This window comes from Asanoa ishikariensis (assembly GCF_900107455.1).
Classification (GTDB): Bacteria; Actinomycetota; Actinomycetes; order Mycobacteriales; family Micromonosporaceae; genus Asanoa; species Asanoa ishikariensis.
This window is the reverse complement of the sequence record NZ_FNQB01000006.1, coordinates 285592-331913: the sequence shown is the minus strand read 5'-3', so window position 1 is coordinate 331913 and position 46322 is coordinate 285592. Positions and strand designations below refer to the sequence as shown.

The following is a 46322-nucleotide window of genomic DNA, read 5'->3' as shown; positions in this document are numbered from 1 at the left end:
AACGCCCGGTCACATTCCGAACCCGGAAGCTAAGCCCTCCAGCGCCGATGGTACTGCACCCGGGAGGGTGTGGGAGAGTAGGACACCGCCGGACATCTTCCTATTAAGGGCCACCCCTCGCGGGGTGGCCCTTAATTGCGTCCACGAGCGAATAGGAAAGCGCCCCGCTGACGCGGGGCGCTTTCATCAGTCGCGGCTCTGGACCGCGTCACGCATCTCGCGCATGAGGCCCGCGGCCTCCTCGGTGGGGCGCGACGGAAACAGCGCCATTCCGGTGGCGCCGTGGTCGGCCCAGCCGCACACCGCCATGTTGCTGCCGTCGTCGACCGCGGTCGTTCCACACTTCATCACGCCACCGAGGTCGCCGGCCGGCACCTCGTGCAGCCCGTCGACCGCACCGGACTCGTCGCCGACCAGCCCGAAGAGCGTGTCGAGCTCCTTCGCCGGCGACCACAGCAAGGCCGTACCCCCGAAGAAGAGGACGCTGCGGTCGGTCGCGGCGGGATCCGTGTAGACCGCCCCCACGCTCTTCTTGAGGTCGATCCCCGCGGCGAAGGCCGCCTTCAGGTCCTCGGCCGTCGCGGCCGCGTCGGCGCTGTTGTTGAGCTGGAGCCCGGCCACCGAGGCCGGAGTCGACATCGTCGGATCCTGTTGCGAGATGATCCGGCCGCCCCAGATGCCGACAGCGGCCAACCCCGCCACCCCGACCGCCGCGACCGAGGCCAACACGATCCGTCGGCGCTGGGACATCGGCGGGCGCGGGCCCTGGTCCTCGTCGGGGTCGTCCGGCGACGCAGCCCAGACGGGCGGCGTGACATCGATCGGCTCGCCCGGATCGGCGGCAGAGATTCGGTCGTTCGACATGCAGGCCACCGTAACGGAACAGCCGGTGGTCGCATGCGGGGTCGGCGCGAACGCTCCGTAGACTTCACGGGTGACCCAGACACCGGAGACCGGCGAGCTCGCGACACCGACCCTGCCTGCGCAATACGCGCCGGCGGACGTAGAGAGTCGGCGCTACGAGGCCTGGGTATCCGAGGGTGTCTTCACCGCCGACGTGGCGAGCGACAAGCCTCCGTTCACGATCGTGATCCCACCGCCGAACGTCACCGGTTCGCTGCACATGGGGCACGCCTTCGAGCACACGCTGATGGACGCCCTGGTGCGGCGCCGGCGGATGCAGGGCTACGAGGCACTGTGGCTGCCCGGCATGGACCACGCCGGCATCGCCACCCAGAACCTCGTCGAGCGCCAGCTCGGCCAGGAGGGGCTGTCCCGGCACGACCTGGGCCGTGAGGCGTTCGTCGAGCGGGTCTGGCAGTGGAAGGCGGAGTCCGGCGGTTCGATCCTCGGCCAGATGCGCCGGCTCGGCGACTCCGTCGACTGGAGCCGCGAGCGCTTCACCATGGACGAGGGCCTTTCCCGGGCCGTGCAGACCATGTTCAAGAAGCTCTTCGACGACGGCCTGATCTACCGCGCCAACCGCATCATCAACTGGTGCCCGCGCTGCCTCACCGCGCTCAGCGACATCGAGGTCGTGCACAGCGACGACGAGGGCGAGCTGATCTCGATCCGCTACAGCGACGAGATCGTCGTCGCCACCACCCGCGCGGAGACCATGCTCGGTGACACCGCGGTCGCGGTGCACCCCGACGACGAGCGCTACAAGCACCTGATCGGCACCGAGGTCGAGCTGCCGCTGACCGGCCGGCGCATCCCGGTGGTCGCCGACGAGCACGTCGACCCGGCGTTCGGCACCGGCGCGGTCAAGGTGACCCCGGCGCACGACCCGAACGACTTCGAGATCGGGCAGCGGCACAACCTGCCCAGCATCACGATGATGGACGAGCGCGCGGTGATCACCGTGCCGGGGCCGTTCGAGGGCCTGGACCGGTACGAGGCCCGCCCGGCGATCGTGGCCGCGCTGCGCGAGCAGGGCCTGATCGTCGCCGAGAAGCGGCCCTACGTGCACGCTGTCGGGCACTGCTCGCGTTGCCGCACCACCGTCGAGCCGCGGCTGTCGCTCCAGTGGTTCGTCAACACCGGCCCGCTGGCCAAGGCCGCCGGCGACGCGGTGCGCGACGGCCGGGTCCGGATCGACCCCGAGGACATGGCCAAGCGCTACTTCGCCTGGGTCGACAACATGCACGACTGGTGCATCTCGCGCCAGCTCTGGTGGGGACACCGGATCCCGGTCTGGTACGGCCCCGACGGCGAGGTGCGCTGCGTCGGCCCCGACGAGGAGCCCCCGGGCGAGGGCTGGGAGCAGGACACCGACGTCCTCGACACCTGGTTCTCCAGCGGCCTGTGGCCGTTCTCCACCCTCGGCTGGCCGGAGCAGACCCCGGACCTGGCGCGCTTCTATCCCACCAGCGTGCTCGTCACCGGTTACGACATCCTGTTCTTCTGGGTCGCCCGGATGATGATGTTCGGCCTGTACGCGATGGACGGCAAGCAGCCGTTCGACGTGATCGCGCTGCACGGCATGGTCCGCGACGAGCACGGCAAGAAGATGTCGAAGTCGTTCGGCAACGTGGTCGACCCGCTCGACTGGATGGACCGGTTCGGTGCCGACGCGACCCGGTTCACGCTGGCCCGTGGCGCCAACCCCGGCCAGGACGTGCCGGTCAGCGAGGAGTGGTGCCAGGGCTCCCGCAACTTCTGCAACAAGCTCTGGAACGCGACCCGGTTCGCGCTCATGAACGGCGCGCACGTCAGCGGCCCGCTGCCGACCGAGCTCTCCACCGTCGACCGCTGGATCCTGTCGCGGTTGCAGCACGTGGTCGACGAGGCTGACGAGCAGTTCGAGCGCTTCGAGTTCGCCAAGATCTGCGACGTGCTCTACCACTTCGCGTGGGACGACGTCTGCGACTGGTACGTCGAGTTGAGCAAGCCGGTGCTGGCCGCCGGCGGTCCGGCCGCCGACGCCACCCGCCGGGTCCTCGGCCACGTGCTCGACCAGTTGCTGCGGCTGCTGCACCCGGTCATCCCGTTCGTCACCGACGAGCTGTGGATCGCGATCAACGGTGCCGGCACGGTGGCCCGGGCGGAGTGGCCGCAGCTCGACAAGGCGCTGGTCGACGACGGGGCCGAGGCCGAGGTCGACGCGCTCCAGCGGGTGGTCACCGAGATCCGCCGGTTCCGCAACGACCAGGGCGTGCGCCCGTCGCAGCGGGTGGCCGCGCGGCTCGACGGCCTCGGCGTGGTCGCGCCGCACGAGTGGCTGATCCGGTCGCTGGCCCGGCTCGACGACGGCGACGCGGACTTCGCCGCCTCGGCGACGCTCTCCGTCGCCGGCGGTGTGCGCGTCGACCTGGACACCCGCGGCGCGGTCGACCTCGTGGCCGAGCGGGCCCGGTTGACGAAGGACCGCACGGTCGCCGAGAAGGAGGCCGCGCAGTGCCGGGCCAAGCTCGGCAACGAGGCGTTCGTCGGCAAGGCACCGGAGCAGGTCGTCAACAAGATCAAGGAACGCCTGGCCACGGCCGAGGCCGACCTGGCGCGCATCGACGCCGCCCTGGAGGCGCTGCCGGCATGAGTGAGTTTCGCGAGGTTGACGCCGCCCTCGAGTCGCGCGGCAACGTCCGGATGGTGTTCGACCTCAGCAAGATCGAGGAACTGCTCGACGTACTCGGCTCGCCGCAGCGGGCGTACCCGTCGATCCATCTGACCGGCACCAACGGCAAGACCTCGACCGCCCGGATGATCGACTCGCTGTTGCGGGCCTTCGGCATCCACACCGGGCGCTACACGAGCCCGCACCTGGAGACGGTGCGGGAGCGGATCAGCCTCGACGGCGAGCCGATCTCGGAGGAGCAGTTCGTTTCGGTCTACCGCGAGGTGGAGCCGCTGGCCGCGCTCGTCGACCAGCGGCACGACGAGCCGCTGACCTACTTCGACATGACCACCGCGCTCGCGTTCGCGACCTTCGCCGACGCGCCGGTCGAGGTGGCCGTGGTCGAGGTTGGGCTCGGCGGCGCCGACGACTCGACCAACGTGATCCAGGCCGGCGTCTGTGTGATCACCCCGATCGGCCTCGACCACACCGAGTGGCTCGGCGACACGATCGAGGAGATCGCCTGGGCCAAGGCCGGCATCATCCACAAGGGCGCGACGGTGATCACCGCGGCGCAGACCGAGGAAGCCGCCCGCCCGCTGCTCGAACGGTGCGCGGAGGTCGGCGCCACCATTGCCCGCGAGGGCGGCGAGTTCGGCGTGCTGCGCCGGACCATCGCCGTCGGCGGCCAGGTGCTCACGCTGCAGGGCCTCGGCGGCGAGTACGACGAGATCTTCCTGCCGCTGCACGGCGCGCACCAGGCCCAGAACGCCGCCGTGGCCCTGGCCGCGGTCGAGGCGTTCCTCGGCGCCGGGGCCGACCGCCAGCTCGTGGTCGAGACGGTCCGCGAGGGCTTCGCGTCCACGTCGTCGCCGGGCCGGCTGGAGCGGGTACGCAACGCGCCGACCATCCTGCTCGACGGCGCCCACAACCCGCACGGCATGGCCGCCACGGTGACCGCGCTCCAGGAGGAGTTCGCGTTCAGCAAGCTGGTCGCGGTGGTCGCCGTGCTGGCCGACAAGGACGTGGCCGGCATCCTGGACCTGCTCGAGCCGGTGGTCGACGCGGTCGTGGTCACCCGCAACACCTCACCGCGCGCGATGCCGATCGACGATCTCGCCGCGGTGGCGATCGAGGTGTTCGGCGACGAACGCGTGGAGATCGCCGCCAACATGCCCGACGCGATCGAGGCCGCGGTCGTACTCGCCGAGACCGAGGTCCAGGGCGAGCTCAGCGGCGTCGGCGTGATCGTGACAGGTTCGGTCATCACGGTGGCCGAGGCACGGACGCTGCTGAAGCGATGACGACGCCCGACGACACCCGCCCCGAAGCGGCACCGCCGGCCCCCGAGCCGGGTTCCGCGCCGGCCGACGCGGACGACCTACCGCCCGGATACCGACGGTCGGGGTTGCGCAACCCGGCGGGAGCGGTCCGCGGGATGGGCGCTGCGGCGCTCGCGCTGCAAGGGCTCGTGCTGCTGCTGGCGATCCAGCCGATCCGGCTGCTCGGTGGCCACCTGAGCACCGGCGCGGTCTGGGCGGTGGTCGGGCTCAGCGTCGTCTGCTTCGTGCTGTGCGGGATGCTGCGCCGGCCGTGGGTGTGGACGGCCGGCACGGTCGTACAGGGCGCCCTCCTGCTCGGCGGCTTCCTGCACTGGTCCCTCTTCGCGCTGGGCGTGATCTTCGGCCTGGTCTGGGTCTACATCCTCTACGTCCGGCGCTCCATCCTCGGCTAAGGGTGCGGCTCGCCCGGCCCCCGCAGGACGCAGAACTCGTTGCCCTCGGGGTCGGCGAAGACCACCCAGCCGCCGTCTTCGCCGGGCGCGGGAGCACGGCGGTCGTCGACGATCGTGGCGCCGAGCGCGAGCACCCGGGCGACCTCTTCGTCCCGTGGCACGTCCGGGCGCAGGCAGATGTGCACGCGGTTCTTCGCCGTCTTCGGCTCCGGCACGATCTGGAAGTACAGGTGCAGGCCCGTGGGCAGCTCGATGCTGGCCGCCGGGTCGCCGGGGAAGTCGTCAGCGGCCAGCGGCACCGACATCACCTTGCTCCAGAACGACGCCAGGGCGTACGGGTCGGCGGAGTCGAACGCGACGTTCAGAACCGTAGGCGCCACAGCGGCGCTCCTCTCGTCCAGGCTGGATCACCAACCCGCCACGGGTCGGAGCGGTGGGGCTACCCCGTTTCCCGGCTGCGCCACTGGGTGATCGCGATGCCGTGGCCGTCCGGGTCCTTGAACGCGGCCGCCCAGAGCTCCAGCTTCACGCCGCGATTGACCACCCGGGGCGGATACGTGAACCGGACGCCCTTTGCGCGCAGGTCCTCGTACACCGTCAGCACGTCGCCGACCTCGAGGTTGAGGTGGACCAGCCGGCGGTTGACCGCGGACGCGTCCTTGATCTCGCGGAGCACCATGCGGGTGTCGCCGGACGCCAGCACGGCGTTGTGCTCGCCGGTGTCGATCTCCTGGAAGCCGAGCATGTCGCGGTAGAAGGCGACCGAGCGGCCGAGGTCGCGGACCAGGAAGGTCAGCCCGACCCCGTGGATGGTCGCGCCGGTGTCGCCGGGCCGGGCGCTCGGGTAAGCGGTGTACAGATCGGCGAACACGCCGTCGTCACCCTCGCCGGTGGTGCCGTTGCGGGCCTGCTTCGGTGCCGCGTCGTCAGCCGTCGGTGCGGCTTCGGTGGTCGCCTTGGGCTCGTCGCCCTCCGACCGGACGAAGGCCGCCGCACCGCCCTGATCCGCCAGGGCAGCGGCCTGCTCACCACGACTGCCGGCGGACCAGCCTTCGCCAAGGTGCTCCGACTCGTCATCAGCCGCCGGCTCGTCGGCGGTCTCGACCGGACTGTCGGCTCGTGCGGCGGTCGCTGGTTCGTCAACGGCGCCAGCATCAGGTGCCGGCTCGTCGCTGGGCTCGGCCACGCTCTCGCGGGCCGGCCCGTCATCCGTGGCCGCGCCCGACCTCATCCGCGCCTCGGCCGTCTCGTCGGGCCGACCGCGGCCCGACTCCGCATCAGCCTCCGACTCGGCCGAGGTCGAACCCGCCGAAGCCGGCCGGCTCACCCGCCGTTCCGTGAACAGCGGCTCGGCCCAGTTCGCGTCCTGGTCGAAGACGTCGTCAGGCCGCTCGGTGTTGGGCCCGGCGGCACCCCGCTGCCCCGGCACGTCAGCCGGAGGCGGTGCGGTCACGGTGGCCGTGCCCCCGGAGCCTTCCTCCCGGGACGCCCGTTCCGCGCGCGTCTTGCGCGGGTTGGGCCGCGCGGCCCGGCGGGCGAGCGGCGGCGAGTCGGCGCCGGGCTGGTCGACCAGCGTCCCCTCGACCACGATCGGACCGCCGGGAGTCTGGTGCACGACCACCGGCTCGGTCGGCTTGCGCAGGCCGCTGAGCTCGTCGGTCAGGTCGGCGGTGGTCGTCTCGATGGTCTCCATGGGCGCCGGCGGCACGTAGTCGTCGTCGGACCGCGGCCAGCGCGTCTCGTCGTCTTCGAGGGGACCGAGGTCGTCCTCGCGAGAGGCGGCCGCCGCCTCGGCGTGGGTGAGCACCTCGTCCCAGAGGATGCGGATGTGCCGCGGATCGTCGATCGCCACCATGATCGGCAGGCTGGCGCCGACGTCGGGCCACTTGGCGACGGGTACGCGCGGGTCGCGCATCCGGACCAGCCGCCCCGCGACGCCCGGCGCGTCGACCAGCACCTGTAGCTCGCAGCGCCCGAACACCGACGAGGCCGGGGGCTCGGAGACGCTGTGTACGTGCGCGGTGCCGGCCACCCAGGCCCGCGCCCCACCGCGAATGGCCGTGACCAGCACAAGCCCGACGGCGAGCACGAACAGAGCGATGCCGAGCGCGACGATCGCCAGGCTCTGCATCCCGATCCCGAACAGGACCACGAACAGCGCACAGGTGCCCAGCACCGCGGCGAACAGCTTCCGGACCGGTGCGAGCGGGCGGCGGTTGCCGTTCGCCACTGTGGACCTCCCCTGAGTCACCAAGAAGGCTAGGCCCCGTGCGCCCGCATAGGGAAGAGCCGGCAGACAGTGGGTGATCCACCATCGGTAACATGAACCTCCCAGCTTCAGGAGGATGTTCAACGTGTCCAGCAGCCCGGTCGAGCGCACGCTTGTGCTGATCAAGCCCGACGCGGTCCACCGCGGCCTGGTCGGTGAGATCCTGAGCCGCTTCGAGCGCAAGGGCCTGACCATCGAGGCGATGGTCAGCCGCCAGATGGACGCGGAGCTCGCCGACGCGCACTACGCCGAGCACGTCGAGAAGCCGTTCTACCCGCCGCTCAAGGAGTTCATGACCAGCGCGCCGCTGGTCGCCCTGATCCTGAGCGGCGACACCGCGATCGAGGTCGTCCGCACGCTGGTCGGCGCCACCGACGCCCGCAAGGCCGCCGCCGGCACGATCCGAGGCGACCTCGCCCTCTCGAACCGCGAGAACCTCGTGCACGCCTCCGACTCCCCGGAGAGCTCGAAGCGCGAGATCGCCCTCTGGTTCCCCACCGCATAACGACCGATCAACATCTGGTCCCGGGCCCGCCGGGGGCGCGACCGTCGCTCCCGCCGGGGACCGCTCGCTGACGCATCGCTGCCAGCTCCGCGCCCGAACGGCGCCCGCGGTGGTCCGGCGCCGCCGCGGCACCCGCGGCCTCAGAGCGTTAGCAAGGGTCCCTTACGCTGCGAAAAGCGTTAACAAGGGACCCTTGCTTATCTCCGCGGCGGCATCCGGCCCGGAATGATCATCGGGAGGCGTGCGCGTCTGTCCGGCGCGATCGTGGGCGCCGCGCCGCTCCGCGGGCCGCGCCGCTCGGTGGGTCGTGACGGGCCGCGGGCCGCGGGCCGCGACAGGCGACGACGCTCCCGGGCCGCGACAGGCCGCGACGAGCGACGGGTCGCGACAGGCCGCGACGGGCGACGGGCCGCGACGGGCGACGGGCCGCGACGGGCGACGGGCCGCGACGGGCCGCGGGCCGCGACGGGCCGCGGGCCGCGACGGGCCGCGGGCCGCGACGGGCCGCGGGCCGCGACGGGCCGCGGGCCACGACGCTCCGCGGGCGGCGACAGGCCGCGACGGGGCGACAGGCCGCGACGGGCCGCGACGGGCGACGGGCCGCGACGGGCCGCGGGCCGCGACGGGCCGCGGGCCACGACGCTCCGCGGGCGGCGACAGGCCGCGACGGGGCGACAGGCCGCGACGGGGCGACAGGCCGCGACGGGGCGACAGGCCGCGACGGGGCGACAGGCCGCGACGGGGCGACAGGCCGCGACGGGGCGACAGGCCGCGACGGGGCGACAGGCCGCGACGGGGCGACAGGCCGCGACGGGGCGACAGGCCGCGACGGGCCGCGACGGGCGACGGGCCGCGACGGGCCGCGGGCTGCGATGTGCCCGGCAGTCCGCGTCGGGCGAAACGGGCTCGCGCCTGCGGGCTGCCGCAGGCTTATCCGGCCCTCTAGTTGTTCGCGGTGCACCGTCGCGGCGGTCAAGGCGTTCTGTCGACCTCGGCGTCGGAACGGCGACGCCTTGACCTGGGCCGCAACGGTGTCGGTTGAATCGTGGCGACGGTGCGGTTCCGGCTGGCCGCACAAAGCGCCGCGATCGACGGGTGCGAGGGGAGGGGCTCGGTGCGAGGCGATGGCTCGCTCCCGGCGTGCCGCGGGCTCAGCGGCTGAGTTGGCCCTCGCGTAGGCCAGTGACGAACTCGCTCCACGCTGAGCAGGAGAAGGCCACGATCGGCCCGGCGGGGTCTTTGGAATCACGGACGAGCACTTGGCCGTTGAGCGCGCCGACTTCGACACATGCGCCGGTCGCGCATCGCTTAAGCCATTTGATCCGACTCTGATCTTTGGACATGAGTCACGCTCCCTAGTAGTGACCTAACGCCTAGGGTAAGCACCTACTTGAACGCAGGGAACGTGAATGAACGCAAGGAGTGCCAGTTAATGCGATACTGCGCGGTGGTTTGCGTTATTTGTGGCATCTGAAGAACGAGTCGATCGTGAGCCGCGTACACCTTGATATCAGATATACCGCGACGCCCGCGGCTCACAATCGCTAATCAATTTGCGCGGAATCGTCCCTCTTTGAGGTCAACCATGAAATTGGTCCACACACCCTTGGGGAACTCCAGCGGCTCCCCCGCCGGCGACTTGGAGTCCCGCATCAGAACCATGTCCACCGCGTCAGCGACCTCGACGCAAGCGCCGGACGCACACCGGCTGCTCTTGCGCCATGAGATGGCCGCACTCGACTTCTTCAACTGACGTGCCTTTCGTCCGTGGTTTATGTATAGCGGTTTCAGGACAGCGCGGTGGCGTGGTCCTTGATTAGCCCCGCCGAGGTTGGCTCGTCGTACGCAGCTTGCCAAACGCGGTCGAAGATCTCCCGATGCCGCTTGATCTTTTCGTGGTCTTCGACAATCTCGTCGAGGGTGTCGCTCTCGCGATAGAGAACGGTGGTGCCGTCGACGAGAGAGACAATTTCGTAAGTCGCCAGCATGGGAATCGGCGACTGTTCCTTGAATGGAATGATCCGCACCGAGATACGTCGCTCGCCGATCAGAACGAGCAGGTGTTCGAGCTGGTGGCGCAGGACTTCAGCGCCCCCGACCTGGCGATAGAGCACAGACTCGTCGAGCACCAGGTTGACCTCGGGGTGCTCGGCGGCGTCCAGGAAGCTCTGTCGGCGCATCTCACGCATACGCACGCGCGCGTCGATCGCTTCCTCGCTGAGCTCGCCGGCGAACGTCTCGAATACGGCGCGCGTGTAGGCCGGAGTTTGCAGCCGGCCCGGCACCACCATGGGATAGAAGTACTGGATCTCCCGCGCGGCCAGCTCGAGACCGATGAGCTGGACGATGGCCGGCGTCAGGAGGTCGCGGTACTGCGGTGTCTCCCACCACTGGGCGCGCTGCTTCGAAAGCTTCGCGGACACGACCAGCGACTCGATTTCTGCCCTGTCCTTGACACCGAGAAAAGCGAGCAGCGGTCGCAGGTCGTTCTGCGAGATCGTGACTTCGCCGCTCTCGATGCGCATCACTTTGGACAGTGACCACTCCATGGCCTCAGCCACGTCGCTCTGGGTGAAGTTCTTGCCGTCACGAGCGCGCCGGATCGCCAACCGCACGCGACGGCGTGCTACGTAGGGCGAGTCGGCCATCGTTGGCGCTCTCCTTGTCCAGCATAAGAGCGCGCGTCGGGCGTACGGCGGCGTGCCGTGTCGCTGTGTGCGGCCCCTCGGGCAGTGATCTCGCTGCCAGCGTAAGTTGTCAGTGTTACGCCTGTCAGCCGGACGCGCGGGTCACCGACATTATGCATCGCGACCTCCCTCACCGCTATCCCGCAACCAGCTATATCGCAGAGTGGCACACCGGCAACGCCGAGTGCACCCGAACGGGCGCACCAATAAACGCAGTGGGCGCACCAACAACGCCGAGTGCGCCCGCTCGGGCGCACCAAGACGCCGAGGGTGGGCCGGTCCACCCTCGGCGCCCGATCGGGGCAGTTCAGCGTTCGATCTCGCGCAGCCACGACGTCGTAGCGCGTTGGCGATGCTGTTCTTCCACGGCTCGCACCAGGGCCCGCCGAACCTGGCCGAACCGTGCCGGATGAGCGGTGCTGTAGAGGCAGACTTCCGTCGACCGGTGGACCGCCCACAGCTGGTAGGTGCGTGGGGCGGCGCGCAGGCACGCACCGGTCGCCAGCACGGGGATGGCGACCGCGACCAGGATGGCCGCGTGCAGCAGCAGGGAGTCGTGGATCGGCCAGCTCACGGTGCCGATCACTACGGTGCCGATGGCGAAGCGACCGGTCACCACGCCAGCGGGGTGCCGATCGCCGCGGACGACGTACGGGTCGACCAGGTCCTTGATCTGGAACCGGCTCGGCCGATCGCCCAGGACGGTGAAGGCCTTATCGGTGATCTTCACGTCCGGACCGGGATAGTAGGTGGGCATCTGGACCTCCTCCCGGGTTCTCGCTACGTCTATTGCACCTGGGATACCTAGCTCTCCGGTAGGCCCCAATCTGCAATATGGCAGATAGCGCTATACCCGTCAGTGATCCCTCGGGGTGGTAGCTGGCTCTAGCTGCACCAACCCGTGTTTAGGGTGGTGCCGTGGCGACTCCGAGCTTCATAACCGACATCCGGGTCCACATCGGGCACACCCCGCTCTGGCTGCCGGGCGTCAGCGCCGTGGTCCAGAACGCGGCCGGCGAGATCCTGCTGGGTCGCAGGGCCGACACCGGGCGTTGGTCGCTGATCTCCGGGATCCCGGAACCGGGCGAGGAGCCAGCCGCCGCGATCGTGCGGGAGGTCTTCGAGGAGACCGGTGTGCGCGTCGAGCCTGAGCGGATCACCTCGGTGACCGTCGGCCCGGTGGTGACCTATCCCAACGGCGACGTCTGCCAGTACCTCAACGTCACCTTCGCCTGCCGGCCGTTGACGGCGAGCGCGACGGTCAACGACGACGAGTCGCTGGAGGTCGGCTGGTTCCCCGTCGACGACCACCCGCCGCTGGACGAGGTCGCCACGTTGCGGCTCGAACGCGCCCTGGCCGGCGACACCGCGGCCTGGTTCGCATCACCCGGAGAGACAACGAGCTAGCTGAGGTCCGCCACCGTCAACAGCGATCGCAGCCGCAGGTCCGCGGCCAGCGGCGGCGGGCCGGCGTTCACGATCGCCGCGCACCCGACCGCCGTCCCACCCCGCCGGGCGACCACGTCGTAGAGGGCCTGCACCTGCGCGCCGGTGGCCACCCAGTCGTCCACCACCAGCACGCGGTCGTTGGCGCGGATCTGCCGGTCCCGTACGCCCAACCGCAGTTCGCGGCCCCTGTAGTCGGGTGGCGTGCGAGCCCAGGTCACCCGGTCGACCAGGCGCCGGTCGCCGCCGTCCTTGACCGCCGGTGCGAAGCCGACCCCCAGCGCGACCGCCACCAGGGGGCCGACCAGGAAGCCCGTGACCTCGGGCGAGACGACCAGGGTCGGTGCCTCGTCGGCGAACAGGTCGGCCAGTGCCGGCCCGACCGACGCCAATAGCTCCGGCGAATGCCACCAACCGGACACATCGCTGACGAGGTGGTCGCTGTGTGCGCCGGGGTCGAACCAGTGGAACGCCTCGGCGAGGGCGAGGCGCAACGGGTCGTCCCGCAACGGCGGAGAGGTGGCCACGTGACCATCCTGCACATCGGCACGCGCGGCCCACCGCAGGGTCAGTCGATCGGTTGAACGTTTCGGTCCATAGTCGGGCGAAAGCCAATGATCACGTTGACATCCGACGTACCACTCTCGGTACGGTCCGCAACGGTTCACCCCCGGCGGAAGGAGCCCGAGATCGTGGCGGGTAGGCATACCAGGCAGCCGGCCGCAGCCTCGCTGTTCGGGCCTGTGGCGACCGCGGTCGTCGTGCTGGCGTTGCTGGTCAGCGGCGCTTTCGGCGCTCTCAAGCTGACCGAGGAGAAGTCCGCGTCCACAGTCGGCCGGATCGAAGTCCCACAATCGACGGAAGTTGCACCAAGCGCGGAGACGCCGTCACCCACAGTAGCGGCCGTCACGCCGACGCCCACGACGACTCCGAAACCGAAGACGACCCGGTCGCCCGAGCACACCTCGCGGGGCAGCGTCCGCCCACCGAGCTCGAAGAAGCCCACGCCCGAGAAGACCACCACCAGCAAGCCCGCTACCGGCGGCTCCGTGGTCAGCAGCGGCACCTGCGGCGCGTCCTACTACGACGAGGGGCAGACGACCGCCAACGGCGAGGCGTTCAACCCCGATGCGCTGACCGCCGCGCACAAGACCCTGCCGTTCAACACGCGCGTACGGGTGACGAACCCGAGCAACGGCAAATCGGTAGTGGTACGGATCAACGACCGTGGTCCGTTCGTCTCCGGGCGCTGCATCGACCTGTCCCGGGCGGCGTTCGCGGCGATCGCGAGCCTGAGTCAGGGCGAGTTGACCGTCAAGTACGACATCCTCGACAACTGAGGAAACCGACCGGGTTGGTCAGAACCGGATGGCCGAGGGGCCAACTTCGTTCTGTCCCGCACGTCCATCAGGCATGCTGTTCCGCGTACCCATGCAGTTCGCCCCGGCGGGCCGCCGCCCGCTCAGCCCTGGTTCCCGCGCCGGCCTCGGCGCGGCCCTTGTGCTGCTCGTGATCGTGTCGGCGGTGGAGATCGCCGACGGCAACGGTGCCAACTACGTCGGCCTGGTGGCGACCGCACCCTTCCTGGCCGCGGCGTTCGCATCCTGGCGAATGGTGCTGGCGGTCGGCGTACTCGCCACAGTGGTCGGCATCGCGTTCGCTCTGGCCGCCCGTGGCGTGTCGCTCGCGACCGGCGTCAACGTCGTCGGCGTCGCGCTGGCCACCGCGATCGCGGCGGTCGTGGCGGTGATCCGGGAGCGCCAGGCGACGAAGATCGCGGAACTGTCCAAACTGGCCCAGGTGGCACAGCAGGCGGTGCTCCGTCCGATCGTCCCCCAGATGGGCTCGCTCTCGGTGGCCGGCCGCTACATCTCCGCCACCGCGACCGCCGAGATCGGCGGAGACCTCTACGAGTGCCTGGATACGCCGTACGGCGTGCGGGTCATCATCGGCGACGTACGTGGAAAGGGCCTCGACGCCGTCCGCACCGCGAGCATCGTGCTCGGCTCCTACCGGCACGTCGCCTACGAGCGGGCCGACCTGCGCGCGATCGTGGCCGATCTGGACCGGGCCGTGGCGCGCAGCGTAGGCGACGAGGACTTCGTGACGGCCGCGCTGGTCGAGGAGCGCGGCGGCACGCTGACGATCGTCAACTGTGGGCACCCGGCGCCGCTGCTGCTCCGCCGGGGCGAGGTGATCCCGCTGGAGCCGCCGGCACCGGCGCCGCCGCTGGGCTTCATGCCGGTGGTCCGCCCGCGGGTCGAGCGACTCGAGCCCGGCGACCGGCTGTTGCTGTTCACCGACGGTCTGGGCGAGGCGCGCCGGGAGGGCGAGTTCTTCCCGATCGCCGACCGCGCGTGGCGGCTGCTCGGCCACGGCACGGTCGGCGACGGTCTGGCCTCACTCGAGACGGCGCTGGTCGAGTGGGTGCACGGGCGGCTCGACGACGACATCGCTGTCGTCCTGATGGAGTACGCCGGGCAGCGTCCCGTCACCACTGCCAGCATCCCTAGCTGGGAAGTTGGTAGCGAGTAACCTTCAGGGCACCTTGGCGGCCGCCAACTGTGGCACCGCCGCCGCGGCGACGATCCGTTCGGCTTCGGGCGCGCGGTGCCGGCCGACATAGCCGGCGCGCGGGTTGAGCAGCAGGGCAGCGAGATGGGCGAGAGTCATCGGGGACCTCCTGCGAAACTGCGCCGTCGGATTGCGGCGGGTAACTACCAAAACGACCCCTGGCCAGTAACGGTGACGCGACTGTCGGCGCGCCGACTTGACTCCACCCAATATTGACCCCCATAAGCCGATAAACGGGTTCAAAAGGGGCGCCCCTATCGACGTACTGTGGCGCCGGTCACCGGTTGGGGCTCTTTGTGAGGGCTACTCGCAGGTAATAACCTGTGTTACTGACGGGTAACCAACGCCGCTGGGATCGGGGAACCGAGGCACATGACGCACTACAAGAGCAACGTGCGCGACATCGAGTTCAACCTCTTCGAGGTGTTCGGCACCGACCGGGTCCTCGGCCAGGAGCCTTTCGGCGAGGTCGACGTCGACACCGCCCGCACCATGCTGGCCGAGCTCGACCGCTTCGCCCGCGAAGACCTCGCCGCCAGCTACGCCGACAGCGACCGCAACCCGCCGGTCTTCGACCCCGCGACGCACACCGCGCCGCTGCCCGAGGCCTTCAAGCGCTCGTACCACACCTTCATGGATGCCGAGTTCTGGCGCCTGGACCTGCCGACGGAGCTCGGCGGCACCTCGGCGCCGCGCGCCCTGTGGTGGTCGCTCGCCGAGCTGATCCTGGGCTCCAACGCTCCGATCTGGATGTACGCGTCCGGCCCGTCGTTCGCCACGACGCTGCACCGCGAGGGCACGGAGCGGCAGAAGAAGTGGGCCGAGCTGTTCATCGACAAGGGCTGGGCGTCGACCATGGTGCTCACCGAGCCCGACGCCGGCTCCGACGTCGGCGCCGGTCGCACCCGGGCTATTCCGCAGCCTGACGGCTCGTGGCACCTCGAGGGCGTCAAGCGCTTCATCACCTCGGGCGAGCACGACCTGAGCGAGAACATCGTCCACTACGTGCTGGCCCGCCCGGTCGGCGTCGAGGGCGTCGGCGGCCCCGGCACCAAGGGCCTGTCGCTGTTCATCGTGCCGAAGTTCCACTTCGACGAGGAGACCGGCGCGCTCGGCGAGCGCAACGGCGTCTTCGCCACGAACGTCGAGCACAAGATGGGCATCAAGGTCTCCAACACCTGCGAGCTGACCTTCGGAGAGCACGGCGTCCCGGCCAAGGGCTGGCTGATGGGCGACGTCCACGAGGGCATCCGGCAGATGTTCCTGATCATCGAGTACGCCCGGATGATGGTCGGCACCAAGGCCATCGCCACGCTGTCCACCGGCTACCTGAACGCGCGCGACTACGCGAAGGAGCGGGTGCAGGGCGCTGACCTCTTGCAGCAGGGCGACCGCAACGCGCCGCGGGTGACCATCACGCACCACCCGGACGTACGCCGGTCGCTGATGCTCCAGAAGTCGTACGCCGAGGGCATGCGCGCCCTGGTTGTGTACACCGCGTCGTGGCAGGACAAGATCAAACTGGCCGCGCACACCGGCGACGCTTTCGGTGAGAAGCTGGCCAAGAAGGTCAACGACTTCCTGCTGCCGATCGTCAAGGGCCTCGGCTCGGAGCGCGCGTACGAAATGCTCGGCTCGGAGGCCCTCCAGATCTTCGGCGGCTCGGGCTTCCTGCAGGACTACCCGCTAGAGCAGTACGTCCGCGACGCGAAGATCGACACGCTGTACGAGGGCACGACCGCGATCCAGAGCCTCGACCTGGTCTTCCGCAAGATCGTGAAGGACCAGGGCCGCGCGCTGATGGCCGTGGCCGGCGAGATCCAGCAGTTCATCGAGTCCGAGGGCGGCAACGGCCAACTCAAGGAAGAGCGACTCGCCCTGGGCAAGGCCCTGGTCGAGACCCAGACGATGCTCGGCGTCATGACCGGCTGGCTGGGCGAGGCCGCGACGGACCCGCGCGCGATCTATAAGGTCGGGCTGGCGAGCCGGCGCTTCCTGCTCGCCGTCGGCGACCTGATCGTGGGCTGGCTCCTCCAGCGCCAGGCCGACGTCGCTCTGCGGAAGCTGGCCGAGGGCCCGGACGCCTTCTACACGGGCAAGGTCGCCGCGGCCCGGTTCTTCGCCCGCGAGGTCCTGCCCCGCCTGGGCGCCGACCGCCGCATCATCGAAGGCACCACCCTGGACCTGATGGACCTCCCGGAGGAGGCCTTCTAACCACCCGCACGACGAACGGCGCGACCCGTGCTGGGGCGCGCCGTTCGTGCGTCAGGCAGGATTGACCGGTGACTCCTCGCGTACGGGCGCCGCAGCTCAAAGGCCGTGGTTGGCTCAACACCGGTGGCCAGGACCTGTCGATCGCTGATCTGCGGGGCAAGATCGTCCTGCTCGATTTTTGGACCTTCTGCTGCATCAACTGTCTGCACGTGCTCGACGAGCTTCGGCCGCTCGAGGAGAAGTACGGCGACGTGCTCGTCGTGATCGGTGTTCATTCCCCGAAGTTCGAGCACGAGCGTGACCCCGAGCCCCTGCGGGACGCGGTCGAGCGGTACGAGGTCGATCACCCCGTGCTCGACGACCCGGAGTTGATCACCTGGGACCAGTACGCGGCGAAGGCGTGGCCGACCTTGACCGTGGTCGACCCCGAGGGTTACGTCGTCGCGAACATGGCCGGTGAAGGGCACGCCGAAGGGCTCGGGCGGCTGATCGACGAGCTGGTCGCCACCCACGAGGCCAAGGGGACGCTGCATCGCGGCGACGGGCCGTACGTCGCGCCCGAGGCGCCCACCACCACGCTTCGGTTCCCGGGCAAGGCGCTCGTGCTGCCCAGCGGGAACCTGCTCGTCTCTGACTCGGCCCGGCACTCGATCGTCGAGCTCGAGCCCGACGGCGAGACCGTCGTCCGGCGGATCGGAGCCGGCACGCGCGGGCGAAACGACGGCGGGCCGGAGACGGCCGAGTTCGCCGAGCCGCAGGGGCTCTGCCTGCTGCCGCCGGAGATCGCCGAGGCCGCCGGCTACGAAGTCGTGGTCGCCGACACCGCCAACCACCTGCTGCGCGGGCTCAAGCTGGCCAGCGGCGACGTCGTGACCATCGCCGGCACCGGCCGGCAGTGGCGGTCGACCGTCGACGACCACGCGCACGACGCGCTGGCCAGCGACCTGTCGTCGCCCTGGGACGTCGCCTGGTTCGACGACCAGTTGATCATCGCGATGGCCGGCATTCACCAGCTCTGGTGGTACGACCCGGGCAAGCGCACCACCGGCGTCTACGCCGGCACCACCGTCGAGGCGCTGCGTGACGGGCCGCTGCCCGACGTCTGGATGGCGCAGCCCTCGGGGCTGTCGACCTCCGCCGACGGCGCCCGGCTCTGGATCGCCGACAGCGAGACCAGCGCCCTGCGCTACGTCGAGGCCAACGTCCTGCACACCGCGGCCGGGCAGGGGCTGTTCGATTTCGGGCACATGGACGGGCCGGCCGACCAGGCGCTGTTCCAGCACCCCCTGGGCGTGTGCGCGCTGGCCGACGGGTCGGTGCTGGTCGCCGACACGTACAACGGGGCGGTCCGGCGCTTCGATCCGGACAGCGACACCGTGTCGACCGTGGCCGAGGGGCTGGCGGAACCGAGCGGCATCGTCGTCACGAGCACCGGCGACGTGCTGGTCGTCGAGTCGGCCGCGCACCGGCTGACCGCACTCGCTCCGGGTGCGCTCGCCGCGACCGGCGGGTCGACGGCACCCGGCACCCGGCACCGGACCGAGCGCACGCCGACGACGGTCGCCGCGGGCGAGGTCACGCTCGACGTGATCTTCACACCGGCGCCGGGCCAGAAGCTCGACGAGCAGTTCGGTCCGTCGACCCGGCTGACCGTCTCCGCGTCGCCGCCGGAGCTGCTGGTCGAGGGTGCGGGCGCGACCACCGACCTGCGCCGCACGCTGGTCATCGCCGGTGACATCGAGGGCGGGGTGCTGCAGGTGGTAGCCCAGGCCGCGACCTGCGACGCCGAGGCCGAGCACGCCGCCTGCCACCTGACCCGCCAGGACTGGGGCGTCCCGATCAAGGTCAGCGCCGACGGCACCCAGCGAGTGGCCCTCGTGCTACGCGGTCTGGATCATGGCTAAGCCGCGAACGGCTTGAGGGGGGTCCCGGCGCCGGTCAAGGCGTCGCGGATCCGGCGGGCGAGCTCGGCCGCGCCAGGCGTGTCGCCGTGCAGGCAGATCGAGGCGACCCGGAGCGGGATGACCGAGCCGTCAATCGCCACCACCGTGCCTTCACGGGCGAGCCGGAGTGCGCGCTCCACCACCGCGTCCGGGTCGGCGATCACCGCGCCCGGCTTGGACCGGGGGACCAGGCTGCCGTCCGGCTCGTACGCCCGGTCGGCGAAGCCCTCGGCGACCACGTTGAGCCCGGCGCCGACCGCGAGCTCGGCCAGCGTGGAACCCGGCGAGCAGAGCAACGGCAGCGCGCGGTCGTAGTCGCGTACCGCCGCGACCACCGCCGCCGCCTGCACCTCGTCGACGGAGGCGACGTTGTAGAGGGCGCCGTGCGGCTTGACGTAGCGGACCGACTTGCCGGCCACCCGGCAGAAGCCGTCGAGCGCGCCGATCTGATAGATGACGTCGTCGCGCAGGTCGTCGAACGTGTAGTCGATCCGGCGCCGGCCGAAGCCGGCCAGGTCGCGATACCCGACCTGGGCGCCGACCGCGACACCCCGGGCCGCCGCCGTCGCGCAGACCCGCCGCATGGTGCTCGAGTCACCGCCGTGGAAGCCGCACGCGACGTTGGCCGACGTGATCACGTCGAGCAGCGCGTCGTCGTCGCCGAGCCGCCAGATGCCGAAGCCCTCGGCCAGGTCAGCGTTCAGGTCCATGAAATCTGACGGTACTGCCCGGACGGGCCTGGGCCAGGGCGGTTACGTCGGTCACGACCGCGATCACCGGATATCCGCCGGTCGTGGGGTGGTCGGCCAGGAAGACCAGCGGCTGCCCGTCGGCCGGGACCTGGACCGCGCCGAGCACCACGCCCTCACTCGGCAACTCGCGGGCGTCCGCGCGGGTCAGGGCCGCGCCGGCCAGCCGCGCGCCGACCCGGTTGCTGTGCGGGCTCACCGTGTACGCGGTGGTCAGCAGCGTCTCCACGGCCGCCGTGGTGAACCAGCCGTCTCGCGGCCCGAGCCGGACGGGCAGCCGGACAGACCCGCCCAGCGCCGCCGGGGGAGCGGCCGTGCCCGGATCCGACACCACCGGCCCGAGCGGAAGTCGGTCGCCGTCGCGCACCCGGGCCGGGCCGAGCCCGGAGAGCGTGTCGGTCGCCCGGCTGCCGAGCACCGGCGGCACCGCCAGGCCGCCGGCCACCGCGACGTACGACCGCACCCCGACGGTCGCCCGGCCTACGTCGACCAGGCCGCCGGCCGGCACTGGGACCGGCGCGGACGGGTCGGCCGGGACGCCGTCGACGCGTACAAGGGCCGTCGCACCGGTCACGGCGATGACGCCGCCCGAGGGCAGCCGGAACGCGCACCCGGTCAGCGTGGTCTCCAGTCCCGCGGCGCCCGGGTCGTTGCCGGCGAGGGCATTGGCCCGGCGCAGCGCGGGCGCGTCCAGTGCGCCGGAGCGCGGGACGCCGAGATGCGCGTACCCGGGGCGGCCGAGATCCTGCACGGTGGTCAACGCGCCCGCCCGGACCACCTCCAACACCGCCGTCATGCCCGCACCAGCCGGACCGTGGTGCCGGGCGCGAGCAGCGCGGGCGGGTCCCGGTCGACGTCGAACAGGGTGACCTCGGTGCGGCCGACGAGCTGCCAGCCGCCGGGGGAGGAGGTCGGATAGATGCCCGCGTACGGTCCCGCGAGCCCGACCGAACCGGCCGGCACCGAGGTGCGGGGCGTGGCGAGCCGGGGCACGGCCAGCTCGGGCGGCAGCCCGGTCAGATAGCCGAAACCCGGAGCGAAGCCGCAGAACGCCACGCGGAACTCCGTTTCCGTCAATCGGTCGATCACCATGGGTATCGGCATCGACCACAGCGCGGCGACTGCGGCGAGGTCCGGGCCGTCGTACACGGTGGGAATCGCGACGAGGTCGCCGGGCGTGGTGCCGGCGGGCGGCGGCGGCGCCCAGCCGGCGATCAGGCCGGCGTCGGGTGTGGCGAGGCCGTCGAGCAGCACCGTGCACGCCCCCGGCACGATCTCGGCGACGGCGAGCTCACCGGCCGAACGGCGCCGCCAGAGCTCGGATCGCCACGCCTCCACCTCGTCCGCCGGGCATTCGATGAGGAGGGCCGCCGCGCCGACCGAGCGAATGTGCACGGCTCCATTGTCGACATCTCGTGGGACTCTTCACAGAGGCGGTCGCGCGGACTTCCAGACTCCTGTCAGCGCAGGTCGGTAGCCTGATCCAGTGACGACGTCGACCACCCGGTCCCGGCTGCGGCCATCTGATCTCGGCAAGCCGCGCATGCGCGGTTGGCTGCACGCGTACGCCTTCTTCGTCGCCGTCGTGGCCGGCATCGTGCTGTGCTCGATCGCCGCCACCCGGCCCGGCTGGTCGCCGCTGGTGAGCTGCGTCGTCTACAGCGTCACCGTGTGTGCGCTGTTCGGCACCAGCGCGTTGTACCACCGCCGGGTCTGGTCCGAGCGCGGCTATCAGGTCATGCGCCGGCTCGATCACTCCATGATCTTCATCTTCATCGCCGGCACGTACACCCCGTTCGCCGTGCTGCTGCTGCCGACCCGCACGGCGACGATCATCCTGAGCATCGTCTGGGCCGGCGCGATCGGCGGGGTGACGCTCAAGCTCCTGAAGCCGCACGGCTCGAGGTGGCTGTCCGCGCCGCTCTATCTCGCGCTCGGTTGGGTCGCCCTGGCGATCCTGCCCGACATCGTCCGGAACGGCGGATTGGCGTGCCTCCTGCTGCTGCTCGCCGGCGGCGTGGCGTACACGGTCGGCGCGGTGTTCTACGCCCTGCGGCGGCCGAACCCGTGGCCGACGGTGTTCGGGCACCACGAGTTCTTCCACGCCTGCACGCTGATCGCGGCCATCTGCCACCACGTGGCGATCTACCTGGCGCTCTTCGCCTGAACATGGTTGTGGCCCCCCACGGGGTGAGGGGCCACAAGATCGATCGTTGGTCAGTACGTGCGGTCGTCGCGACGCACCTCGTGGTACTCCTCGACGCGACCCTGCGCCGGCGGGAGCGGAGCCGTCGGGGGGACGGCCCTGGTGTCGCGTACGACGGTGGTCCGCTTGCGGCTCTGCCACAGCCACATGGTCAGGACCAGGCCGACGACGCCGGCGAGCATGAGCACCCAGCCGACCACGTCAAGGTCGAGCCAGCCTACGTTCACGTCCAGCGCGAACGTGAAGATCGCGCCGACGGCGATTAGGAAGATGCTGCCACCGATACCCACTGCGGTCGCCTCCTTCATGGTGCCTAGAGCGGGCGGGCACAGTCCGTCTTACCCATGTGGATGGAGCGCCAATCAGGCAAGCTTGGCGCCATGAGCGAGCGCAGGATCCTGCTGGTGCGGCATGCGAAGGCCGACCGGCCCGAGGGGGTTGGTGACGTCGACCGCCCGCTCACCGCCCGCGGCCACGCCGACGCGGGCGCGATCGGTGCCTGGCTGGCCCACCGCGACTACCGGCCCGACCTGGTGATCTGTTCACCGTCGAAGCGCACCCGGCAGACCTGGCACGGCATCGCCCTCGGCTTGGCCGACGCGGCCGGCGAACAGGCGCCAGCGCCCGAGGTCGACTACCGGGACGAGGTCTACGACGGTGAGGGGACCGACCTGATCGACCTGATCCAGGGCGTCGACGACGTGGTCAACACCGTCATGATCATTGGGCACAACCCGTCGGTGTCAGAGGCCTCGGAGCTTTTCGACCCGGCGAGCGCCGGCGACCTGCGCACCAGTGGCGTCGCGGCGCACGCCTACGCGGGAGAGTGGGACGAGTGCGGTCCCGGCACCGCCCCACTGCTGGAGACCCACACCGCGCGAGGCTGAGGTCAGCGCCCGCGGAACCGGGGCACGCCCGGCGGCTTGAACGCCCGGCCGGTGCCGGGCGGCTGCCAACGCGGCTGACGGCACGGGCGGACTAGCGACGCCGGCGGCCGGTCCCAGAGCTTGTACTTGCGGACGACCCTTGGCTGCCGGCGCGGGGCCAGCGGTGGCTTCGGCTCGACGCGCGGACGGTGCTGGCGGTGGTCGACCCGAGGGCGGTGGTCTGCCCGGGGGCGGTGCTGCTTCGGCGTTGCCCGCCGGTGGGCGGACTCCGTGCGCCGGGCCGGTGCCGCCGGCTTCGCGCTGGTCTGTCGCGTCGGTCGACGGGGCGGTGGGGCCGCGCCGGCCGGTGCGGGCAGCGTGGCCAGCGCCGGGGGCGGGCGCTCGGGCAGCCCCGGGCGGATCGGGATCACCACCACCGGGCCGGGCGACGGTGGCGGGATGAACGGGGTCGTGTCGCCGAGGTCGTCGCCGGCGAGGGCCTCACCCACCGAGCCGGCGCCGGGGCCGATGGCGGCCAGGATCGGCAGGGACGAGGTCACCGCCAGCACCAGCACGATGAGGGCGTATCGCCTGGTCGGGCCGGTGAGCCCGGTCGCGCGATGTCGGCCACCGGGTGGCGGCCAAGGGGCCTTCACCGGCATGGCCGAACTCCTCGTCTGTTGCTGAGTCGCCGAACGCGGCGGAGGCCCACCCTGGCCGGATTAACCGGGGTAAACAGTCCTATTCGGTCATCGCGTCCGCCCATCAGGGTTGCGCAGTTACGCTCGGTTTGCCAGTCATCTACAGCGTGTCCATGTGCCAACTTTCACCATGCATGGACCAGGCAGGGTCGATCATGGAGAGTGTCAACCAAGCTGTGGGACCGCCCCCGGCAATGCGAGGATGGGTAGGACGGCAACGTGGCCGTGGCCTCAAGCACATCCCTGCGGCGGGCGCGGAACGCGATGTCGGCTCCCAACCGCGCGGCGGCCCCACCGGGTCAGGCGCGGTGAGGTAGGGCCCGTCGGCGATGCCCGACAGGCAACAAGCTGCGCGTCGGGAAACCCCCGGCACCGCACCACAGACAGGGAGACACGGATGGCCAAGGGAGGCTCGCCCCCTGACGGGGAGCTTGTCCAGTTGCTCACCCCCGAAGGTGAGCGGATCGAGTCGGTGACCGGATCCGACGGCACGGTCTACCGCGCCGACTTCACCGACGACGAATACCGCGGTCTCTACCGCGATCTGGTGATCGTCCGGAAGCTGGATGCCGAGGCCACCGCCCTCCAGCGACAGGGCGAGCTGGGCATCTGGGCCAGCTTGCTGGGCCAGGAGGCCGCTCAGGTCGGCTCCGGCCGCGCGCTGCGGACCCAGGACATGGCGTTCCCGACCTACCGCGAGCACGGTGTGCTCTATTGCCGCGGTATCGACCCGATCATGCCGCTGGGTCTGTTCCGCGGCGTCGACCAGGGCGGTTGGGATCCCAACGAGTTCAAATTCAACATGTACACGATCGTCATCGGGGCGCAGACCCTGCACGCGACCGGGTACGCCATGGGCGTGACCATGGACGGCAAGACCGGCACCGATGACGGCGAGGCGGTTATCGCCTATTTCGGCGACGGCGCGACCAGCCAGGGTGACGTCAACGAGGCGTTCATCTGGGCCGGCGTGTTCAACGCCCCGCTGGTCTTCTTCTGCCAGAACAACCAGTACGCGATCTCCGAGCCTCTCGAGCGGCAGACCCGCATCCCCCTCTACCGGCGTGCCGCTGGTTTCGGCTTCCCGGGCATCCGGGTCGACGGCAACGACGTGCTCGCGTCGTACGCGGTCACCCGCGCGGCGCTCGACCACGCCCGGCTCGGTCAGGGCCCGACGTTGATCGAGGCCTACACGTACCGGATGGGCGCGCACACCACCTCCGACGACCCGACCCGCTACCGGATCGCCAGCGAGGTCGAGGCCTGGCAGGCCAAGGACCCGATCCTGCGGGTACGCGCGTTCCTCGAGAAGCAGCAGATCGCCGACGCGGCGTTCTTCACCGAGGTCGACGAGCAGGCCAAGCGCGAGGCCGTGCACCTGCGCGAGCGGGTGCTCGAGATGCCCGACCCGCAGCCGACGACGATCTTCGACAACGTCTACGCCCACGGCTCGCCGCTGGTCGACAAGCAGCGCGCGGGGTTCAACGAGTACCAGGCGTCGTTCGAGGGGAGCGCACACTGATGGCCGAGAAGCTGACTCTGGGCAAAGCCCTCAACACCGGCCTGCGCCGTGCGCTCGAGCGCGACCCGAAGGTCATCATCATGGGTGAGGACGTCGGCAAGCTCGGCGGCGTCTTCCGGATCACCGACGGCCTCCAGAAGGACTTCGGTGACGATCGGGTGATCGACACCCCGCTGGCCGAGTCCGGCATCATCGGCACCGCCATCGGTCTCGCCATTCGCGGCTACCGCCCGATCTGCGAGATCCAGTTCGACGGGTTCGTCTACCCCGCGTACGACCAGATCGTGTCGCAGGTGGCGAAGATGCACTACCGCTCGCAGGGCAAGGTGCGGCTGCCGATCGTCATCCGCATCCCGTTCGGTGGCGGCATCGGCGCGGTCGAGCACCACTCGGAGTCGCCCGAGGCCTACTTCGCGCACACCGCCGGCCTCAAGGTCGTCGCCTGCTCGAACCCGGAAGACGCCTACTTCATGATCCAGCAGGCGGTCGAGTCCGACGACCCGATCGTCTTCCTGGAGCCCAAGCGGCGCTACTGGGAGAAGGGCGACGTCGATCTCGACCTGGACCCGGCGTCGGCCCACCCGCTGCACGCGTCCCGCACGGTCCGCCCCGGCAACGACGTGACGGTGCTGGCGTACGGGCCGATGGTGCGCACCGCCCTCGACGCGGCTGCCGCCGCGGAGGAGGACGGGCGCTCGCTCGAGGTGATCGACCTGCGTTCGCTCTCGCCGCTCGACCTCGGCCCGGCCTACGAGTCGGTCCGCCGCACCGGTCGTTGCGTGGTCGTCCACGAGGCGCCCAGCAACGTGGGCCTCGGCGCGGAGCTCGCCGCCCGGATCACCGAGGAGTGCTTCTACTCCCTGGAGTCCCCCGTGCTGCGGGTGACCGGCTTCGACACTCCGTACCCCGCGGCTAGGGTCGAAGAGGAATACCTGCCCGATCTCGACCGCGTGCTCGACGCCGTCGACCGATCGTTCGGTTGGTGACCGCGATGTCCCGGATCAAAGTGTTCAACCTGCCCGACCTCGGTGAGGGGCTGACCGAGGGCGAGATCCTCAAGTGGCTCGTCCAGGTCGGTGAGGAGATCGAGCTCAACCAGCCGCTCGTCGAGGTGGAGACGGCCAAGGCCGCCGTCGAGATCCCGGCGAAGTGGGCCGGCAAGGTCGTCGAGATCCACCACCCCGAGGGTACGACCGTCGAGGTGGGTGCGGCGATCGTCGCGATCGACACCGACCCGTCCGCGGGCGACTCTCCCACTCCGTCGCCGGCCTCGCTGGCCGCGGTCGAGGTGGCGCCGGCCGAGGGTGCTGTCGAGCCCGGCCTGATCGGTGGTCCGGCGCCCGGTGGGCGCACGGCGGTGCTGGTCGGCTACGGGCCCAAGACGGCGGCTGCCAAGCGGCGGCCCCGTAAGGGCGACGGTGCGCCGGTCGCGGCCGCTCCGGCTCCTGTTGTCGCATCCGCACCCGCTCCCGCTCCCGTGGTGCCCGCGCCGGCTGCGCCGGTCGAGGTTCCGGCGTCCGCCCCCGGCGCCGGAGGACGCGGCCAGGCCGCGCTGGCCAAGCCGCCGGTCCGCAAGCTGGCCAAGGACCTGGGTGTCGACCTGGGCACGCTGGTCGGCTCGGGACCGCAGGGCTCGATCACCCGCGACGACGTGCTGGCGGGGCGGAACGGCGGCGCTGTCGCGCCGGCCGCACCGGCGGTGTCGATTCCGGCAGGCCAGCGCGAGCAGCGGATCCCCGTCAAGGGCGTGCGCAAGCTGACCGCGGAGAACATGGTGGCGTCGGCGTTCACCGCGCCGCACGTGACGGTGTTCCTCACGGTCGACATGACTCGCACGATGCAGGCGATCGACCGGTTGCGGGCCATGCCGGAATGGCGCGAGGTGCGGATCTCCCCGCTGCTCCTCGTGGCGAAGGCCATCCTGCTGGCGGCCAAGCGGCACCCGATGGTCAACTCGACGTGGGCCGGCGACGAGATCATCGTCAAGGACTACGTCAACCTGGGCATCGCGGCGGCGACCGAGCGTGGGCTGATCGTCCCCAACATCAAGGACGCCGGCCGGTTGACGCTGCGCGAGCTCGCCGACGCGATGACCGCATTGGTGCAGACCGCGAAGTCGGGCAAGACGCCGCCGGCCGACATGTCCGGTGGCACGCTCACGATCACCAACGTCGGTGTCTTCGGCGTCGACGCGGGCACGCCGATCCTGCCGCCCGGCGAGTCGGCGATCGTCGCGTTCGGTGCGGTGCGCGATACGCCGTGGGTGCACGAGGGCGAGATCAAGATTCGCCAGGTCACCCAGCTCGCGATGTCGTTCGACCACCGGATCATCGACGGTGAGCTCGGCGCGAAGTACCTCCGCGATGTGGGTGCGTTCCTCAACGATCCCGAGGCGACGCTGCTCGCTTGGACGTAGTTCACGGCATTTGTCGGAGCCGGCGTGACCTTCGGGTCACGCCGGCTCTTTCGTTTGTTCTTCCGTACACCTTGGCGATGACCTTAGTTTGTTCGGCTGGTGGCGCGGCTCACCTAATAATCGATGGCGAACGAAGCCTGGATGCGCCACAATAGGTACAGACACCGGTTGGGGGCGATCGGTGCAGACCCAGGGAGCACAGCAATGAGCACCATGATGGACCGTTTCCGCACGCACCGTGACCAGATGCGCCGCGTCCGTGCGCTCGAGCGGGCGCTCAGCGAGACCAACTCGCCCGCGGTCCGTGCCGAGATCATCGCGATCTCGCAGCGCAGCCAGCGCTAATCACGCCGCGTAACTCAGAGGTCCGTCCGGCTTGCCGGGCGGACCTTTTGTATTGGTGCGGTTACCGAATACACCGTTGCGGTGCTGCTCACAGCACCGGGATTCCTACCCGTCGCACCGCCCGGTACGGTTGGTCCGGCTGCCCTGGCATCGGCATGAAACCAGGGTCGCTGTTCCGCGATGGAGGAGGCGACGATGACGTCCGAGGGTTCGCAGCACCCCGGCTACGAGCCGGACGAAGCTGCCCCGGACGCTGGCGGGGACCGTTTCGGCGAGGCCGACCCGCGGCGCCGACCGGCAGGCGAGTCGTGGGCGCCGCCGGGCTACGACCCACCACAGCGGACGGATCAGTGGACGCCCCCACAGGGCGGTCAGCAGGCGCCCTGGGGCGCCCCGGCTCCCGACAACACCTACGGCGCCCCGCGCCGGGACGGCGGGGCTGAGCACGGGCCCGTCAACGGTCGCCGGCCGGGCGCGCACGACGAGGTCCCGGCGCACTACACGCCCGCGCCCGCGCCGATCCCGCAGGCACCCGAGCCGACCCCGCTGCCCCCGCAGCAGACCCGGGTCCCGGGCGCGTCGTTCGGAGCCTTCCCGCCCGCCGAGTCGCCGGCCGACGCCGGTGACCGCTACGGCGCGATCGACTACCACGGAAAGATCGAATACCCGCCGAGCGTGCCGCAGCCGCGCACCTCGAGCGACAGTCCGGCTACCGGCCGCGTGCAGATTCCGCAGCCGGTCGACCCGGGCACCAACGAGCCTTCGTCAGGCGCGCCCAACAGCTACTCCGGGTCGAGCGGCTGGACGCCCCCTCCGCCGATCGACAGCGGCGCGCAGTCCGGCGGACCCAGCGGCGACTCGGGCGGCTTCCCGAGCGGTGACTCCGGTGGCTTCTCCGGCTTCGCCGCCGGCACGCGCGGCTTCAGCGACTCCGGTGCCGCACCGGCGGCTCCGCACCAGGGCGCCGCGCCGACCAGCGGTGGGCCGCCCGGCGGCTCCGCACCCACGGGTTCCGCGTCGGTCGGCTCGGCGTCGGTCGGCTCGGCACGGGTCGGCGGCGGGTCGATGGGTGCCGCGTCGGTGCCGATGGGCGCGGTCCGAATCGACCCGGGCCAGTTCGCCCCCGCCGAGCAGCCCGCCGAGGAACGCCCCGCCCACCCGGCGGTGCCGAGCCAGGGCGGCCCGACCTCGGGCCCCCCGAGCGGCACGGCGTCGGCCGGGCGCGCGGTCAGCGCCAGCGCTTCGGTGCCGACCGCGAGCCGCGTCCAGCCGGCGACCGACCAGCCCATACCGCAGGCCGCGAACACGCCGCCCCAGCCGAGGGTCTACGGCCGCGCGGTCGGCGCACCCACCGACTCGCCCGCGGCACCCGAGGCGCCTGGCTTCGGCGGCCCCGGTGCCGAGCAGTTCCGCGGCCCCAGCGGGTTCGCGCCCAGCGCCGACCAGCCCGGTTCGGCCTTCCCCGGCTCGCCGGCGGGCGGCAACCGCTTCGGTGCCGCACCAGGCGGCCCCGACAGCGGCAGCTTCCCGGGCTTCGGCGAGGCACCCAGCAACGGCGCACCGCAGGGCGGCTTCCCTGGTCGCGGCGACGAGAGCGGGTTCGCCGGCCCGCAGGGCTTCCCGGGCCGTGGCGACGAGGGTGGCTTCCGGCCGCAGGGCTTCCCGGGCTCGCCGGCTCGCGAGGACGCGGGTTTCGCTGGCTCGCCGGCCCGTGGTGACGAGGGCAGCTTCGGTGGTCAGCCGGGCTTCCCGGGTGCGCCGGGCCGTCCGGAGGACGGTGGCTTCGGTGGCCAGCAGCAGCCTGGTTTCCCGGGTTCGCCTGCGCGTGGTGACGAAAGCAGCTTTGGTGGTCAGCCGGGTTTCCCGGGTGCGCCGGGCCGTCCGGAGGACGGTGGCTTCGGTGGCCAGCAGCAGCCTGGCTTCCCCGGTGCGCCTGCGCGTGGTGACGAGAACAGCTTTGGTGGTCAGCCGGGTTTCCCGGGTGCGCCGGCCCGTCCAGAGGACGGTGGCTTCGGTGGCCAGCAGCAGCCTGGTTTCCCGGGTTCGCCTGCGCGTGGTGACGAAGGCAGTTTCGGTGGCCAGCCCGGTTTTCCGGGTGCGCCAGGTGGCCGCGGTGACGAGAACAGCTTCGGTGGTCAGCAGCCTGGTTTCCCGGGTGCGCCTGGCGGTCGTGGTGACGAGAACAGCTTCGGTGGTCAGCAGCCTGGTTTCCCGGGTGCGCCTGGCGGTCGTGGTGACGAGAACAGCTTCGGTGGTCAGCAGCCTGGTTTCCCGGGTGCGCCTGGCGGTCGTGGTGACGAGAACAGCTTCGGTGGTCAGCAGCCTGGTTTCCCGGGTGCGCCTGGCGGTCGTGCTGACGAGGGTGGCTTCGGTGGCCAGCCCGGTTTCCCGGGTGCGCCTGGCGGTCGTGCTGACGAGGGTGGCTTTGGTGGTCAGCCGGGCTTCCCGGGTGCGCCGGGCCGTCCGGAAGAGGGCGGCTTCGGCGGCCAGCAGCAGCCGGGCTTCCCCGGTGCGCCGGGCCGTCCCGAGGATCGCGGCCAGCAGCCCGGCTTCCCGGGTGCGCCTGGCGGCCGCGGTGACGAGACCGGCTTTGGCGGCCCGCCCGGTTTCCCGGGTGCGCCCGGCGGTCGTGCTGACGAGGGTGGCTTCGGCTCTCCCTACGGCAGCCCGCCGAGTCGCGATGGCTTCGGCCCGGGCGACGCGACCGCGTTCGGTCCGCCGATCGAGGTGCCGCCCGCGCCGCCTGGTCCGCCGGGTAGCTACCGCTCCAGCGCTCGGGTCACGCCGCCCGGCGTGGACGCGCCCGAGGGTCCGCAGGGCATCCGTCCGCCGGGTGGGTACGCCGGCGTTCCCGGCATGCCGCCACCGCCCGGGGCACCGCAGGCAGGTCCGCAGGGCCGGATCAGCGGTCCGCTGAACTCGGGCCGTCCGCTGGGTGGCGCCAACCGACCCGGTGGCCAGCAGACCGCGACCTGGCCGGCCACACCAGGCGACTCGGACCAGGGCCGGTTCGACGCGTTCCGGCCCGACGCGGAGGCAGGGGCGGCGCCGGCCACGACCGACGACAAGCCGGACCCGCCGCCGAAGGAGCGCAACGGCCGGGTGCTCGCGATGGTCCTGACCACGGCCGTGCTGTTGCTGGTCATTCCGCTGGCGGTGGTCTACCTGTTCACCCGCTCCAGCGGCGACGGCTTCAACCCGGCAGTCGGTGAGTGCGTCCGGCAGTCAGGCGACACCGCGGTCGCGGCGACGTGCGCCGAGCCCGACGCGTTCAAGGTGGTCTCCCGGGTGAACGAGGCGGCCCAGTGCCCCGACAAGGGCCAGCCGGTCGTCGAGGTCTCCGGCGGGCGTTCGAACAACGTGCTCTGCCTGAGCCCGAATGCGGCCGCTCCGCCGGCCGGCGGCGAGAGCCCGTCGCCCACCCCGAGCAACTGACCTGTTCCTAGCCGGGCGCGACCGCGCCCGGCTAGGGCATGTCCCAGGTCCATAGCCGCTCGGCTCCGGTCCTACCCAACTCTCCCGCCATCGACCGTCGATCATCGCGGCCTGCGACGGGCCGAGCCGCCGTCTGGCGGCGTCCTGGGATCACCGATGTGTGGGTGCGCCCTGCCTGAGCCCGGTCGGATGGGCTGGTGGCTGAGCGGTAGGCGGGGTCGGTTGGCGCCATCCCGGCGGACGGGGTGGAAGCCGGCGGCCGCCAGCCAACGCCGAGACGCCGTCTCGGCTCACGTTGACTGGCGGGACACGCCTTGGGCTACTCGCCGAGTCGGTCGCGGTTCTCCGCGAGCCAGGCGTCCAGCGCCGCCGGGTCGTTGAGGTCAACGCCCTCGGCGATGAGCTGGGCCACGGCGGCCGTTGCCGGGCTGCGTCGCTCGCCGGTCGTGTAGAGGCGGACGAACTCCGGCACGGTGTCTTCCACGGCCTGGTCGGTCGCGGCCACCGCTTCGGTCGGGAGCCCGCGCACCCGGGACGCGTACGCCGCCCACGCGCGCACCACCCTCGGCAGCAACGCGGCGTCGTCCATGTCGAGCACCGCGCGCCTGTGCACCCAGTCGAGCAGGAACAGCTCGACCACGATCGGGCTCCACCGCATCGGGTCGGCGTCGGGCAGGCTCGCCGCGTGGTCGAGGACCAGGCTCAGGCAGAAGTGCAGCGAGCCCAGGTCGCCCTCGGGCAGCCGGTCCAGCTCGAAGCGGGCCGCCTCGGGTGCGGCCAGGAAGGTCCGGATCAGCGCCGAGCGCTCGTCGTCGCCGAGCGGCTCGGGCAGGTCCGGCACCGGGCTCAGCGCCGGCATCGGCAGCAGCGCCAGGCGGGCACCGACCAGCGCCCGGTCGGTGGCCAGCGAGCCTTCGCCGGGCAGGTCACCCATCTCGTCGGTGATCCGCAGGTGGCGGGCCACCTCGGCGCGCAGGGTGCGCGGGTCCTCCTCGCGGAACCAGGTCAGCCCGTCGGCGGCGCACATGCGGCGGACCTGACCGAGAATCCGCTCGGCGGGGCCGCCGACGAACACGTCCTTGGTGATGCCGATGTTGTGGTCGACCAGCGCGACGACGGCGTGCTCCGGGCCGCCCTCGGTGTCGTCCTCGTAGGCGAAGGTGGCCAGGTAGGACGTCTGGTCCCCGTACACGTCGCCATAGGCATAGGTGCCGGTCGGCCGGACCCGCCCGAGCTGGCCGGACCAGGACGGCGCCTGTGCGCCGGGCTTGACCGCGGCGGCGCCGGTCGCGTCGGGGACGAGGGTGGCGAAAACGGACCGGATGGTGGTCGCGGCCGCGGCCCGGCGGCGGGAGGTGGCGGTGAGGAAGCCTTCCACGAAGGTACGCACGGCGCCGGCGCGGTCTTCTTCGGCGATCGCGTAGACACTGCCGAGCAACGCGGTGCCGAGCATCTCGGCGTCCAGCGCGCAGTCGAGCTTGTCGACGTCACGCGCGGCCTTCAACACGGCCTCATAGGGAGTCTGTGGCGTCGCCATGTGCCGACCCTACGCTGGTACAGCGGCGCGGGCACGGGCCCTAACGGGGTGGTCCGGCGGCCGCGTACGCGTTGCGGGCGGTCGTGTAGTCGCGCAGGACCAGCCGGACCGGCGCGATCACCTGGTCGCGACCCACCTCGGCGACGGATTCCCGCATCCGCGCCTCGGCCCGGCGCCGGGCGCGGCGGGCACCCCAACGGATGAACGGTTTCACCAGCAGGGCCAGCAGGATGCCGGCGACCAACCCGCCCAGCAGGCCCAGGGTCGGCAGCGGCACCTCGCCCACCATCGGATAGTCGAACCGGGGCAGCCCGAGGGCCCGCACGATGTAGCCGGCCACCAGCCAGCCCAGCCCGGCCACGGCGACCAGGGTGAGCAGCCACTGCAGCAGGCCGACCGCCCGCCACCAGGCCCGTTTGCGCTCGACGCCGAGCTCGGTGCCGGCGACCGCCTTGTCGAGTGCGTCGGGCAGGTCGCCGAGCCGGGACCGGGCGGCGTCGCCGACCGCGACCCGCCACACCTCGGGCAGTTCGCCGGCCGCGGTGTCGGTGACCGTGCGCAGGGCGATGCCGAGCGAGGCCCGCTGCGCGGCGCTCGGGTCGGGCAGCGAAGTCACGGCCGGCGAGGGGCCGTCGGACGGCGCGAGCTCGGTGCCGACCACGGGCGGGGTGTGCAGGTGCAGCCGGCGCAGCGGGTCGGGGCGCAGCTTGCGCCAGAACTTCACCAGCGGCCAGCCGGTCGCGGAGCCGGCCCGGTGCCGGTAGGCCCGCTCGGTCGCGTCGGCCACCGCGGGCACGCCGGCGACGCCGGCGAGCGCGTCGGCGAGCCTGCGGGAGGTGGCCCGGTCGACGTCTTCCGGTGCCGGACCGCCGACCAGGTCGTCGAGCCGGGCGAGGGCGGTGTCGACATCGCTGTTGAGCCGGCGCAGCGCCGCCTGGCGCTCGGCCACCGTGCGCTCCAGCAGCCGGCGCAGCTCGACCATGGCGGCGTCCTGGACCGCCGCGGTCGCCACCACCGGCACACCGCCGAGGCCGTCCTCTTCGAGCAGCCGGCGTAGGTCACCGAGCACCTTCGGCAGGTCTGCCGTGGACAGCCGGTCGGCCTGGTTGAGCACGACGACGGTGACGTCCTTGTGCCGGTGGAACTCGCGCAGGTAGGCCTCGTGCACCACGCGGTCGCCGTATTTCTGTGGGTCGACCACCCAGACGATCAGGTCGACCAGGCCGAGCAGCCGGTCGACCTCGACCCGGTGGGCCGACTCGACCGAGTCGAAGTCGGGCAGGTCGAGCAGCACCAGGCCGCGCAGGGGCGCCTCGTCGTCGCCGTCGAGCGGGCTCTCCCGGGCGAACCGGTTGCGGGGCAGCACGCCGACCCAGTCGAGCAGGCCGCCCGCGGCGTCCGCGGCTCCCCAGACGCAGGCGAACGCCTGGCCCGTGGTCGGCCGGCGGACCCCGACCGGCGAGAGGTGCATGTGCGCCAGCGCGTTGAACAGGCTGGACTTGCCGCTGCCGGTGGCGCCGGCGAGGGCGACCAGGGTGTGGTCGCGGGACAGGGCGAGCCGGCCGCCGGCCCGCTCGACCAGCGTGTGTGCCGGGACCAGCCGATCGGAGGGCAGATGGCCGTCGGCGGCGTCGAGGAAGCTCTGCACGGCGTCGAGCCGGCCGATCAGCACGTCGGGGTCGACGCGGCGATTGCCGCGCAGGGCCTCGCGGACCCGACCCATGAACTGGGTCACCGCAGCTCCCCAAGATCGCGTTGGGGCAGGGCCAGCTTGCTGCCGACCGTGAGCGCCGCCGCGGACCTGGCCCGCTCGACGTCGGCCGCGGCCGCCCGCAGCTCGCCGCCGGGGTCGGCGTCGACGCCGACCGCCTCGATCCGGTCGAAGTAGCGGGCCGCCTCGTCGGCGAGCAGGTCGTCGACCCGCTCGAGCAGATCCTGCCGGGCCTTGGTGGCGAGCCGGCGGATCGCCTGGTCGCCGAAGATCGCTTCGAGCACCTTCTGCGCGGCGAGCGTGGTGCCGGCCGCGGTGCCGATCTCCAGCCCGGTCGGGATGAACGCGGTCGACGCGAACACCGCGATCATGACCGCCAGGCCGGTGGCGTTGACCGCATACGCCGCCGTGCGGGCGACGAACCGCTTGTCGCCGCCTTCTTGACGGACGAGCTCGAGCACGCCGCGCTGCCAGTCGCGGACCAGCCGGTCGGCGCGGTCGCCCAGGTCGGGCGTCGGCCGCGCCAGCGACGGCTCCAGCAATGCGGCCCCGGCCGGGTGCGCCTGCCAGCCGGTGTACGCGTTCTCCGCGGCATCGCCCGCCACCCCGCGCAGCAGCGTGGTGAGCTGTGACTCGATCGCGGACTTGAGCTGGTTGCCGGGCTGTGGCCGGCCGGTGACGGCGGCCGTGATCCGGTCGCGCAGCCGGCCGATCCGCGCTTCCAGGCCGCGGAAGAAGTCGCCGGTGCCGACGAACTCGTGCCAGCGGGACAGCACCTCGCCGCGCAGCAGCCGGCCGTCCTTGAGACTGCGTTCGACGGTCTCGGCGCCGCCGCGGTAGGCCGCGCGTACCCGCTCACGCAGGGCCCGCGCCGCCGCGGCCTGTTCGTCGGCCGCGGCCGCGAGCCCGTCGGCGGCCGGGCTCAGTGCGGCGACGGCGCCGTCGAGGGTCTGCCGGACCACCGCGGCGCGGGCGTTGGCGTCGCTGGCCAGCCGCTCGAACCAGGCGCGCAGCTCGGCGGTGTCGCGGCCGGGCAGCAGGCCCTGGCCGTCGACGTCGGTCTCGGGCAGCACGAACAGCGGTGCCTCGGCGAGGTCGTTGGCCGCGAGCATCTCGGCGAGATGAGCCGGCACGTCGTCGCCCGCCTCGTCCGGCACGCGGTCGAGCACCAGGGCGATCACCGTGCCGCGCAGCCGGGCGGTGCGCAGCAGCCCCCACGGCACGGCGTCGGCGTAGCGGGCTGCGGTGGTGACGAACAGCCAGAGGTCGGCGGCGGCCAGGAGTTGGGCGGCCAACTGCCGGTTCTGGTCGACCACCGAGTCGATGTCGGGCGCGTCGAGGAACGCCAGCCCGGGCGTGAGCGCGGGCGCGGCGACCAGTTGCAGGGTGTGCGGGTCGTCGCTGGGCTTGGTCGTCCGGGTCAGGCCGGGCAGCAGGTCGCCCGAGCGGAACCACTGGCTGTCGGACGGGTTGCAGACCAGGACCGGCGCCCGGGTGGTCGGGCGGAGCACCCCGGGCGCGCTCACCCGGGCCTGCACGATGCTGTTGACCAGCGTCGACTTGCCAGCGCCGGTGGAGCCGCCGACGACCACCAGCAGGGGCGCGTCGAGCCGGGCCAGTCGGGGCAGGAGGTAGTCGTCGAGCTGTGCGACCAATGCCGCCCCGACCTTGCGCGCCTCCGCGGCGGAGGTGAGGGACAACGGGAAGTCGGCCGCGGAGATCGCTGCCCGTAGTCGGCCAAGCGCGGTCGGCAACCCCTCGGGGACCACCGCCGCCACCTGCGTCGTCACGGGTAAAGCGTGCCCGATCTATTCCGCCTGTACAACAGGAACGCGGCGGTTGAAGTTGCGCGTACCACACTCAACCCGATTTGACGCCTGGCGTGATCGTGGCATCATTGAGCCCGGTCCACTCAACTTGAGGATAAGGAAGTAGCCATGGCACGTGCGGTCGGCATCGACCTCGGCACGACGAACTCGGTCGTCAGCGTCCTCGAAGGCGGTGAGCCCACCGTCATCGCGAACGCGGAGGGTGCGCGCACGACCCCCTCGATCGTCGCGTTCGCCCGCAACGGCGAGGTGCTCGTCGGTGAGGTCGCGAAGCGCCAGGCGGTGACCAACCCAGACCGGACGATCCGTTCGGTCAAGCGGGAGATGGGCACCAACTGGTCGATTGACATCGATGGCAAGAAATACACCTCGCAGGAGATCTCGGCCCGCGTCCTGATGAAGCTCAAGCGGGACGCCGAGGCCTACCTGGGCGAGCAGATCGCCGACGCGGTGATCACCGTCCCGGCGTACTTCAACGACGCGCAGCGCCAGGCCACCAAGGAGGCCGGTGAGATCGCGGGCTTCAACGTGCTCCGGATCGTCAACGAGCCGACCGGTGCGGCGCTGGCCTACGGCCTCGACAAGGGCTCCAAGGAGCAGACCGTCCTGGTCTTCGACCTGGGTGGCGGCACGTTCGACGTGTCCGTGCTGGAGCTCGCCGACGGTGTCGTCGAGGTCAAGTCGACCTCGGGCGACAACCACCTCGGTGGTGACGACTGGGACGAGCGGGTCATCGAATACCTGGTCAAGACGTTCCGTGGTCAGCACGGCATCGACCTCTCGCAGGACAAGATGGCGATGCAGCGGCTGCGCGAGGCCGCCGAGAAGGCCAAGATCGAGCTCTCCGCGGCGACCACCACCAACATCAACCTGCCCTACATCACCGCTGGTGAGGCGGGTCCGCTGCACCTCGACGTGAGCCTGTCCCGGTCCGAGTTCCAGCGCATGACGCAGGACCTGCTGGACCGCACCAAGGGCCCGTTCGAGCAGGCGATCAAGGACGCCGGCGTGAAGGTCGCCGATGTCGACCACGTCATCCTGGTCGGCGGCTCGACCCGGATGCCCGCGGTGACCGACCTGGTCAAGCAGCTCACCGGCAAGGACCCCAACAAGGGCGTCAACCCCGACGAGGTCGTCGCGGTCGGCGCGGCGCTCCAGGCCGGCGTGCTCAAGGGCGAGGTCAAGGACGTTCTGCTCCTGGACGTCACGCCGCTGAGCCTGGGCATCGAGACCAAGGGCGGCATCTTCACCAAGCTGATCGAGCGCAACACCACGATCCCCACGAAGCGCTCCGAGGTCTTCACGACGGCAGACGACAACCAGCCGTCCGTGCTGATCCAGGTCTTCCAGGGTGAGCGCGAGATCGCGGCGTACAACAAGAAGCTCGCCACGTTCGAGCTGACCGGGCTCCCGCCGGCGCCGCGCGGCGTGCCGCAGATCGAGGTCACCTTCGACATCGACGCCAACGGCATCGTCCACGTCAACGCCAAGGACCTGGGCACCGGCAAGGAGCAGTCGATGACGATCACCGGCGGCTCGGCGCTGCCGAAGGACGACATCGACCGCATGATGCGGGACGCTCAGGACCACGCCGACGACGACAAGCGTCGCCGCGACGAGGCCGAGACCCGCAACGTGGCCGAGCAGCTCCAGTGGCAGACCGAGAAGTTCCTCGCGGAGAGCGGCGACAAGCTCCCGGCCGAGTCGCGCGACCAGATCAACGAGGCGCTGGGCGACCTGCGCAGCGCGCTGGGCGGCACGGACCTCGAGAAGATCAAGTCGGCGCACGAGAAGCTGGCGCAGGTCTCGCAGCAGGCGGGCTCGCTGCTCTACGCGCAGCAGCAGCAGGGCGAGCAGCCCGGCCCCGACGGTGCCGGCCCCGGCGCCGGCCCCGAGGGCGCTGCCGGCCCGGGCACCGGTGCCCCGGGTGGCAACGGCAACGGTCCGGACGACGTCGTCGACGCCGAGATCGTCGAGGACGACAAGAAGTGACCCGGCGGCACGCGACGTCAGTGAGGATGTCGGCATGACGGAAAAGCCACGAGCCGCCGACCCGGCAGCCGCCGGGTCGGCGCCGGGTGGCACCGATCGCGACCAGGCCGAAGGCAAGGGAGCGGAGCGGATCGTCATCCGGGACAAACGACGGATCGACGCGACCGGGGGCAAGCTCAAGCACGACAAGAGCGAGCCCGCGGAGCCGGCGGAGGAGCAGAGCACCGAGGTGCCCGGCCCGTCCGGACCGGCCGAGCAGCAGCCGGTCGACACACCGGCGCCGGCCGCCGATGCGGGCACCGACGAGAAGCCGGCCGAGCCGGCGGCGGAAGAGGCACCGGCCGGTGGGCTGGGAGCTGAGCTCGAGTCACTCCGGGTCGACCTGGACGAGCGCACGCGCGACCTCCAGCGGGTCTCGGCGGAATATGCCAACTACCGCAAGCGGGTCGACCGCGACCGGGGAGTGGCGGCCGAGCAGACCACCGGCCTGGTGATCAGTTCGCTGCTGCCGGTGCTGGACGACCTCGACCGGGCGCGGGAACACGGCGACCTGGTCGGGCCGTTCGGCGGTGTGGCCGAGCAGCTCGTCACGGCCCTGGGCAAGTTCGGGCTGACCGCGTTCGGCGAGAAGGGCGACCCGTTCGACCCGACCCGCCACGACGCGGTGGCCCACCTGACCTCGGCCGAGGTGACGGAGCCGACGTGCATCGACGTGATGCGCCGCGGCTACCAGCTCGGCGACCGGCTGCTGCGACCGGCGCTGGTCGCGGTGGCCGACCCCGAGTGACGGGCAACCCACGCACAGTCGGAAGGGAGGCGGGCTGACATGGGCTCCAAAGACTGGCTGGAGAAGGACTTCTACGCCGTACTGGGCGTTCCGAAGTCCGCCTCCTCCGACGAGATCAAGCGCAGCTACCGCAAACTCGCGCGGGAGCTGCACCCCGACCACAACCCGGGCAACAGCGAAGCCGAAGACCGGTTCAAGGCCGTCTCCGAGGCGTACGACGTGTTGTCCGACACGGGTCGGCGCAAGGAGTACGACGAGATGCGCTCGCTCTTCGGTGCGGGCGCGTTCCGTCGGGGTGCCCGCACCGGGGGCGGACCCGGCCCGGGCGGTTTCGACCCCTCGGACCTGTTCGGCTTCGGCGGCGGCGGCGGACCCACCACGGGCACCGGTCGCGACGGGCGCTTCGGCGGTGCCGGCTTCTCCGACCTGTTCGGCTCGATCTTCTCGGGCGGCGGCCGCGGCCAGCCGCAGCAGCCCCGTGGCCCGGCCCGCGGCCGCGACGTCGAGGCCGAGGTCACGCTCGACTTCGGCGACGCGGTCCGGGGTGTCACGCTGCCGCTGACGTTGCGGGCGCCGGGCGTCTGCGACACCTGCCACGGCAACGGCGCCAAGCCGGGCACCCAGCCGCGCACCTGTCCGCAGTGCCAGGGCTCCGGTCTGATCACCCGCAACCAGGGTTCGTTCAGCTTCTCGGAGCCGTGCCGCGAGTGCCAGGGCGTCGGCACGATCGTCGACGAGAAGTGCCCGGAGTGCCGCGGCACCGGCGGCGTCACCAAGGCCCGCACGCTCAACGTGCGGTTCCCGTCCGGCGTCTCCGACGGGCAGCGCATCCGGCTGGCCGGCCGGGGCGAGGCGGGCGACCGCGGCGGTCCGCCCGGCGACCTCTACGTGCTGGTCCGGGTCCGGGCCGACGACATGTTCGGTCGGGCCGGCAACGACCTGACGATCACCGCTCCGATCACGTACCCGGAAGCGGTGTTCGGCACTGACCTGCGGGTCCCGACGATGGACGGCTACGTGACGCTGCGGGTGCCGCCGGGCACACCGAGCGGCCGCGTTCTGCGTGCGCGGGGCAAGGGCGTGGCCAAGCGCGACGGACAGGCCGGCGACCTCCTCGTCACGATCGACGTGGCGGTGCCGACGGCGTTGACCGACGAGGCCCGCGAGGCGCTGGAGAAGTTCGCAGTGCTCTCGCCGGACGCGGGTCGCGACACGTTGTGGCGGAGGTGACCACCCCATGCAGCCCTACGAGGAGCAGGAAATCTCGGTCACGATCGAGACGACCACGGACGCCAAGGTCCTGATCATCTCGGTGGCGGCCCGGATGGCGGGCATGCACCCGCAGACCCTTCGGCAGTACGACCGGCTCGGGCTGGTTCAGCCCGGCCGGGCGGCCGGTGGCGGGCGGCGCTACAGCACCCGCGACGTCGAGCTTCTTCGCGAGGTGCAGCGGCTGAGCCAGGACGAGGGCATCAACCTGGAGGGCATCCGGCGGATCATCAGCCTGGAGCAGACGGCCGGTGACCTGCGGGAGCAGATCGCCGAGCTGGAGGCGGCGCTGACCGCGGCCTACCGGCGGATCGCCGAGCTGGAGTCCATGTCGCCGTACCCGCGGGCCGACCTCGTGCCGACCGCCCGCACGTCGACCGCGCTGGTGGTTTGGCGGCCACGCCGACCGACCGACCCGCCGACGCGATAAACGCCCGCAAAAGTCGACGAAGGACTAACCTCACCATATCGGACAAAGAAGGCCGGGATCCACGGGGGGTCCCGGCCTTCTTCGCCCGGGGGGTTCGAGGATTGGACATTCAACACCGTCGGCTGGCGGCCAACGACGCCGTCCACCACTACGCCGTGGCCGGTGCTGGCCCGCCGCTGATCCTGCTGCACGGCTTCCCACAGACCTGGCGAGCCTGGTCGCGCGTGGCCGAGCTGCTGGCCGGCGAGTTCCGGATCGTCATGCCCGACCTGCGCGGGCTCGGCGGTTCGCCCGGCCCGGCCAGCGGCTACGACAAGCACAGCCTGGCGGGCGACGTGCGGGCCATCGCGCGGGCCGAGTTCGGTGCCACGCCGGCGATCGTGTGCGGGCACGACGTGGGTGGCTACGTCGGTTTCGCGTACGCGCTGAGCCATCGTGACGCGACCGCCGCCCTGCTGCTGGTCGAGGCGGCACCGCCCGGCACCTCGCAGCTCGACCACCAGATGACCAACCCGCGTAGCTGGCAGATCGCCTTCCACGCCAACGCCGACGTCGCGCACCTGCTGATCGGCGGGCGGGAGCGCGCGTACATCGACTTCGTCATCCGGTCCCGGATCTTCGACGCGGGCGCGATCGGCGCCGCCGAGGTGGACCGCTACGCGGAGGCCTACTCCGCGCCGGGCGCTCTGCGAGCGGCGCTGGAGATGTATCGCTCGCTGGCCCTGGACCGGCAGCTCAACCTGGCCGCGCTGGCCGAGGACGGCCGGCTGACCATGCCGGTGACCGCGGTGGGTGGCGCGCCGGCCGCGACGGAGACCGGGCTGCGCGAGATGGTCGCCGAGATCGCCACCGACGGGCGGGCCGAACTCGTGCGGGACACCGGCTACTGGATCGCGGAGGAACAACCGGCGGCGCTCGCGCAGATCATCCGCAATGCCGCCCGGGCGCGGGTCTAGCTGAGGCGGCGGCCGGAGCGGACCAGGCCGCCTTCGCACCAGTCGCGGTAGTCGAAGAGCTCGGGCTTGGCCAGCAGCACCCGGCTGTTGTGTGCCCAGGTGCGCATCTGGTCGTCGCCCAGTGTCTCGGCCTGCTGCACGAGCTTGCGCAGCCGCCGCTTGGGGTGGGCGCGGAACTTCGTGCGGATGCCGTCGGCCGCGTAGATGTAGAGGCAGTGCAGCGCGAACCGGCGGGCCGGACACGACCGGTCCATCGCGAGCTCGAACAGCGTGGTGACCAGATGGTCGCCCGATACCAACAGATCCCAGTCGGGTGGCATGGACTGCAACGGGACGGTGTCCGGTTGGTAGGCCCAGGCTCGTAACTCCGCCGGTGTTGGATCAACGGGATTGGTGAAGCCGCTGAACGACGTCGACTGCACGCTCACGGACACCTCGCTCCGCATGGTCATGCGTCGATCTCGCCCAATGGTCGATCTTCCGCTTTCAGACCCATCTGCGGCGTCACCGTAGCGCTTGGCGCGAATCGACGGAAGGGGCCAAAGGTTAAGACCCGGGCACGATCAGCTGTGCGCGCTGAGTTACTGGCTAGTAGCGTCCGGTGTGTGTTGAGTTAGTGCTCCTTGCGCCTCGGCGACGCGGACCGGCGCCGGCGCGACGACCGTGGGCCGGGGTTGGAGCAGCGCCTTGAACCACTCGAAGTCCGGCAACCGGGCGATGATCGGACCGACCACGACGGTTATCAATACGTACGCCGTGGCGAGCGCGCCGAGCTCCGGATTGATCCCCGGCGTGGCCACCGCCAGCCCGGCGATGACGATCGAGAACTCGCCGCGCGGAGTCAGCGCCAGGCCGGCCCGCCAGCGACCGCGCACCGCGATACCGGCGCGCCGGGCGGCGAGGTACCCGGTGAGGGTCTTGGTCGCCATGGTGACGACGGCGAGCCCGATCGCCGGCAGCAGCACGGGCGGCAGGTGTGCCGGGTCGGTGGTCAGCCCGAAGAACACGAAGAACACCGCGGCGAAGATGTCGCGCAGCGGCGAGAGCAACCGGGTGGCGTGGTGCGCGACCGGGCCGGAGACCGCGATGCCGACCAGGAACGCGCCCACCGCGGCGGACACCTTGAGCTGCGCGGCCACGCCGGCCACCAGCAGGGTGAGGCCGAAGATGCCGAGCAGCAGCGCCTCGGGGTCGCGCGCGGAGATGGCCTTGGAGATCCAGCCGCCGAACCGGATCGCGACGACCAGCACGACCGTCACGGCGAGCACCGCGATGCCGAGCGCGATGCCGCCGCCGAGCAGCCCGGTGCCGGCCAGCAGCGCGGTCAGCAGCGGCAGGTAGAGCGCCATCGCCAGGTCTTCCATCACCAGGACGGAGAGCACCACCGGGGTCTCCCGGTTGCCGAGCCGGCCGAGGTCGGCGAGCACCTTGGCCACCACGCCCGACGAGGTCACCCAGGTGACGCCGGCGAGCACTACCGCGGCGACCCAGCCCCAGCCGAGCAGCAGCGCGAACGCCGCACCGGGCAGCGCGTTGAGGACCGCGTCCAGGAGGCCGATGGGAGCCGCCGCGCGCAGGTTGCCGACGAGCTCGGCGGCGGAGTACTCGAGGCCGAGCAGCACGAGCAGCAGGATCACGCCGATCTCGGCGCCGACCGAGAAGAACTCCTCGCTCGCGTTCAGTGGCAGCAGTCCGCCGTGGCCAAAGGCCAGACCGGCGAGGAGGTAGAGCGGGATCGGGGAGATGCCGAACCGGCGGCTGAGCCGCCCGAGCAGGCCGAGGAGGAACATCAGCGCCCCGACCTCGATCAGCAGGACCGTCGTGCTCTCGTGCATCGTCGGCTCAGCCGTCCGGATCGTTGTCGGCGAGGATGCGGGTCAGTGCGTCGAGGCTCTTGCGGGTGCCCACCGCGACCACCACGTCACCGTTCTCGAACCGGAAGTCCGGGCCGGGCGACGGGATGACCTGGGCGGAGCGCAGGGTCGCCACGATCGAGGCGCTGGTGCGGGTGCGCGCCCGGGTGTCGCCCAGCGGCCGGCCGACGAACGGCGAGCTCGCGGGCAGGGCGATCTGCTCGGTGAGCAGCCCGGCGGCCTGGTCGCGCAGGCCGGCCAGTTGGCCCAGCATGAGCGATGCGCCGAGCAGGTCGGCGAGCGCCTCGGCCTCGTCGTCGGTGAGCGGGATCGCGGCCAGCCGCGCGTCGGGATCATCGCGGTCGTACACGATGAGGGCCCGGCGTCCGTCGCGATGCGACACCACACCTAGTCGCCGGCCCGCCTCCGTGACGAAGTCGTGCCGCACGCCAATACCGGGTAACGACGTCTGTTCCACCCGTACTCGCACGGAGGCAACCTATCCAAAGATCGGGAACCGTGCCCATCCCAGGAGACTCGTATCCGTACGGGGAGGTGTCATGCGCGGACGGATCATGATGGCGGCGGCCGTCGTACTCGTGCTGCTGGCGGGGTGTTCGATCGGTGACATACGGCGCAAGCCGCCACCGCCACCGACCTCCGCGCCGGCACCCACGCCGGAGGCGGAGTTCGAGGTGCGGCACGCTTCGATCCCGGTGCCGCCGAGCTACCAACTCCAGAACGTCGAGTTCGTCGACCAGGCCCTCGGCTACGCGCTGTTCGGGCGGTGCGGCTCGACCACCGGCGCTCCCGGCCCGGGGGAGAACTGCTCGGCGGCCGTGGTGCGCACCGAGGACGGCGGTCGGAGCTGGCACCAGGTCTACCACCCGCGCCCGGAGGGCAAGAGCCATCAGTTGTACGCGGACCGCGCGCGCCTGGTGCTCTACGTCGAGCCGGACGGCTACTACGTGTCGTTCGACCGCGGTGCGACCTACGAGTACGCCGCCGGCGACGACAACGTCCTGCGCCCGATCTTCGGCGAATATCAGGCGTGCTGCGACGGGGACGAGAAGCAGCGGGTGGTCTGGTTCGACGGCCACGGCAGGCCGACGCCGACCAGGACGCAACCGAACGTCCCCAATCTGCTCGCGGTCGCGTCCGCGGCCCACTGGCTCTTCGCGGTCGGCATCGACGACTCCGGCCGGCCGATCTCGACGGTCTCCAACGACCAGGGCACGACCTGGCGCCAGGTCCCGGTGGCCGGCGCCAGCGGGAAGCTCGGGTCGGTGCGGATAACCGTCGACCGCAGCGGGACGTACGCCTGGCTGATCGGCCAGACAGACCTGATCTCGTGGCCGGCGATCTGGTTCTTCGACGGCCAGGGTTGGCGTCCGATGAGCGCCGCCGGCCATCCCGAGCGCTACACCTCAGCGGTCGCGCTGGAGGACGCCAGCCTCGCTGTCACCACGCCGCAGCGGCCCGGACGGGTCTTCGGCGGCGCCTTCGAGAAGGTCGACTGGCCGATCGGCGACTGCTTCTTGCGCGTACTCCCTGAAGGGACGCTGTTCTGCTCTGCCGGCGTGGTCAACTGGCTCGGCATCGAGGACTTCGGCGAACGGAAGTGGGTCAGGGTGATGGTGGGCAACGAGTGACGCGGATCACACGGCCGGAGTTGAGCGGAATAGACTCAACTCTGGTTGTGTCGTCTCAAGGGTCAGCTACCAGGGGAGCCCATGAACAGCGAACGTCTGACGACCAAGAGTCGTGAGGTCATCACCAGCGCGGCCGCCGGGGCGGCACAGCGCGGCAACGCCACCGTCGAGCCGTGGCACCTCCTGCTCAGCCTGCTGGACACCGGCGGCTCGACGGCCGGCGGCCTGCTCCGCGCGGTCGGCGCCAACGCCGCCGACATCCGCCGTGCGGCCGCCCGGGCGATCGAGGGCCTGCCCACCGCGCAGGGCCCGAGCGTCGGCGAGCCCACTCTGTCCCGTGAGTTCGTCAACGCCATCGGCGCGGCCGAGCAGATCGCCCGCCCGCTCGGCGACGAGTTCGTCTCCACCGAGCACCTGCTCGCCGGCCTCGCGCGGGTCGGTGGCGCCGTCGCCGACGTGCTCAAGGCCCAGGGCGCGACCGAGGCCAACCTGGTCGCCGCCTTCCCGGCCATTCGTGGCGGCGACCGCCGGGTCACCAACGCCGACCCCGAGCAGACCTACCAGGCACTGGAGAAGTACGGCGTCGACCTGACCGCGCGAGCCAAGGACGGCAAGACCGACCCGGTGATCGGCCGTGACTCCGAGATCCGCCGGGTCATGCAGGTGCTGTCCCGCAAGACCAAGAACAACCCGGTGCTGATCGGCGAGCCCGGCGTCGGCAAGACCGCGATCGTCGAGGGTCTGGCCCAGCGGATCGTGGCCGGCGACGTGCCCGAGTCGCTGCGGGACAAGAAGCTGGTCTCGCTCGACCTGGCCGCGATGGTCGCCGGCGCGTCCTACCGGGGCCAGTTCGAGGAGCGGCTCAAGTCCGTGCTCGAAGAGATCAAGAACTCGGACGGCCAGGTCATCACGTTCCTCGACGAGTTGCACACCGTCGTCGGTGCCGGCCGTGGCGAGGGCTCGATGGACGCCGGCAACATGCTCAAGCCGATGCTGGCCCGTGGTGAGCTCCGGATGGTCGGCGCGACCACGCTGGACGAGTACCGCCAGCACATCGAGAAGGACCCCGCGCTCGAGCGGCGGTTCCAGCCCGTCGTGGTCGGCGAGCCGTCCGTCGAGGACACCATCGGCATCCTG

43 protein-coding genes and 1 rRNA gene (1 of these 44 running past the window's edge) are annotated in these 46322 nt (G+C 71.3%); 24 read left to right on the top strand and 20 right to left on the bottom strand.

Annotated elements, in window-relative coordinates:
* Nucleotides 1-94, top strand: a 5S ribosomal RNA gene (rrf, locus tag BLV39_RS40970); the annotation flags it as partial.
* 92 nt (nt 95-186) lie between these two features.
* Here the strand turns inward: rrf and BLV39_RS40965 are convergent.
* Nucleotides 187-864: a hypothetical protein gene (locus BLV39_RS40965; RefSeq protein ID WP_090804651.1), complete on the bottom strand. Its 678-nt coding sequence runs from the start codon at nt 862-864 to the stop codon at nt 187-189.
* A 70-nt stretch (nt 865-934) separates the two neighbouring features.
* On the opposite strand from BLV39_RS40965, the gene BLV39_RS40960 reads away from it, so the two are divergent.
* The 3 genes from BLV39_RS40960 to BLV39_RS40950 are packed head-to-tail and all read left to right on the top strand — an operon-like array spanning nt 935 to nt 5291.
* Nucleotides 935-3538, top strand: coding sequence for a valine--tRNA ligase (locus BLV39_RS40960; protein ID WP_090804649.1), 2604 nt, complete (start codon nt 935-937; stop codon nt 3536-3538).
* Nucleotides 3535-4860 carry a bifunctional folylpolyglutamate synthase/dihydrofolate synthase gene (locus tag BLV39_RS40955; protein WP_090804647.1) on the top strand — a complete coding sequence of 442 codons (1326 nt, stop codon included), beginning with the start codon at nt 3535-3537 and terminating at the stop codon, nt 4858-4860. Before BLV39_RS40960 ends, BLV39_RS40955 begins: the two co-directional genes overlap by 4 nt.
* Entirely contained in the window at nt 4857-5291 is a 435-nt protein-coding gene (locus tag BLV39_RS40950; protein ID WP_090804645.1) for a DUF4233 domain-containing protein, read from the top strand. The genes BLV39_RS40955 and BLV39_RS40950 overlap by 4 nt, the downstream gene beginning before the upstream one ends.
* Here BLV39_RS40950 and BLV39_RS40945 read toward each other — a convergent pair.
* Nucleotides 5288-5671, bottom strand: coding sequence for a VOC family protein (locus BLV39_RS40945; RefSeq protein ID WP_090804644.1), 384 nt, complete (start codon nt 5669-5671; stop codon nt 5288-5290). The genes BLV39_RS40950 and BLV39_RS40945 overlap by 4 nt on opposite strands.
* 59 nt (nt 5672-5730) lie before the next feature.
* Nucleotides 5731-7521: a VOC family protein gene (locus tag BLV39_RS44690; protein WP_239083676.1), complete on the bottom strand. Its 1791-nt coding sequence runs from the start codon at nt 7519-7521 to the stop codon at nt 5731-5733.
* A gap of 124 nt (nt 7522-7645) precedes the next feature.
* Here BLV39_RS44690 and ndk point away from each other — a divergent pair, with 124 nt between their 5' ends.
* Nucleotides 7646-8065, top strand: coding sequence for a nucleoside-diphosphate kinase (gene ndk, locus BLV39_RS40935; protein ID WP_239083675.1), 420 nt, complete (start codon nt 7646-7648; stop codon nt 8063-8065).
* 1151 nt (nt 8066-9216) lie between these two features.
* Here ndk and BLV39_RS40925 read toward each other — a convergent pair.
* From BLV39_RS40925 to BLV39_RS40910, 4 genes are all read right to left on the bottom strand, one after another.
* Complete coding sequence (locus BLV39_RS40925; RefSeq protein WP_090804639.1) at nt 9217-9408, bottom strand: DUF397 domain-containing protein; 192 nt, start codon at nt 9406-9408, stop codon at nt 9217-9219.
* Nucleotides 9409-9613: 205 nt separating this feature from the next.
* Nucleotides 9614-9733 carry a DUF397 domain-containing protein gene (locus BLV39_RS40920; RefSeq protein ID WP_239083673.1) on the bottom strand — a complete coding sequence of 40 codons (120 nt, stop codon included), beginning with the start codon at nt 9731-9733 and terminating at the stop codon, nt 9614-9616.
* A gap of 119 nt (nt 9734-9852) precedes the next feature.
* Nucleotides 9853-10713 (bottom strand): helix-turn-helix domain-containing protein, encoded by an 861-nt coding sequence (locus tag BLV39_RS40915; protein ID WP_090804635.1) that lies wholly within the window; start codon nt 10711-10713, stop codon nt 9853-9855.
* Between the two features lie 346 nt (nt 10714-11059).
* Entirely contained in the window at nt 11060-11509 is a 450-nt protein-coding gene (locus BLV39_RS40910; RefSeq protein WP_090804633.1) for a DUF6232 family protein, read from the bottom strand.
* A gap of 161 nt (nt 11510-11670) precedes the next feature.
* Between BLV39_RS40910 and BLV39_RS40905 the strand changes: the two genes are divergently transcribed.
* Nucleotides 11671-12159 (top strand): NUDIX hydrolase, encoded by a 489-nt coding sequence (locus tag BLV39_RS40905; protein ID WP_090804631.1) that lies wholly within the window; start codon nt 11671-11673, stop codon nt 12157-12159.
* On the opposite strand, the gene BLV39_RS40900 is transcribed toward BLV39_RS40905, so the two are convergent.
* Nucleotides 12156-12725: a phosphoribosyltransferase family protein gene (locus BLV39_RS40900; RefSeq protein ID WP_239083672.1), complete on the bottom strand. Its 570-nt coding sequence runs from the start codon at nt 12723-12725 to the stop codon at nt 12156-12158. The genes BLV39_RS40905 and BLV39_RS40900 overlap by 4 nt on opposite strands.
* Nucleotides 12726-12890: 165 nt before the next feature.
* On the opposite strand from BLV39_RS40900, the gene BLV39_RS40895 reads away from it, so the two are divergent.
* Nucleotides 12891-13538 (top strand): septal ring lytic transglycosylase RlpA family protein, encoded by a 648-nt coding sequence (locus tag BLV39_RS40895; protein WP_239083671.1) that lies wholly within the window; start codon nt 12891-12893, stop codon nt 13536-13538.
* Between the two features lie 73 nt (nt 13539-13611).
* Entirely contained in the window at nt 13612-14733 is a 1122-nt protein-coding gene (locus BLV39_RS40890; RefSeq protein WP_090804627.1) for a PP2C family protein-serine/threonine phosphatase, read from the top strand.
* Between the two features lie 3 nt (nt 14734-14736).
* Here BLV39_RS40890 and BLV39_RS44950 read toward each other — a convergent pair whose 3' ends face one another.
* A complete protein-coding gene (locus BLV39_RS44950) occupies nt 14737-14871 on the bottom strand; it encodes a hypothetical protein (protein ID WP_275414264.1) in 135 nt (44 codons plus the stop codon).
* Between the two features lie 273 nt (nt 14872-15144).
* Between BLV39_RS44950 and BLV39_RS40885 the strand changes: the two genes are divergently transcribed.
* Nucleotides 15145-16986, top strand: coding sequence for an acyl-CoA dehydrogenase (locus tag BLV39_RS40885; protein ID WP_090804625.1), 1842 nt, complete (start codon nt 15145-15147; stop codon nt 16984-16986).
* A 68-nt stretch (nt 16987-17054) separates the two neighbouring features.
* Nucleotides 17055-18890 carry an NHL domain-containing thioredoxin family protein gene (locus tag BLV39_RS40880; protein ID WP_090804622.1) on the top strand — a complete coding sequence of 612 codons (1836 nt, stop codon included), beginning with the start codon at nt 17055-17057 and terminating at the stop codon, nt 18888-18890.
* On the opposite strand, the gene BLV39_RS40875 is transcribed toward BLV39_RS40880, so the two are convergent.
* From BLV39_RS40875 to BLV39_RS40865, 3 genes are read right to left on the bottom strand one after another with little or no spacing between them, the layout of a single operon-like run.
* On the bottom strand, nt 18887-19639 hold the full coding sequence (locus BLV39_RS40875) for a LamB/YcsF family protein (RefSeq protein WP_090804620.1): 753 nt from the start codon (nt 19637-19639) through the stop codon (nt 18887-18889). The two genes, BLV39_RS40880 and BLV39_RS40875, sit on opposite strands and share 4 nt — an antisense overlap.
* Nucleotides 19623-20474, bottom strand: a complete 852-nt coding sequence (locus tag BLV39_RS40870) for a 5-oxoprolinase subunit C family protein (RefSeq protein WP_090804618.1) — start codon at nt 20472-20474, stop codon at nt 19623-19625. The genes BLV39_RS40875 and BLV39_RS40870 overlap by 17 nt, the downstream gene beginning before the upstream one ends.
* Nucleotides 20471-21073, bottom strand: coding sequence for a 5-oxoprolinase subunit B family protein (locus tag BLV39_RS40865; RefSeq protein WP_090804616.1), 603 nt, complete (start codon nt 21071-21073; stop codon nt 20471-20473). The genes BLV39_RS40870 and BLV39_RS40865 overlap by 4 nt, the downstream gene beginning before the upstream one ends.
* Nucleotides 21074-21221: 148 nt before the next feature.
* Here BLV39_RS40865 and trhA point away from each other — a divergent pair, with 148 nt between their 5' ends.
* Nucleotides 21222-21845 carry a PAQR family membrane homeostasis protein TrhA gene (gene trhA / locus BLV39_RS40860; protein WP_090804718.1) on the top strand — a complete coding sequence of 208 codons (624 nt, stop codon included), beginning with the start codon at nt 21222-21224 and terminating at the stop codon, nt 21843-21845.
* A gap of 50 nt (nt 21846-21895) precedes the next feature.
* Here trhA and BLV39_RS40855 read toward each other — a convergent pair whose 3' ends face one another.
* Nucleotides 21896-22174: a DUF6458 family protein gene (locus BLV39_RS40855; protein WP_090804615.1), complete on the bottom strand. Its 279-nt coding sequence runs from the start codon at nt 22172-22174 to the stop codon at nt 21896-21898.
* Nucleotides 22175-22264: 90 nt separating this feature from the next.
* Between BLV39_RS40855 and BLV39_RS40850 the strand changes: the two genes are divergently transcribed.
* Nucleotides 22265-22771, top strand: coding sequence for a SixA phosphatase family protein (locus BLV39_RS40850; RefSeq protein WP_176985347.1), 507 nt, complete (start codon nt 22265-22267; stop codon nt 22769-22771).
* Nucleotides 22772-22773: 2 nt separating this feature from the next.
* On the opposite strand, the gene BLV39_RS40845 is transcribed toward BLV39_RS40850, so the two are convergent.
* Nucleotides 22774-23412, bottom strand: coding sequence for a hypothetical protein (locus BLV39_RS40845; protein ID WP_090804612.1), 639 nt, complete (start codon nt 23410-23412; stop codon nt 22774-22776).
* Between the two features lie 436 nt (nt 23413-23848).
* Between BLV39_RS40845 and pdhA the strand changes: the two genes are divergently transcribed.
* The 5 genes from pdhA (at nt 23849) to BLV39_RS40825 (ending at nt 31169) form a co-directional block, all read left to right on the top strand.
* On the top strand, nt 23849-24973 hold the full coding sequence (gene pdhA / locus BLV39_RS40840; RefSeq protein WP_090804610.1) for a pyruvate dehydrogenase (acetyl-transferring) E1 component subunit alpha: 1125 nt from the start codon (nt 23849-23851) through the stop codon (nt 24971-24973).
* Nucleotides 24970-25959, top strand: a complete 990-nt coding sequence (locus tag BLV39_RS40835; protein ID WP_090804608.1) for an alpha-ketoacid dehydrogenase subunit beta — start codon at nt 24970-24972, stop codon at nt 25957-25959. Before pdhA ends, BLV39_RS40835 begins: the two co-directional genes overlap by 4 nt.
* Nucleotides 25956-27389 (top strand): dihydrolipoamide acetyltransferase family protein, encoded by a 1434-nt coding sequence (locus BLV39_RS40830; protein ID WP_176985346.1) that lies wholly within the window; start codon nt 25956-25958, stop codon nt 27387-27389. Before BLV39_RS40835 ends, BLV39_RS40830 begins: the two co-directional genes overlap by 4 nt.
* 204 nt (nt 27390-27593) lie before the next feature.
* Nucleotides 27594-27734 (top strand): hypothetical protein, encoded by a 141-nt coding sequence (locus BLV39_RS43475; RefSeq protein ID WP_176985345.1) that lies wholly within the window; start codon nt 27594-27596, stop codon nt 27732-27734.
* 195 nt (nt 27735-27929) lie between these two features.
* Nucleotides 27930-31169, top strand: a complete 3240-nt coding sequence (locus BLV39_RS40825; RefSeq protein ID WP_143050124.1) for an LppU/SCO3897 family protein — start codon at nt 27930-27932, stop codon at nt 31167-31169.
* 319 nt (nt 31170-31488) lie between these two features.
* Here BLV39_RS40825 and BLV39_RS40820 read toward each other — a convergent pair whose 3' ends face one another.
* From BLV39_RS40820 to BLV39_RS40810, 3 genes are read right to left on the bottom strand one after another with little or no spacing between them, the layout of a single operon-like run.
* The gene (locus BLV39_RS40820; RefSeq protein ID WP_090804604.1) at nt 31489-32706 is read right to left on the bottom strand and encodes a hypothetical protein; all 1218 of its coding nucleotides are present in this window, start codon (nt 32704-32706) and stop codon (nt 31489-31491) included.
* 40 nt (nt 32707-32746) lie between these two features.
* Nucleotides 32747-34429: a GTPase gene (locus tag BLV39_RS40815; protein ID WP_090804716.1), complete on the bottom strand. Its 1683-nt coding sequence runs from the start codon at nt 34427-34429 to the stop codon at nt 32747-32749.
* A gap of 8 nt (nt 34430-34437) precedes the next feature.
* The gene (locus BLV39_RS40810) at nt 34438-36207 is read right to left on the bottom strand and encodes a dynamin family protein (RefSeq protein WP_239083670.1); all 1770 of its coding nucleotides are present in this window, start codon (nt 36205-36207) and stop codon (nt 34438-34440) included.
* 147 nt (nt 36208-36354) lie between these two features.
* On the opposite strand from BLV39_RS40810, the gene dnaK reads away from it, so the two are divergent.
* From dnaK to BLV39_RS40785, 5 genes are all read left to right on the top strand, one after another.
* Entirely contained in the window at nt 36355-38238 is a 1884-nt protein-coding gene (gene dnaK, locus BLV39_RS40805) for a molecular chaperone DnaK (RefSeq protein ID WP_090804600.1), read from the top strand.
* Between the two features lie 34 nt (nt 38239-38272).
* Nucleotides 38273-39025, top strand: coding sequence for a nucleotide exchange factor GrpE (gene grpE, locus BLV39_RS40800; protein WP_090804598.1), 753 nt, complete (start codon nt 38273-38275; stop codon nt 39023-39025).
* A 39-nt stretch (nt 39026-39064) separates the two neighbouring features.
* Nucleotides 39065-40255, top strand: coding sequence for a molecular chaperone DnaJ (gene dnaJ / locus BLV39_RS40795; RefSeq protein WP_090804596.1), 1191 nt, complete (start codon nt 39065-39067; stop codon nt 40253-40255).
* Nucleotides 40256-40262: 7 nt separating this feature from the next.
* Nucleotides 40263-40724: a heat shock protein transcriptional repressor HspR gene (locus tag BLV39_RS40790; protein WP_090804594.1), complete on the top strand. Its 462-nt coding sequence runs from the start codon at nt 40263-40265 to the stop codon at nt 40722-40724.
* Between the two features lie 101 nt (nt 40725-40825).
* Nucleotides 40826-41680: an alpha/beta fold hydrolase gene (locus BLV39_RS40785; RefSeq protein ID WP_176985344.1), complete on the top strand. Its 855-nt coding sequence runs from the start codon at nt 40826-40828 to the stop codon at nt 41678-41680.
* Here BLV39_RS40785 and BLV39_RS40780 read toward each other — a convergent pair.
* The 3 genes from BLV39_RS40780 to BLV39_RS40770 all read right to left on the bottom strand — a co-directional run bounded on the left by BLV39_RS40780 (nt 41677) and on the right by BLV39_RS40770 (nt 44023).
* Nucleotides 41677-42108: a hypothetical protein gene (locus tag BLV39_RS40780; RefSeq protein ID WP_089254804.1), complete on the bottom strand. Its 432-nt coding sequence runs from the start codon at nt 42106-42108 to the stop codon at nt 41677-41679. The genes BLV39_RS40785 and BLV39_RS40780 overlap by 4 nt on opposite strands.
* A 153-nt stretch (nt 42109-42261) precedes the next feature.
* Nucleotides 42262-43515, bottom strand: a complete 1254-nt coding sequence (locus BLV39_RS40775; protein ID WP_090804590.1) for a cation:proton antiporter — start codon at nt 43513-43515, stop codon at nt 42262-42264.
* 7 nt (nt 43516-43522) lie between these two features.
* Complete coding sequence (locus BLV39_RS40770) at nt 43523-44023, bottom strand: cation:proton antiporter regulatory subunit (protein WP_090804588.1); 501 nt, start codon at nt 44021-44023, stop codon at nt 43523-43525.
* Nucleotides 44024-44093: 70 nt separating this feature from the next.
* On the opposite strand from BLV39_RS40770, the gene BLV39_RS40765 reads away from it, so the two are divergent.
* Nucleotides 44094-45185: a hypothetical protein gene (locus tag BLV39_RS40765; protein ID WP_090804586.1), complete on the top strand. Its 1092-nt coding sequence runs from the start codon at nt 44094-44096 to the stop codon at nt 45183-45185.
* 81 nt (nt 45186-45266) lie between these two features.
* Nucleotides 45267-46322, top strand: the 5' end (the start) of a protein-coding gene (clpB, locus tag BLV39_RS40760) for an ATP-dependent chaperone ClpB (protein ID WP_090804584.1). The gene runs 1542 nt beyond the window's last position; 1056 of the gene's 2598 nt are visible here — the first part of the coding sequence; the start codon lies at nt 45267-45269; the stop codon falls past the right edge of the window.

Excerpts from the sequence above, each read along its gene's own strand:
- BLV39_RS40965 (WP_090804651.1), bottom strand. The coding sequence starts at position 864 with ATGTCGAACGACCGAATCTCTGCCGCCGATCCGGGCGAGCCGATCGAT.
- BLV39_RS40955 (WP_090804647.1), top strand. The coding sequence starts at position 3,535 with ATGAGTGAGTTTCGCGAGGTTGACGCCGCCCTCGAGTCGCGCGGCAAC.
- BLV39_RS40950 (WP_090804645.1), top strand. The coding sequence starts at position 4,857 with ATGACGACGCCCGACGACACCCGCCCCGAAGCGGCACCGCCGGCCCCC.
- BLV39_RS40925 (WP_090804639.1), bottom strand. The coding sequence starts at position 9,408 with ATGTCCAAAGATCAGAGTCGGATCAAATGGCTTAAGCGATGCGCGACC.
- BLV39_RS40915 (WP_090804635.1), bottom strand. The coding sequence starts at position 10,713 with ATGGCCGACTCGCCCTACGTAGCACGCCGTCGCGTGCGGTTGGCGATC.
- BLV39_RS40910 (WP_090804633.1), bottom strand. The coding sequence starts at position 11,509 with ATGCCCACCTACTATCCCGGTCCGGACGTGAAGATCACCGATAAGGCC.
- BLV39_RS40890 (WP_090804627.1), top strand. The coding sequence starts at position 13,612 with ATGCTGTTCCGCGTACCCATGCAGTTCGCCCCGGCGGGCCGCCGCCCG.
- BLV39_RS44950 (WP_275414264.1), bottom strand. The coding sequence starts at position 14,871 with ATGACTCTCGCCCATCTCGCTGCCCTGCTGCTCAACCCGCGCGCCGGC.
- BLV39_RS40885 (WP_090804625.1), top strand. The coding sequence starts at position 15,145 with ATGACGCACTACAAGAGCAACGTGCGCGACATCGAGTTCAACCTCTTC.
- BLV39_RS40875 (WP_090804620.1), bottom strand. The coding sequence starts at position 19,639 with ATGGACCTGAACGCTGACCTGGCCGAGGGCTTCGGCATCTGGCGGCTC.
- BLV39_RS40870 (WP_090804618.1), bottom strand. The coding sequence starts at position 20,474 with ATGACGGCGGTGTTGGAGGTGGTCCGGGCGGGCGCGTTGACCACCGTG.
- trhA (WP_090804718.1), top strand. The coding sequence starts at position 21,222 with ATGCGCGGTTGGCTGCACGCGTACGCCTTCTTCGTCGCCGTCGTGGCC.
- BLV39_RS40850 (WP_176985347.1), top strand. The coding sequence starts at position 22,265 with ATGAGCGAGCGCAGGATCCTGCTGGTGCGGCATGCGAAGGCCGACCGG.
- BLV39_RS40845 (WP_090804612.1), bottom strand. The coding sequence starts at position 23,412 with ATGCCGGTGAAGGCCCCTTGGCCGCCACCCGGTGGCCGACATCGCGCG.
- pdhA (WP_090804610.1), top strand. The coding sequence starts at position 23,849 with ATGGCCAAGGGAGGCTCGCCCCCTGACGGGGAGCTTGTCCAGTTGCTC.
- BLV39_RS43475 (WP_176985345.1), top strand. The coding sequence starts at position 27,594 with ATGAGCACCATGATGGACCGTTTCCGCACGCACCGTGACCAGATGCGC.
- BLV39_RS40825 (WP_143050124.1), top strand. The coding sequence starts at position 27,930 with ATGACGTCCGAGGGTTCGCAGCACCCCGGCTACGAGCCGGACGAAGCT.
- BLV39_RS40820 (WP_090804604.1), bottom strand. The coding sequence starts at position 32,706 with ATGGCGACGCCACAGACTCCCTATGAGGCCGTGTTGAAGGCCGCGCGT.
- BLV39_RS40815 (WP_090804716.1), bottom strand. The coding sequence starts at position 34,429 with ATGGGTCGGGTCCGCGAGGCCCTGCGCGGCAATCGCCGCGTCGACCCC.
- dnaK (WP_090804600.1), top strand. The coding sequence starts at position 36,355 with ATGGCACGTGCGGTCGGCATCGACCTCGGCACGACGAACTCGGTCGTC.
- grpE (WP_090804598.1), top strand. The coding sequence starts at position 38,273 with ATGACGGAAAAGCCACGAGCCGCCGACCCGGCAGCCGCCGGGTCGGCG.
- dnaJ (WP_090804596.1), top strand. The coding sequence starts at position 39,065 with ATGGGCTCCAAAGACTGGCTGGAGAAGGACTTCTACGCCGTACTGGGC.
- BLV39_RS40790 (WP_090804594.1), top strand. The coding sequence starts at position 40,263 with ATGCAGCCCTACGAGGAGCAGGAAATCTCGGTCACGATCGAGACGACC.
- BLV39_RS40775 (WP_090804590.1), bottom strand. The coding sequence starts at position 43,515 with ATGCACGAGAGCACGACGGTCCTGCTGATCGAGGTCGGGGCGCTGATG.
- BLV39_RS40765 (WP_090804586.1), top strand. The coding sequence starts at position 44,094 with ATGCGCGGACGGATCATGATGGCGGCGGCCGTCGTACTCGTGCTGCTG.